At 46.1% G+C, this 57,671-nt stretch carries 25 protein-coding genes and 3 pseudogenes (2 of these 28 cut by a window edge); 9 read left to right on the top strand and 19 right to left on the bottom strand.

The window, feature by feature from the left end; all coding sequences use genetic code 11:
- Positions 1-984: the 5' portion of a GH3 auxin-responsive promoter family protein gene (locus OCV81_RS02825; RefSeq protein ID WP_148328189.1), read on the bottom strand. Its footprint begins 522 nt before the window's first position; 984 of the gene's 1,506 nt are visible here — the first part of the coding sequence; the start codon lies at positions 982-984; its stop codon lies beyond the left edge, outside the window.
- 153 nt (positions 985-1,137) lie between these two features.
- On the opposite strand from OCV81_RS02825, the gene OCV81_RS02820 reads away from it, so the two are divergent.
- The 5 genes from OCV81_RS02820 to OCV81_RS02800 all read left to right on the top strand — a co-directional run bounded on the left by OCV81_RS02820 (position 1,138) and on the right by OCV81_RS02800 (position 11,719).
- The gene (locus tag OCV81_RS02820; RefSeq protein WP_148328187.1) at positions 1,138-2,148 is read left to right on the top strand and encodes an ATP-dependent 6-phosphofructokinase; all 1,011 of its coding nucleotides are present in this window, start codon (positions 1,138-1,140) and stop codon (positions 2,146-2,148) included.
- 478 nt (positions 2,149-2,626) lie between these two features.
- Positions 2,627-5,725, top strand: coding sequence for a SusC/RagA family TonB-linked outer membrane protein (locus OCV81_RS02815; RefSeq protein WP_148328283.1), 3,099 nt, complete (start codon positions 2,627-2,629; stop codon positions 5,723-5,725).
- Positions 5,726-5,739: 14 nt separating this feature from the next.
- The gene (locus tag OCV81_RS02810) at positions 5,740-7,674 is read left to right on the top strand and encodes a RagB/SusD family nutrient uptake outer membrane protein (RefSeq protein WP_148328185.1); all 1,935 of its coding nucleotides are present in this window, start codon (positions 5,740-5,742) and stop codon (positions 7,672-7,674) included.
- Between the two features lie 14 nt (positions 7,675-7,688).
- Complete coding sequence (locus tag OCV81_RS02805; protein ID WP_148328183.1) at positions 7,689-9,071, top strand: BT_3987 domain-containing protein; 1,383 nt, start codon at positions 7,689-7,691, stop codon at positions 9,069-9,071.
- An 80-nt stretch (positions 9,072-9,151) separates the two neighbouring features.
- Positions 9,152-11,719, top strand: coding sequence for a M60 family metallopeptidase (locus OCV81_RS02800; RefSeq protein ID WP_148328181.1), 2,568 nt, complete (start codon positions 9,152-9,154; stop codon positions 11,717-11,719).
- An 88-nt stretch (positions 11,720-11,807) separates the two neighbouring features.
- On the opposite strand, the gene cysS is transcribed toward OCV81_RS02800, so the two are convergent.
- From cysS to OCV81_RS02750, 10 genes and pseudogenes are all read right to left on the bottom strand, one after another.
- The gene (gene cysS / locus OCV81_RS02795) at positions 11,808-13,289 is read right to left on the bottom strand and encodes a cysteine--tRNA ligase (protein WP_072541366.1); all 1,482 of its coding nucleotides are present in this window, start codon (positions 13,287-13,289) and stop codon (positions 11,808-11,810) included.
- Positions 13,290-13,386: 97 nt separating this feature from the next.
- A complete protein-coding gene (locus OCV81_RS02790; RefSeq protein ID WP_148328179.1) occupies positions 13,387-15,327 on the bottom strand; it encodes a glycoside hydrolase family 97 protein in 1,941 nt (646 codons plus the stop codon).
- Positions 15,328-15,488: 161 nt separating this feature from the next.
- Complete coding sequence (locus tag OCV81_RS02785; protein WP_262640005.1) at positions 15,489-16,505, bottom strand: arabinan endo-1,5-alpha-L-arabinosidase; 1,017 nt, start codon at positions 16,503-16,505, stop codon at positions 15,489-15,491.
- A gap of 149 nt (positions 16,506-16,654) precedes the next feature.
- Entirely contained in the window at positions 16,655-18,556 is a 1,902-nt protein-coding gene (locus OCV81_RS02780; protein ID WP_148328177.1) for an arabinan endo-1,5-alpha-L-arabinosidase, read from the bottom strand.
- Between the two features lie 68 nt (positions 18,557-18,624).
- A complete protein-coding gene (locus OCV81_RS02775) occupies positions 18,625-20,409 on the bottom strand; it encodes a bacterial Ig-like domain-containing protein (RefSeq protein WP_148328175.1) in 1,785 nt (594 codons plus the stop codon).
- Between the two features lie 73 nt (positions 20,410-20,482).
- Positions 20,483-22,234, bottom strand: a complete 1,752-nt coding sequence (locus OCV81_RS02770) for a RagB/SusD family nutrient uptake outer membrane protein (RefSeq protein ID WP_148328172.1) — start codon at positions 22,232-22,234, stop codon at positions 20,483-20,485.
- A gap of 36 nt (positions 22,235-22,270) precedes the next feature.
- Positions 22,271-25,468 carry a SusC/RagA family TonB-linked outer membrane protein gene (locus OCV81_RS02765; RefSeq protein WP_148328170.1) on the bottom strand — a complete coding sequence of 1,066 codons (3,198 nt, stop codon included), beginning with the start codon at positions 25,466-25,468 and terminating at the stop codon, positions 22,271-22,273.
- A gap of 243 nt (positions 25,469-25,711) precedes the next feature.
- Complete coding sequence (locus OCV81_RS02760) at positions 25,712-29,923, bottom strand: hybrid sensor histidine kinase/response regulator transcription factor (RefSeq protein ID WP_148328168.1); 4,212 nt, start codon at positions 29,921-29,923, stop codon at positions 25,712-25,714.
- 223 nt (positions 29,924-30,146) lie between these two features.
- Positions 30,147-30,347: pseudogene (locus tag OCV81_RS02755) on the bottom strand (hypothetical protein); the annotation flags it as partial.
- A 162-nt stretch (positions 30,348-30,509) separates the two neighbouring features.
- Positions 30,510-30,785, bottom strand: a pseudogene (locus OCV81_RS02750) (DUF4372 domain-containing protein).
- Between the two features lie 154 nt (positions 30,786-30,939).
- Here OCV81_RS02750 and OCV81_RS02745 point away from each other — a divergent pair.
- The gene (locus OCV81_RS02745; protein WP_148328166.1) at positions 30,940-32,919 is read left to right on the top strand and encodes an alpha-L-arabinofuranosidase C-terminal domain-containing protein; all 1,980 of its coding nucleotides are present in this window, start codon (positions 30,940-30,942) and stop codon (positions 32,917-32,919) included.
- 547 nt (positions 32,920-33,466) lie between these two features.
- Here OCV81_RS02745 and OCV81_RS02740 read toward each other — a convergent pair.
- The 4 genes and pseudogenes from OCV81_RS02740 to OCV81_RS02725 form a co-directional block, all read right to left on the bottom strand.
- Positions 33,467-36,814 carry a glycoside hydrolase family 2 TIM barrel-domain containing protein gene (locus OCV81_RS02740; protein ID WP_148328164.1) on the bottom strand — a complete coding sequence of 1,116 codons (3,348 nt, stop codon included), beginning with the start codon at positions 36,812-36,814 and terminating at the stop codon, positions 33,467-33,469.
- A 252-nt stretch (positions 36,815-37,066) separates the two neighbouring features.
- Positions 37,067-39,292, bottom strand: coding sequence for a GH92 family glycosyl hydrolase (locus OCV81_RS02735; protein WP_148328162.1), 2,226 nt, complete (start codon positions 39,290-39,292; stop codon positions 37,067-37,069).
- A gap of 629 nt (positions 39,293-39,921) precedes the next feature.
- Positions 39,922-41,564 (bottom strand): annotated as a pseudogene (locus OCV81_RS02730) (RagB/SusD family nutrient uptake outer membrane protein).
- A 24-nt stretch (positions 41,565-41,588) separates the two neighbouring features.
- Positions 41,589-44,630, bottom strand: a complete 3,042-nt coding sequence (locus tag OCV81_RS02725) for a SusC/RagA family TonB-linked outer membrane protein (RefSeq protein WP_148328279.1) — start codon at positions 44,628-44,630, stop codon at positions 41,589-41,591.
- Between the two features lie 399 nt (positions 44,631-45,029).
- Between OCV81_RS02725 and OCV81_RS02720 the strand changes: the two genes are divergently transcribed.
- Positions 45,030-47,873, top strand: coding sequence for a beta-glucosidase (locus OCV81_RS02720; protein ID WP_394802510.1), 2,844 nt, complete (start codon positions 45,030-45,032; stop codon positions 47,871-47,873).
- 196 nt (positions 47,874-48,069) lie between these two features.
- On the opposite strand, the gene OCV81_RS02715 is transcribed toward OCV81_RS02720, so the two are convergent.
- Positions 48,070-49,587: a RagB/SusD family nutrient uptake outer membrane protein gene (locus OCV81_RS02715; RefSeq protein WP_148328160.1), complete on the bottom strand. Its 1,518-nt coding sequence runs from the start codon at positions 49,585-49,587 to the stop codon at positions 48,070-48,072.
- Between the two features lie 27 nt (positions 49,588-49,614).
- Positions 49,615-52,722 carry a SusC/RagA family TonB-linked outer membrane protein gene (locus tag OCV81_RS02710; RefSeq protein ID WP_148328158.1) on the bottom strand — a complete coding sequence of 1,036 codons (3,108 nt, stop codon included), beginning with the start codon at positions 52,720-52,722 and terminating at the stop codon, positions 49,615-49,617.
- Between the two features lie 174 nt (positions 52,723-52,896).
- On the opposite strand from OCV81_RS02710, the gene mnmA reads away from it, so the two are divergent.
- Positions 52,897-53,946 carry a tRNA 2-thiouridine(34) synthase MnmA gene (gene mnmA / locus OCV81_RS02705; RefSeq protein ID WP_148328156.1) on the top strand — a complete coding sequence of 350 codons (1,050 nt, stop codon included), beginning with the start codon at positions 52,897-52,899 and terminating at the stop codon, positions 53,944-53,946.
- On the opposite strand, the gene OCV81_RS02700 is transcribed toward mnmA, so the two are convergent.
- Positions 53,947-55,440 (bottom strand): DUF3843 family protein, encoded by a 1,494-nt coding sequence (locus tag OCV81_RS02700; RefSeq protein ID WP_148328154.1) that lies wholly within the window; start codon positions 55,438-55,440, stop codon positions 53,947-53,949.
- Between the two features lie 278 nt (positions 55,441-55,718).
- Positions 55,719-56,990 (bottom strand): peptidase U32 family protein, encoded by a 1,272-nt coding sequence (locus OCV81_RS02695; protein WP_148328152.1) that lies wholly within the window; start codon positions 56,988-56,990, stop codon positions 55,719-55,721.
- Between the two features lie 88 nt (positions 56,991-57,078).
- Here OCV81_RS02695 and dusB point away from each other — a divergent pair, with 88 nt between their 5' ends.
- Positions 57,079-57,671, top strand: the 5' portion of a protein-coding gene (gene dusB / locus OCV81_RS02690; RefSeq protein ID WP_148328150.1) for a tRNA dihydrouridine synthase DusB. Its footprint extends 394 nt past the window's final position; the window shows 593 of its 987 coding nt (coding positions 1-593); it begins with the start codon at positions 57,079-57,081; its stop codon lies off the right edge, out of view.

The raw sequence follows: 57,671 nt of genomic DNA, 5'->3' as shown, positions 1-57,671 counted from the left end.
ATTGCGTCCCACTTCCACACCCCAAAGCGGCACAATGGCCGGATTCGGTTTGTCGATGTCTTCCAGCGGAATGAACTCATAGAACACATCATAGTCAATCATCAGCAGCATGGACGGGTCGTGCAGGTCGCTCTGCAAGCCGAAGAAACCTTCGCTGGCATTGTATGTTTCCATGTAGTGCATCTTGTCGGAAGGAATCAACTGCTTGTATTGCTCACGATAAGGAGTAAAGCACACGCCTCCATGGAAGAACACTTCCAAATTAGGCCACACCTCGTTCAAGTATTTGGCACCAGTTTTCTCCAAAATACGATGTATCACAGCCAGCATCCATGAAGGCACACCCGACAAGCTGGTCACATTCTGATGAATCGTCGTATCCGCTATGCGTTCCACTTTCTCCTCGAACTCGCTCAGCAAGGCAATCTCTTTTTTCGGCACCCGAATCAAATTGACCAATGGACTGATGTTCTGAATCAAAATGGCCGACAAATCGCCCACTAGACTGTCTTTCACGTTGTAATTCGGACTATGGCTTCCACCCAAAATCAATCCCTTTCCCGAGAAGAAACGACTTTCCGGATTTTCCCGTAAATAAAGTGCCACCGCATCGGTCCCCCCGCGATAATGAATTCCCTTCAATCCCTCCGGACTGACGGGAATAAACTTACTCTTATCGTTGGTCGTACCTGATGACTTGGCATACCAAATGACCTTACCCGGCCAAAGCACATCTTTCTCTCCATGCCGCATACGGTCTACATATCCTTTCACATCCTCATACGTCTGCACGGGAACCCGCTGAAAGTCCGTATAATTCTGGATATGGCTATAGTCATATTTAGTTCCCCACTCTGTAGTGGAAGCTTTCTGTATCAGTTTTCGGAATACGCAAGCCTGAATCTCTTCAGCTTTAGTCCCATACAAATCAATTTTTCTCTGTCTGGGAGCGAAAATCTTTCCTATTAACTTCGTTGAATTCATTCGTTCTTAAATTTCAAATCCTTGTGTGTGACGCATGCAAAGGTAGATTTTTTCTGCCTAATTCGACAGTATGAGACATTATTTTTTCCTCCTACATAACAAATATACAGTTTTTTCTTACCTTTACCACACTAATTATTAATACAGCAAAACATGAAGATAGGAATCTTGACTTCAGGCGGCGACTGTCCTGGCATAAATGCTACAATCCGAGGAGTTTGCAAGACAGCCATCAATCATTATGGAATGGAAGTGTATGGTATTCACAGCGGCTTCCGTGGACTGCTGGACAACGATATCATCCCTATGGACGAAAGTTCACTTACTGGACTGCTTAATCTGGGAGGAACCATTCTGGGCACCTCACGCGAAAAACCGTTCAAAAAGAAGGGGACTGCCGTCGCGGAAGACAAACCTGCTATCCTGCTGCAGACTATCCACGACCGGCAACTGGATTGCATCGTGTGCATCGGAGGAAACGGAACTCAGAAAACGGCAGCCAAACTGGCAGAAGCAGGAGTCAATGTAGTCAGTATTCCTAAGACCATCGACAACGACGTATGGGGGACCGACACTTCGTTCGGTTTTGATTCAGCGGTATCCATCGCTACCGACGCTATCGACCGCTTGCACTCTACAGCCAGCGCACATCAGCGGGTCATGGTCATTGAGGTGATGGGACATAAAGCCGGATGGATTGCTCTCTATTCGGGCATGGCAGGGGGAGGCGACATCATTCTACTTCCTGAAATACCTTTTGACATTCACCGCATCGGCGATGCCATCATCGGCCGCCTCAAAAAAGGAAAACCCTATTCTATCGTGGTAGTAGCTGAAGGAATCCCTACTTTAGGTGGAAAGAAAGCAGCACAATACATTGCCGAAGAAATAGAATATGAAACCGGATTCGAGACACGCGAAACAGTACTGGGCTACATCCAACGCGGGGGAAGCCCTACGGCGTACGATCGAAATCTAGCTACCCGCATGGGAGGACATGCTACCGAACTGATTGCACAAGGTATGTTTGGCCGGATGGTAGCTCTTAAAGGAGATGCAATCGATTCGGTACCGCTGAGCGAAGTGGCCGGAAAACTGAAACTGGTCACAGAAGACAATGATCTAGTGGTACAAGGCCGCAAGATGGGTATCTGTTTCGGATAAAAACACCCTTGTGTTTCATTTTGCATAAAATGCTTAACCATCTCGCTCCGAACGCTTAGGCATTTGGAGCGAGATGGTCATCTATCTTCTACACAAAAACAAATCTATTTTTCTTTTTCTTCACATTTATTTTCCAAATATTACTTCTTTCGACTGTAGTAAAAATCTGATTTTTTTCAATTATTAATAAAAAAAATTTTGTTCTTCTATCATATTACTATATTTTTGCCAAAAACCTTAGATAAAAAACCAAGATTTAATACTAAATAGAAAGAGATAAAAAGAAATTTTACAACCCTATTTTGTAACCTGAGATTACTAAAAACCTAATACTTCACATTTAAATACACCTTTGCAATTTTACGTCCACATTTTTAAAGGACTCATTATATTAACAATAACATTAACCTTAACCTTAATCAACATGCAAAAAAGGAAAACGAACAAGTTTGGACAAAAACTTGGACTGGCATTATGTATGCTACCTCTTTCCTCATGGGCTATTTCCAGTGCCACACTCGATGCAAGCCCTCTTCCAGTAGTTTCCTTTCATGAAACCAAAGACATCGAAGCTACTGCACAAAGTCCTAGAAAACGAACCATCACCGGTACCATTACCGATGCTTCCGACGAAACGCCTATCATCGGAGCCAACATCGTACTGAAAGGGAAAAATACCGGCGTCATTTCCGACCTTGATGGTAATTATTCTATCGAAGCCACCAGCAAAGACATCCTAGTGGTCAGCTTCATTGGCTACAAGACTCGCGAGATTCCTGTAGTCGATCTCGGTGTAATCAACGTGAAACTGCGGTCGGACAATGAGATGCTGGACGAAGTCGTAGTAGTTGGTGCCGGTACGCAGAAAAAAGTCAGTGTCACCGGTTCCATCACCAGTGTAAAAGGTTCTTCCCTCGTCACTCCGACTTCTTCCTTGACCAATGCTCTCGCCGGTAAGCTGGCAGGTGTCATCGCCAAGACTTCCAGTGGTGCACCGGGACAGGCTGCCGAATTCTATATCCGTGGTATCGGTACATTCGGTGGAAGAGCCACCCCGCTGATTATGCTGGATGACGTGGAAATCTCGGCTGCCGACCTGAACAACATTCCGGCAGAAACCATTGAAAGTTTCTCTATCCTGAAAGATGCTTCAGCGACCGCCATCTACGGTGCCCGCGGTGCCAACGGTGTGATGTTGATCACCACCAAATCAGGACGTGAAAATGAACGCACACAAATTAACGTAACGGTGGAAAACGCATTCAACGTCATGACCAATTTCCCGGACTTCGTGGACGGTGCCACCTGGATGGAAATGTACAACGAAGCACAGACCACCCGCAATCCAGGCGTAACTCCCAAATATTCACAAGAACAGATTGAAAACACTCGTTTGGGCACCAATCCCTACATGTACCCCAGCGTAAAATGGAATGATGTGATTTTCAAGAATATGGCCATGAGCCAGCGTGCCAACATCAACGTGCAAGGTGGTGGTTCTAGAGCCACTTACTATATGAGCATTCAGGCCAACCACGACTCTGGATTGCTGAATACCCGAAAAGTATATTCTTATAACAACAACATCAACAACTGGAGCTACAACTTCCAGAACAACATCAAATATAAGCTGACGTCTACCACGACCGTAGACTTGCGAATGAATGCGCAGATACGCAACAACCAGGGTCCCAACTATAATACATCCGACTTGTTCAAGATGGCCCTGACCACCAACCCAATCAACTTCCCTGTCACATTCCCGGCACAGGAAGGCGACACACATATCCGTTTCGGTAATGCCATTCTGAGCGGAACCAACTTGCGTACTAACCCGTATGCTTACATGCTCTCTTCTTACAAGCAGATGCAGGAAAATACCTTGAACACTTCCTTGAAAATCAGCCAACAGCTTGATTTCATTACCAAGGGGCTGAGTGCCACGGCTTTGATCAACTTCAAAAACTGGTCGTCCAACTGGTATAACCGTACCATCGAACCCTACTACTACCGCATTAAAGACGGAAGTTTCAATCCTGCTACGGGAGAATACACCTTGGAAAGACTGGGCACAAGCGGAACAGATTATATCTCACAGTCGAATATCACCAAAGACGGCGACAACACTTTCTTCCTGCAGTTTACCCTCGACTATCAGCGCCGTTTCGGCAAACACAGCGTAGGCGGTATGTTGCTCTATATGCAGCGTGAATACCGGAATGCCGTGCTGCCAAACCGCAACCAGGGTTTCTCCGGACGTTTCACCTACGACTTCGACCAACGCTATTTGGCTGAAATCAACTTCGGTTACAACGGTACCGAGCGTCTGGCAAAAGGTGACCGCTTTGAGTTTTTCCCGGCCATCTCTTTGGGATGGGTGGTTTCCAACGAGAAATTCTTCGCTCCCCTCAGCAAGGTTATATCGTCCTTGAAACTGAGAGGCTCCTACGGTCTGGTAGGTAGCGACGAAACCGGTCCTGAAGGCTCACCTCACTTCTTGTACATCGACCAGGTGAATGTGATTGGCGGCGGTCGCCCGGGAGCCACCTTTGGAGAAGACCTGAATGTCACCAAATACGGTCCTGTGGTCACTCAGTATGCCGTGCAGAACGCCGGATGGGAACGCGTGAAAAAACTGGACGTCGGTTTCGACATGGAACTGTTCCGCAGCTTGAGCCTGACCTTCGACTTCTTCTACGACAAGCGCTATAACATCCTGCTGCACCGCGAGGCATGGCCGCAGTCTCTGGGATATGACTCCGCCAAACCTTGGAGCAACAAAGGAAAGGTAGACAACTGGGGATATGAACTCAGCGTCAACTACCGCAAGCAGTTCAACAAAGACCTGGCCGTAGACTTCCAAGGAAACTTTACCTACACCCAGAATAAATACGTAGACTACGACGAACCGCTCTATCCTTATACCTGGCAAACCGTGACCGGCAAACCTTTGAGCCGCCAGAAAGGTTACATCGCCGACGGACTGTTCCAAAGCCAGGAAGAGATTGACAACAGCCCGACACAAAACCTGGGAAGTAGCGTGATGGTGGGTGACGTGAAATACCGTGACGTAAACGGTGACGGCATCATCAGCACAGAAGACCAGGTCATGATTTCGGAATATGGCAACATGCCGCGCATCCAGTACGGTCTGGGTATGAACATCGACTACAAAGGATTCAATTTCGGCGTATTCTTCAACGGTTCGGCCATGCGTACCCTTATGATCAGCGGTATCACTCCGTTCGGACAAAACGACTTCAATGTCATGCAGTTCATTGCGGATGATTACTGGACAGAAGCCAACCCGAACCCCAATGCGGCGTATCCGCGTTTGGGACTAACAGATGCACAGATAGCCAATAACACCCAAGCCAGCACCTACTGGATGAGAAACGGTAACTTTATCCGCTTCAAGACACTGGAAATCGGATACCGCTTCAAACATGCCCGCGTGTACTTCAGCGGAAACAACCTGTTTGTATTCAGTCCGTTCAAGTTGTGGGATCCGGAACTGGCATGGAACAGCTACCCTTTACAGAGAACGTTTAATATCGGATTACAGTTAACTTTCTAAAAAATCTAATTACGATGAAGACTTTTAAAAACATAGGAAAAATCGCCTTACTTTCACTGGCTTTATGTGGAGGAACCACTTCATGTAACTACCTTGACGTAGTACCACCCGAACAAGCCTCTTTGCCTGATGCCACCAAAGATCCGGAAGCCACACTGGGCTTTCTTTTCTCCTGCTACGGAGGAGTGAGAAGTCCGTTCGATTATCAGACGGTGGAAGCCGGTGCCGACGAATACGTACTTCCTCCCCTGTGGAACACCGGTTCACAAAAAATCACCTGGGACTTGAACCTCCCGACCACCATCGCCGACGGATGGAGCTGGGGAAGCAACTACCGCTTCATCGGACAATGCCTGCTCTTCCTGCAGGAACTGCCTCATGCCAGAGGAGTCACGGACGAACAGAAAAGAGCATGGGCGGCAGAAGCCAACTTCCTGCTGGCCTACTATCACATGGCTACATTGATAGCCTACGGACCTTGTCCCATCACCGACACATACATTGACCAAGCCACTCCTGAATCAGAGTACAAAGGTCGTATGCACTTTGACTATGTGAAAGACTGGATCTGCCAGAAATTTGACGAGGTTTGCGAAGACGGACAGCTTCCAGCCACTCGCAGTGGGGATGAATGGGGAAGAGCCACTTCGGTCATGGCCAAAGCCTTAAAGGCCCGCCTGCTGGTATATGCCGCCTCTCCGCTATACAACGGCAGCTACCCTTACAAGGACTGGGAAAACACGAAATTCGAGACCCCGGGCTACGGCAAGGAACTGATTAGCAAACAATATGACCCCAAGAAATGGGAAGCAGCCAAAACAGCCTGCCTGGAGGCCATCGCTGCCGCAGAAGCAGCCGGACATAAATTGTTCAGCCTGGACGATGCACGCACTTTATACCAGCAAGCCAGTCTGCCGCTTCCGTTCGTTCCCTTCAAGAGCGAAAATGGGGGAACAGCCGACAAAGACAGAGAATTCATGGAACGTGTACAACTGATGCGATACGTGGTCACTACCCGTTATAAAGAAGGTAACCGTGAAACCATCTGGGGACATTCCAACCAGGGAACCATGATTATCGGCTCTCTCCCACACCGGGTCATCAAGAACAACCAAGGGACTTGGAAAGCGGGATATTCCGGAATATCACCCACTCTAAACACGGTGGAACGTTTCTACACAGAGAACGGAATACCCATTGAAAAAGACAATCAGTTCTATCCTGAATCTGAATGGTTCCAAAGTGCAGGAGTATCAGGACGTGACGATATTATCAAGCTGAATACCCGCCGAGAACCACGCTTCTATGCTTGGATTGCATTCGACGGTGGCGACATGGGAAGTCGTGTTTATGGCGGACAGCCCTTGAAACTGGAAATGCGTAATTCGGAACTTCACGGCTACAATCCGTCCCTATTCAACCGCGACAACTGTGTAACCGGATACCTGTCACAAAAGTTCATTGAACCTACATTCGCCTGGACTGCCAGTGCCGAAGAAAGCCAAACCAAGCCAAGACCGTTGATCCGTATGGCAGAATTATACCTGAACCTGGCCGAATGTTATGCAGCGCTCGGTGAAACCCCTAAAGCGCTGGAGCAGCTAAACATTATCCGTCAGCGTGCTGGAATCAGAAACCTCGAGACCAAGGACGTCACCGACGATATGCCTATCATGAAATGGGTACAGAATGAACGTTTCGTCGAATTGTGGGGAGAAGGTCACCGTTTCTACGACATCCGACGCTGGATGATTGCTCCAGAAAATATGGGTGCAGGCGTACGTAAGGGACTCAATGCCATGAGCAAGATTGACCCGACCTTTGAGGAATTCAACACGCCGGTAGTTGTCAGCCAGGATTTCAAATGGACAAACCGCATGTATTTCCTTCCTGTTTTCGAAAACGAAGTCTACAAGAACCCACAACTTATTCAGGCACCAGGTTACTAAAAAATTAACGCATTATGAAATTAAATAAAATATTTTGGGCTACATGTATGTTAGGAGGTACATTGGCCCTGTCCAGTTGCGAAACGTATGATGAACTCTTCCCACAGCAATATCATTGCGTACTAAACATCAAGGATGCAGGTATCCGCAATGCGGAACTATACACCACTGATGCTGAAGGGAAAATACAAATTTCTATCATGAAGACCGGAAGCCAAGGAGAAGCCTTGGCAAACGGTATGCTGGTACCAATGTCGGAAGAAGCATTCCAAGCCTATTGCACAGACAACAACTTGGGATATGCTTATCTGCCGGCTGAATATTACTCACTTCCCGACAAGGAGTTGAAATTTGGAGCTCAAGAACGCTACAAGATAGTAGAAGCCATATTGAAAACCCGTGAAATCCAGAAACTACAGGAAACCCACAACGGTCAGAAATATGCACTTCCTTTACTTATACGCAGTTCGGAAGTGTCGGTCAATGACAGCATGTTAATTATTGCTCCAGACATCAAATCGCCTACTATCGGGTTGACCAATACGGGATTTGTAAGTAGCGCACAGTTCTCATCTCACGGAGAAGCAACCTTAACCTACTCATTGCAACTAACCTTGCCTACCCCAAATACATGGGGGTTGAAATGTACCGTAGCTTCCAATGAGGAGGCCGTCAGTGCATTCAACCAATATAATACCCAACACAACAACCGTTACAAGCTACTTCCGCAAAATGCCTACACCCTACCAGACAACGGTGTCGTCACTTTTGGAGAAGAAGCTACAACCGCATCCCTGGATATTACATTCAACCGCTCCGCTTTGGAAATGGGAGAATACATCCTACCTTTATCCATCACTAATCCAACGGTCGAAGGAGTAGAAATCGATGCGGCACAGCGTACAATCCTGTTGGGAATCACCTATTCTCCAGACAAACTCGAACTGAAGGCTAACCAGTTCTCTACCAACTCTATCGCCAATGGTGATGGTACGGGACTTACCGGTTTAATTGATGGAATAGGTAGCGGACTTCACTTCCATTCCAACTGGAATTCACCGGTGAAAGATGCCACTTACGGAAATTACATCGATGTTCATCTGAATCAACCCATTCAAGCCATCCAGTTTGATTATTGGACACGCTTTGAGAATGGCAATGCCGCTCCAACCCATATCAAACTATTTACCAGCACAGACGGAAAAGTATGGACTGAACTTGGGGAAATCAAGTCAGGACTGCCCACAGGAGGTAATCAGAAGTATTCCTCTTCTATCTATCGTACAGCCAACAAGTTCTCTTATTTCCGCTTCGCTGTACTGACAAGTACAGCCGGCTCCATGACAAACGGAAGTTCCTGGTTCAACCTTGGAGAGCTGACCCTATATGGTAATTAATATTCATTGATGTCCCATCAAAAAGAGGAAGGAAAAACTGCAATTTTATCCTTCCTCTTCAAATTCCTCAACTAATACCTATGAGAAAAAAACTTTTCTTTTCTTCTTTTATCCTCCTGATGTTACTGATTCTGTCTTCTTCAGGATGCAAGGATAAAGATAATCTTCAAGACCGTTTCTTTTCTATCGAAGAAACAGATATCACTCAAGAATTCGGAAGCACTCCAGAAAACAAAACAATAGCTGTCAAAACCAATTTGAGTTTAAACGACTGGAAAGCAGAAAGTGATGCAGGGTGGTTGTTTATCACCACTCAGGAAGACCCGTCTACCGGAGCTAGTATCAAAATCTCCGTAACGGCAAATTCTTCTGGAGAACGCAGAAAAGCCGTAATAAAGGTTCTGTCTCCTGTACAGAACTATGTAATCAACGTAACTCAATATGCCTCGTCCGATATCGTCCTCAGCGAAGACATCAAGGTACAGCCCTCTGGAGGTAAAGCCAGTGAATGCCAACCCGGACAAGACATTGAAAACACATGGGATGGCAAATTTTCTGCCGATGGCGCCAATCCTTATCACTCACCATGGGGGAAACCGGCTAACTTCCCGGTCACACTGGAATATTATTTCCAAGGGGGTGCCGACATAGACTACCTTATTTATTATACCCGCTCCGGAAACGGAAACTTCGGGGAATTTGACCTGCTGATTGCGACCGATGAGGGGCACTCGGACTGGAAGAAATATGGTTCCTACAATTTCCGCATGCAGAATGCACCTTCCAAAATCACCTTCAAGACAACCCAGAAAGTGACAGGTATCAAGTTCGAAGTCAAATCGGGTGCCGGCAATTTTGTGAGCTGCGACGAAATGGAGTTCTATCGGTATAACCAGGAAAACACGCTGGAGAAAACGTTACTCACCGTATTCAGCGACATCACTTGCAGCACCTTGAAAGAAGGAGTGACCGACGAACAGATCAATGCCCTCCCCGACTATTTTGTCCGACTGGCCAAGGCTCTCCAGAACAATACATACGATGCGTATGAAAAAGAATTCCGTATCCGTGAATATGCCCCTTACAGCATACCGGAGGAGTGGGCCACCAAACTGATGACTAAGAAATACAGCAACCTGGACAATCCTACCGGTATCTCGGTGCAACAAGGCGATGAACTTATCGTACTGGTGGGCGACACTCACGGCCAACAGATATCCTTGCAAAGTATCTGGGAAAGCGGACAGGAATACAAGCAGACCAACGTGAACGGGGAAGTCTATTTCCTATCGCCGGGTGTCAACAAACTGACCATGCGCAAGGAGGGACAGCTTTTCGTCATGTACAACACCGACCTGACCTCACCCGACGCCCAGCCTATCAAAATTCATATCCCAATGGGAAGCGGAAAAGTGACCGGCTTCTTCGACCTGAAAGAACATAAAACCGATGAAAAGTATGCCGAACTCTTGAAGAAAGCGACCCACAAATATTTCTGTGTACGAGGTGAACGCATCATGTTCTATTTCCATACTTCCAAGATGCAGGAATTTGTCCCCAACCAGATACTGTCGGCCATCAACTTGTGGGATGACATCATCGGATGGGAACAGGAACTGATGGGCATCGAGGATGTACGCCCGTCGCAGGTGAATAACCACATCTTTGCCATCTCACCGGAAGGAAGTTACATGTGGGCCACCGACTATTGCATCGGCTTCGTTTATACGTACCTGAACAACATCCTGCTGAAAGAGAATGTCATGGCCGCCAAAGACAATGCCTGGGGACCGGCTCACGAAATAGGCCACATCCATCAGGCCGCCATCAACTGGCCCGGAAGTACGGAATCGTCCAACAACCTGTTCTCGAACTACGTGTTATACAAACTGGGGAAATACTGTTCCAGAGGCAGCGAATTGAACGACCTGGCCGATTCTCGCTTCGTCTATAAAAAGGCATGGTATAATATGGGAGATGCAACCCATCAGGGAGAAGACACGGAGATACACATGCGTATGAACTGGCAGTTGTGGAATTATTATCACCGTTGCGGACACAATCCCAGATTCTGGCAAACCTTGTTCAAACTGTTGCGTGAAGACCGGATTACAGAAAGTGACCCCGGTGCTGCCCAGCTCAAGTTTGCCATGAAAGCCAGTGAGGCGGCCAACGAAAACCTGACCGACTTCTTCGACTTGTGGGGCTTCTTTATCCCGGGAGAAGATACCATTGACCAGTATGGCACCTGGAAATATAAAGTGACGACAGAAATGATTAAAGAAGCCAAGGACTTTATGAAGAAATTCCCGAAGCCCAAACATGCCTTCCAATACATTGAAGACCGCAAGGCCGGAGATACCGGACTGGATACCAAACCTTCGGATACCGGATATTACACCCAGTTTGAAGGAGAGGTGAAAACCATCAGCCCTGACATTGCCTACACCGTTTCCGGAAGAAAATACACCGTGATAAACGGAGAAAATGCAGTGGCCTTTGAACTGCGGAAAAACAATGCCGAAGGCGAACTGATTTATTTCTTCAATATGTTCAACTACGACATCCCATCGGGTATAGAGTTAGGAAATGCCAAACTCTACGCCGTACAGGCTGACGGAAAGCGAATCGAAATCCACAAGAAATAAGTATTTCTTCTCATATTAGAAACAGAAAGGGGTACCGGCACACACACCGATACCCCTTCTTCCTATCATGTAGTTTTCAAAATCTCCGTCACTTGTTCAGCTTCCAGGTGAATCCGTCCTTGGTATCCTTCACCTCAAAGCCCAGTGCAGCCAGGTTGTCGCGAATCTTGTCGCTGGTAGCCCAGTCTTTGTTGGCCTTGGCCTGCATACGCTGTTCCAACAGCATGTCGACCACCTTTCCGTATGCTTCTTCACGGGCCGCATTGTTTTCAGCCTCCGCTTTCAATCCCAGAATGTCGAACACGAACAGATGGAACACGCTCTTCAGCTCTTCCAGGTCTTCGGCGCTGATGGTCGCCTTCTTGTCAATCACCGTATTGATCATGCGGGTGGCATCAAACAGGTGTGAAATGACAATCGGCGTATTCAAGTCGTCATTCATGGCTTCGTAGCACTTCTCGCGCAGTCCCTGCGGCTCAATGCCCGAAGTAGTCTTCGACGGAGTGATACGTTCCAGGTTCTTCACACCTTCCAGCAAACGTTCCAATCCCTTTTCAGCTGCCTGCAACGCCTCGTTGCTGAAGTCCACCGTGCTGCGGTAATGTGCCTGCAGAATGAAGAAGCGGATGGTCATCGGCGTATAGGCCTGCGTCAGCAGCTTGTTGGAGCCGGTGAAGAACTCATCCAAAGTGATGAAATTACCCAACGACTTACCCATCTTCTGTCCGTTGATGGTAATCATGTTGTTGTGCATCCAATAGCGTACCATCGGATGACCTTCAGAAGCCACAGCCTGTGCAATCTCACATTCATGGTGCGGGAAAATCAAGTCCATGCCTCCTCCGTGAATGTCGAAAGTCTCACCCAGGTACTTCCGTCCCATGGCTGTACATTCACAGTGCCAGCCCGGGAAACCGTTGCTCCAGGGTGACGGCCAGCGCATGATGTGTTCCGGCTGCGCACACTTCCACAACGCAAAATCGGCCGGATTGTGTTTCTCGTCCTGTCCGTCGAGTTCACGGGTCGTGTTGAGCACGTCGTCGAGGTTACGGCCCGACAGCACACCATAGTGATGGTCCTTGTTGTACTTGGCCACGTCGAAATAAACTGAGCCCTTGCTTTCGTACGCATATCCGTTTTTCAGGATTTCCTGTACCAGCTGAATCTGTTCGATGATGTGTCCGGACGCATGCGGCTCGATGCTGGGCGGCAACACGTTCAGGGCTTCCATAGCCTTGTGGTAACGCAACAGATAATACTGCACCACTTCCATCGGCTCCAGCTGTTCCAGACGGGCTTTCTTGGCAATCTTGTCTTCTCCGTCATCGGCATCGTGTTCCAAATGGCCCACATCGGTAATGTTACGCACGTAACGCACCTTGTAGCCCAAATGCTTCAGGTAGCGGAACAGGATATCAAACGTAATGGCGGGACGCGCATGTCCCAGATGTCCGTCACCGTATACGGTAGGACCACACACATACATGCCCACATGAGGAGCATGCAAAGGCACGAAAAGTTCCTTCTTGCGGGTCAGTGTATTGTAAATGAAAAGCTTGTTATTCTCCATAATTCAAAAGAGTTAGGTTGCAAAGTTATAAATTAAAAAGAGAAAAGCGTGATTTCGGCTAAAAAATCACGCTTTTCTCCTTGCAATCTCCCTCGGGTTATTTCGTCAGGACAATACCGCCTTCCGGCTGAATCACCACTTTCACTTCGGACGGGTTCTTGATTTTCAAGTCCTCCAGCTTCGGCTGGCGCTTCTTGTCGTCCAGGTAATAAGACACCGTCTCACCCTTCTGCCACATCGGCAGGTTCAGCGTCAGCTTCAACGGTTCTTTCTGGGCATTCACTCCCACCACGTACCAGCGGTCACCGTGACGGCGGGCCAGCACACAATATTTACCGGGATAGCCATCCAGGAACACCGTTTCATCCCAGGTGGTCGGCACCTGCTTCATGAAGTCGATGGCCAAAGCCGGCGCATCGGTCAGGTTGTTCGGAGCCAGAGCAAAGTTCTGAAGCGGGTTCTGATACAGCACCGCCGTAGCCAGCTGGAACACATCGGTCGTCTTGCGGGTACATCCTCCGTCATTTGTCCGGTTGTAACGCTTGTTCAGCAACGTACCACCGAATTCCATGCAGCCGATGGTGTTACGGATAAACGGATGCAGACAAGCATTGTAGGCCTCCATATCGTCAAAATGCTGGTTGAATATCAGGTTCTCTGAAGCCAGTACCGCCTCGCTGCCCACATAATTGGGATACATCCGTTCCCATCCGCGCGGAATGGTACAGCCATGGAAGATAATCATCAGTCCGTATTCGTTGGCATCGGTCAGGATGTCTTCGTACAAGCCCATCATCTGCTGCTTGTCACTGCCGAAGAAATCCACCTTCAGTCCCTTCACACCGCATTTCTGCAACCATTTCATTTCTTTCTTGCGGGCTACGGAGTTGCTCATGCACTGCTTGGCATCCTGCGGCGCATCGTTCCAGTAGCCGTTGGAGTTGTACCACACGAATACGTCCACCTTCTTCTGGTGTGCATACTGGAAGAGTTTCTCCATCTTGTCGCGGCCGATGTTCTTCTCCCAGCCGCCGTCAATCAGGGTATATTCATAGCCCATCTCACTGGCCAGGTCGATGAAACGCACCTGGTCGTCATAATTAATGCTCGGGTCCTGCCACATGATCCAGCTCCAGGTGGAACGTCCGAACTTATAATCCTGTGAAGGTTCATAGAGCGGATCTACCACATCAAACGGGACTGTGGTTTCCACAATCGGCTTCAGCCCGTTACCCACCGTAATGGTACGCCAGGGAGTCACACCCGGCAGAGCCAGTCCCGGAGTGGAAGAACCCAGTCCGTTCATCTCGCCCGGGTTCGGGAAGGCAATGCTATACAGCCCGTCCTTCGTGGCATCGCTCAGATGAGACGCACAATACAAGCTGCGCACACCGGTTTCCGAAACCAGTGCCCAGTTGTCACCTACGTGGAAAAGGGCCGGGAAAGTATACCCTTCACCGTATTTTGACGGCGTGGCCACCGGCTCATCGGGTACATACTCTTCTTCGTAACTCGGCTTGGTACGCATCCAGCCAATCATCGGGTCGCTCTGCGGGGAAAGGAAGGTCGTGGTGGAAGAGGGGAAATCAAATCCGGTCGCTTCCTTCTCTACCACCATACAGGCGGTTTCGCCATATTGAGGCATCTCATAGCGGAACGCGATGTCGTTGTTGCTCAGCTGGAACACGATATCCACTTTCTTCTTGTCTGCATTTTCAAGGGTCACGGTCAGCTTGTTAGCCGCATAGTGTACCGTAGAACGTTTGATACGGGTCTGCGTGTAGGTCTTGTCCACCTTATCTGTCTGCTGGTCCACAAACGTCATCTGACGGCTGAAATCACCGATATTGGACACGAAGCCCAACGGAGAATTCTCCAAAACGGTCTTGCCGTCGTAAGTTACCGAATAAACAGGTTTACCGTCCTGCAACTGAAAATCGAGTTTCAAACGTGCATCCGGCCCCGTCACTGCCGCTTGCTGGGCAAATGCTTGAGAGGCCAATAATGCCAATGTGCCAAAAAGTACTTGTTTCTTCATAGGTGTTTTTCCAGATAATTACTAATCAGGACAAAAATAGAAATTAAGTGTGAAACTAACAATAAAAGATTCTTCAAAAACGACCGCAAATCATGCAAGTCATTACAAAAACCGCCGCGAAGTTTTACGGACCTCACAGCGGCATTTGTCTGAGACCATTCTCAGAACTGAACTATCGGCCATCCGTCGGATGTCCACGTCATTTCCCGTATAATCAATTTCGGCGCTCCTTCTTCTGCCACCGAATAGGCATGGCAAATGAAATAATCCTTCCCGTCAAGGTGATAGGCAGCATTGTGCCCCACTCCAGCATAATCCTTATTTCCCTGAATGACCAACGAACCACCTCCCCGGTTCAACGCTTTTCCTTCTTTATCCAAGTAAGGACCTGTCACCGTTTTCGCACGGCCCACCATTACTTTGTAGTTACTGTCCAATCCTTTGCAGCAATAGTCGAACGACACGAAGAGATAATAATAATCCCCGTGCTTCATGATAAAAGGGGCTTCTACTGCTCCGTCGCCTGCCTCTTCCTCTGGCAAGTCGAACGTACGCGGACGGCGGCAAAGCGAATGCCATTCTTCGGGCTGGGCCACCCCGTTCAGGTCCAGCGTCAACTTGACCAGCTTGATGCCGTCCCAGAAGGAACCGAAGCTCATCCACGGCGTACCGTTTTCATCGATAATCACATTCGGGTCGATGGCATTCCACATATCCCGGTGAGGAACCGACTGAATCACCTTGCCGTGGTCAGTCCACTTAAAATCGGGACTGGATGGGTCAAGTGTAGGGTTCGTAGCATGTCCGATAGCCGAAGTGTTCTTTCCAAAGGCCGAACAGGAATAAAACAGGTGATAAAGTCCGTGATGGTAAATGATATCCGGAGCCCACGTATGTCCGTGGTAGCCCTTGATAGCCTCTACCGCCCATTGAGATGCCTTGTCAAAAACCGGTTTCTCAAATTTCCAGTTTTTCCTATCTTTGGAGGACATGACTGAAATCCCCTGCCCGGTAGCAAAGAGATAGTAGGTATCCCCCTGCTTGGCCAGCACGGGGTCGTGCGTCATGACTTTGCTGGTCGGAATAACCGACGAATGTTTCTCTGGAGGCAATGGATAAATCTCCTTTGTCACCACCAATGAAAGAAATAATAAAGTGATGAGTTTCATAGTCTGCATAAAAAATAGGATATAAATTACTACTGTTTGAAGTGTATTTCACTAATCAAAATTGCTTCTACAAAAAAATGAGTAATACGGTTGCAGTATTACTCATTTTTCAGTAGCATTCTTACACATCATTGTGCCAGAAATATTCTACACCCGAGTTACTTGCTCTTTTTTCCCCAATAAGTCTTGCAATTGGTACCATAACCCGCATAGACAATGGTGTGTGTTCTCGGAGAGGCTTCCCAGTCGGTTTCTCGCTGCAAGTAGAGTTTCACACCGTTATCGAATGTCAGGCACTGATTCGCACTGTCATACGACCAGGTTGCTCCTTTCCAGGAACCTTCAGTAACGGTATGGTCGGCAGCAAGTGTCATCTGAGTCGAAGTTTTCTGCTTCCCATAAGAATAAGAAAGGTCAATGTGCTCCCAGTTACCCAGCAATTCCTCTTCAGTGATGGCCACCTGTGGCACGGCTCCATAGCGCTCAGGCATTACCAGTGGCCAGCCATCTTCTGTCCAGCGGATAGACCGCACATGGCCCATCATAAGGGCATTACTGTATGCATTACCTCCCACGTTTGCCGGGAACCGACCTTGTGAGGCAAAATACCAGTTCCCGTTTCCGTCATCAAATACGCAACAATGAGAGATACCGACCCAACCGTCACTGTTATTGAACTTATACGGATGAGTCACTACCGGAAGGATATCACCTCCCACCGTAGTCACGTCTGTGCCATCCATCCCCAAGTAAGGACCTGCAATATTGGTAGCGCGTGCCACACGGGTATTGTACGGTACATCCAACGCATCATAGGCCAGGAACAAATAATAATATCCATCATGATAAACCAATTCCGGACCTTCTGAGCCTTGCCAGCGGTTTCCCATCTGACGGGTAGCTATCAACTGACCATAAGCAGCAATGTCATCACTTGTTCCCCAAGGGTTAGGCAGGTCGGCTTTCACCTTACCGGTTTCTCCGTCGATTTCCACCAATGCGATGCCACTATGCCAAGAGCCATAGGCCAGATAATGTTTGCCTTCTTCCGTAATAATGTAGCTGGGGTCAATGGCATTCCATTTATAATAGCAGTTGCTCCAATCGTCCGCAGCCACATGGAAGTCAAGCCCCTTATCCGAAGCGTTGGTGATGACATACCCTTTATCCACCCAGCCCTCGTTATTGGCAGGATTGTCATTCTCCATCATTCCAATGAACGCGCGTTCACTCCATGTACCGTCTCCACTCAAAGTACCAGGACACACAATAGAGTAATACATACGGTACAAACCACTTCTCACTTTCCGTACACAAGGAGCCCAATAACCAAAATCCGCTGTATTCGGAGTCACAGCCTCCAATCCCATTCCTTCACGAATCTCGTTCAGTTTCGGAATCACCCAGTCGGGCAGGTTCTGCATCGTTCCTCCCAGGTATTCCCAATCTACCAGGTTCTTTGAACGACGCCCGTGAAAATGTCCACCCGCAGTATGTGCATTACCATACGAAGCATCTGTTTGATACATATAATAATACCCGTCATCGGCCAGCACCACTGTAGGATCATGCACATTACTCAGATTCCATTGGGCACGCTTGGACCAGTCGGCAATATCCACATAATTATCTACATAAGCAGGAGCTACATAGTTTGCCAGTTGTTCCTCAAGCCCCTGAGCTTCCGTGGTAGCAGTAAACGACTCGGAATATGTATAACGGCTATTACCATACACATAAGCACGGATATAATAAGTGGTATTACCCATCAAACCAGAGATTGTTGCGCTGAAATTTTCATCTGCCTCCACCACATTATCTTTAATGCTAGGAGTTTGTGCGTTGGCACTATAACAGAAACCTCTTTTCACCACACTGTTCACATTTCCAGTAACCGATGACACAAGCGTTAACGAAGTTCCTGTTGCTGCAGTGACTTCAGGGGTAGCTACAACCACATCACTATTTCTATTGTATTCAATGTTTTCCAACCCATCGGTACAAGCCGTAAAGGCAAAAACCGCCAGTAAGGATAATAAAAAGAAAGATATTTTTTTCATTTAGCCGGTTTGTTTAAGACATGCCGTTGCTTCCCAAACGCAACGGCATGTAAGATTAAAAAATAAGTTTATTCACCGAAAACGAGATGAGAACTATCCACCGTCAACGCAAAGTTTAAATCAGTGGGATCCACAGTACTGATACCCAGATAATACTGTGTGGAAGTGGTACCAGTGGTTCCCTGCATCACGGCCTGCACATCGGCTGTACCATTGCCGCAGTTAGTCACATATACCGTTACCTTGGCTCCATTCATTCCAGCCAACCAAGTGGCCCAATCGCCTTGCGTACCGTTATGGATACAAGCTTCATAGCCTGCGCCATCTGCCGCATCTCCATCCCATCCATAGTTATCCGCCCGAACTACTGCATACTCAGTAAGATCCTTTTTACGGAGTACGATGACATAATTATTCCAGTTTGACACCAAACAACTATAGTTTGTGAAAGTAATCGACTTCGTCGCCCCTGCAGGTACATTAAACTCATCAGAAAAAGCACCCCAAAAAGCGGTAGAATTATCTTCTGCTCCTATCATTCCCGTGCTGTTCTTCACCTCCGAAACCTGTGATTCTTTCACGGTCACATTCACTGTTGCAGTAATTCCTTCTCCGGCAGTAAGAGTCACGATTTGTGAACCTGTTTTGGCTGGAACAGCCGAGAAGGTAAGTTCCGAATTCTGGAGAATCCGGGTATTCCCAGTAGTCGTAGTTGCCGTCACCACCATACCTGTAGGATCGAATGCCAATGTACGGTCGGTTAAAGACTGGGTAGCCTCCGAGGTATAGTAATAATAATCCGTATGCGAAGGCTGAGTCGTCACCTCAATGGATTTGATTTGTTCAACTACCTCAAAAGTCGCATTGGCCATAATCGGAGTATCACAGTTTTCACCTTTAAATGTCTTGTTGTAAACTGCTACAAGTGTCTTTTCCCCTGTAGTATCCATATCAGGAATTGCAGAGAAACTAAGTTCGGAAGCTGTCACAGTTTTTGTAACCCCCTCTTCAAAGGTTACCAAAGCAGTCACACCGGCCACAGCGTCCTCAAGAGACGTTCCTGCATTCACATATTGCGGCACATTCTGTAATGTCATAGAAACCGGATTTTTATCTTCAGCGGAAGTGCACCCCCCTATCGGTTCAATGTTTGTTTGTTGGAAGTCAATGTAAGAACCTTCCGGTACCAGGAAACAACGGATATTGGTGTTGCTTGCGTCTGCATTCAGATTCACAAGCACAGTCGGTTGATTGTAAGTCTTGGTAACCGTTCCATTGGTCATCGTAACGCTGAATGACTCCGGATTGGTTCTGTCAACTACAAGCGTGACTTTTCCTCCGAGTTTATCAATGCCGGCATCCGTATCCGTTTCAAAAGTAAGCGTACTCTGGATATAAGAACGATCGATATAATCACCCCACTCTGAATTACCCGACGGCTGATTATCAAAACGTATTGCACCATACTCCTTATACCCGTCCCCGTCACGGTCCGCGTCTGAACAGATTATCAGCGCAAAATTCTTATAAGTATTCGTGGCACTTGGATTAATATGAAGATTGAACACTGCATTCCATTTCTGCCCATCAGGTATTACATAATATTTAGAGAAGGCCGCCCACCATCCACTCGTATAATCGGTATTCCCAATGGTATACACATCTTCCATCATGCCTTCAAGCACAATTTCGTCCTGATTATCGTTCTTCGAATCCTCTATTTCCTGTATTTTATCGGAAATCCAATCGGGCGCATTCACCTCAAACAGTTCGCCACCCTCACAACCTGTCAAGGCAAACATACCTAAAGTCACTGAAAAACAGGCTGATATTATTTTATTTAAATGTTTCATTGTATTACACATTAAGAAGTAATTAAATTATCACGGTCTCTTCATTGCCCTAAAGGATCGTTTTGATTTATCTCTACTTACTCAAATCCACAACCGGACGCACTGTCCATCCCTTTTCACGGAAATAAGCCGAGTTATCTGTGCTATAGTTAGCAGAGTTTCCTTCCAGATTCGGATTATTGTTGGTCAACTGCTGAACGATAGGCAGGAACTCATGTCCTTGAATATAGGTGTCATAAGAGCACTTCAGTTCCGAATCGGTCGTTACATCACTATAACTTACGGGATCTTTCACACCCTCAGTTGAACGACGGAAGGTTCCATGTTCCTTCAACTGCTGCAGACGGCCGCTGTCATAGAAGAATCCCCAACGTATAAGGTCGAAACCACGTCCGAATTCACATCCGAATTCTTTTGGTCTTTCTACATTTGCTATCTGTTCAAAAAGCTCATCTGCGGTGCTAAAATCAGCAAGTTTCAAATCCGGCAAATCCACGCGACTACGTACTTCATTAATCCAGTCTATAGCCTGCTGAGTCGGACCGTTTACTTCGTTCTCACACTCTGCTGCACGTAGCAATACATCCGAATAACGCATCAAACGCAAATTGATACCATCGTGCAAGCCTGTCACTACTGTACCATAAAGACCGGTACGAAGATTCGTAAACTTAGCAATAGGCAGACCGCCATAAGTATTATTGGTCACAATATTGTCTGTAGCCGAAAGTTTGTTAGTATAAGCCACATTTCCATACTCAAAATCTTCCCAATCAGTTTCATAAGTACCGATAGTCCAATAAAGACGAGGATCAAGCTTATTGTCTGTAGTACGTTCCTCTTTGAAAAGATTGTATAACCATGGGGAAGCTGAGATATCAGCCCATCCACCATAATTGCCCGGAGCAAAGTTACTCTCTATGGCAGAACCCTGAGTAGCGTTAGGGCTTGTATTTACCGGTGTCCACTCATCATCTGTTCCCTGTGAACCATAATCAAGGAATTGTATCTCAAACAGACTTTCATCATTGTTCTCATAAGCAGAACCTTCACGGAAATTGTCGCCATAGTTATCCATCAATCGGTAAGTACCATACTTCTTGGCAATAATATCTTTAAGCACAGTAAGCGCCTCACTAAATTTATGGCGTACCATCAGCGTACGGGCATAATAGCCAGCCGCAGCCCCACAAGTGGCACGTCCTCCTGCCCATTCACCACCTTCATCACGAGAAGGCAGTAATTCCATCGCTTCTGAAAAATCTTTTTCTACCTGGTCAAGAACTTCATCATAAGTGCTGTTTGCTCCATAAAGTCCATCCAATGAAGAATAAGTGTCATAATCCGTAATTAAGGGAGGATTCTGATAGTATCCGGCCAAATTATAATATGACAATCCACGCAAGAACAGAGCTTGACCCTTTATATGTTTCATATTTTCAGAAAGCTGGTCGTTATCTTCCCCACAACGAGACATGATAAAGTTACAAACGTTTATGGTATAGTACCATTCACGCCACGGCCAAAATGCGATATCGGAGGTCACTTCTACATTGAGGTCATCAAATGGTAAATACCAGACTTGGGATGAATTCCAAGCTTCATCTCCGCGGCATACGTCGATAGTATACCCCACACGTGCATACGATCCTTCCATTCGAATATGATTGTATGCAGCAATCACACACTCCTCCAAATCATCGGCATCGAAACCGAAAGTACTTGAAGTCTGCTGGTTGGGATTGACCAATTCCAATCTATCGATACAAGAAGACAAAGTGCCAAATCCCACAATAAGAGCAAGTGAATATATATTAAGTTTCATACAGTTTGTTTTTAATCTTAAAATACAGAATAGCCATTAGAATGTAAAATGTACTCCACACATAAATGTACGTGCGGTTGGATATGAGCAGAAATTGTATCCCGGAGTGAATGTGCCACCCGCATAGTCCACATTGTAACCATTATAACCAGTGAATGTGCAGAGGTTCTGTGCTGACACATACAGACGTACATCGGATATGTATTTGCCAAACCAGGAATTCGGGAAATTATACCCTAATTCTATGTTGGCAATCTTCCAATAAGCAGCGTTCTGAATCTTACGGGAGCTGAACAAATCATTCCATGCCAAACTTGCACTGTTAGTTATATATGTACGGGGTACATTCGACAGGTATGTGGTTCCGTCTTCACTAAAGCGGTTGGCATCCAGCATAGCTACTTCCTTGTTGCTCCATCCGTAACAAGAGTGAAGCGAATTGTATATGTCATCGCTCACATGATAGTTCAGCGCACCATAAGTAGCAATACTCAAATCAAATCCCTTATACTCAAAACGTGCATTAAGACCAAAGTTTATTTTCGGTAAACCGCTTCCCAATACTACTCTATCGTCTGTATCTATTTTCCCATCGTTGTTTATATCCTTATATAAGCAGTCGCCTACATTTGCTCCTTCCTGCACAGCATGGTTATCAATGTCTTCCTGTACACGTGCAATACCTTCATAAACATAACCATAGAACTGGCCTATTTCCTGTCCAACGTAAGTAATGTAATCCCCTGTCAGATAATAATCTGTACCAAACCCTAATGAAGTTACCCGGTTCTTTAACGTACTGAGGTTTGCGGATATCTCATATTTGAAAGGATGATCGTGATTACGATAAGTAGCAGAGAACTCAAAACCCGAGTTTTCCATAGAGGCTGCATTCATCGTGACTGTCGTATTTGAAACTCCAGCTTGTTCCGGAACGGGTACGGAATACAACAAGTCTGTACTCGTGTTTTTATACCATTCAGCCGTAAACTCCAGACGGTTGTTGAACAATGCCAAATCTATACCCACATTATAGGTTTTCTTCTTTTCCCACGATAAATTGTTGTCCACGAAAGTAGAGATTGCAGAACCCGTTACAGGGGAATTATTGAAGCTATATGTCATGTTATTTCTCGACATTGTAGCCTGGTACATGTATTCACCGATATTTTCATTACCCAGTTCACCATAGCTACCACGGACTTTGAACATGTTTACCACCTCGGGATTGAAAGGGAAGAAGCTTTCCTTATCGAAACGCCAACCTACAGATACAGAAGGGAATGTTCCCCAACGGATGCCGCTAGACAAACGGGAGCTGGCATCTCTACGCACCGTAGCAGAAATCAAATATCTGTCATCGTAATTGTAGTTTACACGACCGATGTAAGACAAGATGGCATGTTTATACTCATAACTGCTTGAGTAGGTGTCCGAACCATTTTGAAGTTGTAAAAAATAAGGTTCAGTATAATTCAGTCCCCATCCTGTAAGCAAGTCCGTATTCTCTTCCTCATAAGTCTGACCCGCAATCACATTGATATGATGTTTCCCTATTGTTCCGTCATAAGTAAGAACGTTTTCAATCAGTGCATCTGAATAGTCACGGGAAGCTTTTTCCAGACGTTCATTACTCTTTGCCAAATACACACGATTACTTTGTATCCAAGAAGGAATCCAGGTGAAATCCTTGCAATGCGTCTTACTGTAAGACAAATTAATCTTATAATTTAACTTATGGTTCTTACTATCTATGCCCAACATTTTAAGAAGGTCTACATCGGCCGATCCTGTACCGACAAAACGATCCACACGCGTGTTGCGCTGCAACAGATTATTAATCAACAATGGATTAGAAGCCGAGATATCTCCATGTATATCATCATAGTACACCCCGTAACCATAGGCATCATAATTATAATCGCTCGCCGCACCGACTTTATCATCAAGTACCCATGTAGATGGATCGTATGCCTTGATAGTCGGCTGCATCAGCAGAGTACCCCGCAAAACATTGGTCACATCGCCATACAATCCTTGAACGTACTCGGAAGCATTCGACAAACTCATATTATCCTGGTCGGAATGAGAATACACAACACTTGTTTGAAACTTCACGAATTTCGTATCCATCGTATTGTTCACACGCGCAGTAAAACGCTCATAGTTAGGCCCTGCACCTTCAAGTGTCCCTCTCTGGTTGAAATAATCCAACGACACATTATAGGTACTGCGTGCACTACCTCCTGAAAGGTTTACATTGTGATTCTGGCGGATACCAGTTTTGAATACCTCATCAAACCAGTCGGTATCTGTGTCATCCATAAATTTATATTTACCGGTCGCACTGTCAAGACTATACCCTCCAGGCAATGGAGTATTGGAATTCAAACACGACAGGCCAACATATTGGCTATACTGGTCGGCATTCATTACGTCGTAGACCCCTTTGGAAATATTATCCACACCGAAATATCCATTGTAATCTACTTTCAACGGCTGATCTTTCTTACCGCGCTTTGTCGTAATAATTACCACACCATTGGCTGCACGAGAACCATATATAGCTGCCGCAGAAGCATCTTTCAAAACCTGAATGGTTTCTATGTCACTTGAAGAGAAGTCACGAATTGATGTACCCATCGGAACACCGTCAATCACATAAAGAGGAGAAGTATCACCAAAAGAACCGATACCACGGATTCGTACCGTTGGATCTGCTCCAGGCTGACCATCTGAAGTGACTTGCACACCTGCAACTTTTCCTTCGAGCATAGAAGAAATATTAGAATGAGAAACCTGCTTCAATGCTTCGGCATCAACAACCGCTACAGAACCTGTCAAATCCGACTTTTTCTGTGTTCCATAACCTACAACGACCACCTGCTCAAGCATGAAATCATCACTCTGCAACTGAATAGGCTCAAGAACCGACCGGCCGCGAACAGCCACTTCACGCTCCTTATAACCCACATAACTGATTACCAACACAGCATTGCCAGGTACTTCCAACTGGAAATTGCCATCCAAATCAGTGGTTGTTCCTGTTGATGAAGTGTTTTTTATCCTAATAGTAGCACCTAACAAGGGCTCACCTTGTTCATCGACAACTTGGCCACGAACCTTAATGGCCGAGGATTGTGTCACAGCAGCCACAGCGGACATAGGATATACCGCTGCACTCCCTAAAGCACACAAGCCAAGCATTGCGGAAAAAATCAATTGTTTTTTCATGTTTAACGGTATTAAATTTAGATTGTTAATTAAACTCACTCATATTTTATTCTTCATAGTACGGAGAATCTTTCATGATACAAATGGTTTTTCAGTGCTTCAAATGTAGAAATCTCAAAGAAAACGAAGGTGGACAAACGGACTTTAAAGGTGTATAGGATGCTATTTTTGCTACTACGAGAGGACAAAAAGCAAAAAAAAGGGAACAATAGTATTTTGTTCCCCTTTCCATCAAACTAAATATTATTTATCAGAACTACTTCCTTCCAACAAACTACTTGGAGTCACATTAAAATGCTTCGTAAAACAACGGGTAAAATACTTAGGGTCATTAAAACCCACCTCGTAAGCTATCTCAGAAATATTCATCGTGCGGTTTACCCGGTTTCTTAACAAAAGTTCACGTGCCAGGTTCAAACGATAGTTGCGTATGAACTGTCCGGCCGACTGCCCAGTAAGGCTTTGCATTTTCTTGTTCAACAGGCTCTTGCTGATTCCTACCGCTTCAATGAAATCACTGACTTCAAAATCCGGGTTCTTGTAATTTTCCTTCACCACCGCCATGGCTTTGTTCAGAAATTTCTTGTCACCGGAATTTTCTTCCACTTCCAAAGAATCGGTATTCATATCTATGGAGAATTTCTGCTGCACGCGTTTCCGGTTCTCCAGAATGTTGGATATACGGGCCAGCAACATGTTCTCATCAAAAGGCTTCAGTAAAAAGGCATCCGCTCCCATCTTGTAACTTTCCAGACGAGCCTCATCAGAAGTCTTCGCCGTCAGCATCAAGAAAGGTATATGAGATATGGAAAAATCACTTTTCACCCGGCGAGACAATTCCATTCCATCCATTACCGGCATCATCAAATCGCTGATAATGAAATCGACGTTACTGGTACGCAGTATTCCCAAGGCCTCTTCACCTTGAGAAGCTTCCAACACATTATAGTATTCTATCAAGATGGAACGGATATAATCACGCATATCCTTATTGTCTTCAACAACCAGAACAGTCATACGTCCGTTACGTGGAATGTCCACCACTGCATCGTCTTTCTCTACCTCGGGTATCAGATTTTCCTGTCTGTCTCCATACACCGCTGGCAAAAGGATACGGAAAGACGTGCCTTTCACCCGGTTGTTCTTGGCATAAATTTTTCCATCCAGCAAATCAATCAGTTTCCGGCACAAATACAAACCAATGCCTGTTCCACTTTGTCCACTCACCGATTCCAAGCTTTGATTGTCCGACTGATAGAACTGCATGAAAATCCGCTCCATATCATTCTCTGGAATGCCTTTTCCCGTATCGCGGACACTGATAAACAATTTCTTCTCCTTCTGACAGCCGATTGTCCCCACATAAATACCAATATTTCCCCCCTTAGGAGTAAACTTCAGGGCATTACTGATTAAGTTAGTCATGATTTTACGCATCACATCCTCGTCAAACATCAGGAACGGATCTGAAAGATGCAGATAAAGCTGGAGGTCAATACCACGACTTCTTGCATAATCGGCAAAAGGAGGTACAATCTCACTCATGAACTCTTTCAAGTTCCCGTAATTGGTGGCAATTTTGATATGCCCTTCCTCTACTTTCCGGAAGTCCATCAATTGATTGACCAGCGAAAGAAGATACTTGGAATTACGTTCCACCAAATGCAACTGTTCAATTACCTGGGGATTATAACTTAATTTCAGAGCCCGTTCAATCGGACCGACAATCAAAGTCAGCGGTGTTCGGAATTCATGCGTAATATTGGTAAAAAACGCCAGTTTATCAATGGTCAGTTCCTCCACCTTCCGTGACATTTCCAAAATCTGATTTTTCTGTGCAGTAATTTTCTCATTCTGGTCTTTCAGCAACTTATTTTGCTCAGACAGTTCCTGAGTCTGGTTGGAAAGTAATTTTTTCTGCGCTTCCAGTTCCGAAGTACGTTCTTCCACCATCTGATGCAGCAGATTCTGCTGTCGCTTCATCGTCTGGTAACGCCATAACAGAAAACGATATCCTCCGAACAGCAAAATAAATAGTGTGGAAAGTAAAAACCACGGAGTCTTGTAAAAATAAGGACGGACCACAATCGTCAGTTTTGCCGTACGCGTCAGCCAATGCTTCCCATCTGGCGCATACTGAAGCTGAAAAACATATTTTCCCGGATAAAGATTTGTATAAGTTGCATTGTTGCGGCTGGCCGGTACCGTTACCCACGTATCATCAAAACCTTTCAAACGATAAGAATATTGGGACTGAGGTGCCAGTATATAATCAAGAGCTGCAAAATCAATCGACAATGACTTGTCACTTTCATGCATCACTATTTTTCCTGACTGCGGAAAAACCTCCTGACCAAACACCTTGCAATGGGTAAAAACCAGTGGATACATACATTTATGCTCTGTTTCAATCATCGGATGGATTTCTGTCAACCCTTTCTGGCTGCCAAAGAACAAACGTTCCTTGTCATAAGACAAAGCTCCTGCATTCCAATAAAACTGGTCGGAAACCAATCCGTCAATCTGACTGTAATTGCTGAAAGACTCTTCTTTTACATTAAAGCACGACAATCCATTGTCCGTAGATACCCAAATATTCCCATACCAGTCTTCCAGAATCCCGCGTACACTATTACTTACCAGTCCATCGTCTTTTGTAAACGCCATGAACTGATACTCTTTTCCTCTGTGCAACGCTTTATAAAACCCGTTACCATTACTTCCCAACCAAACCGTACCATCTTTCGACTGAAAAATAGACGTAATGCGCTCTATTCTTTCCGAAGCCGGATTATCCAGTTTAAACACATATTTCTTGTATTTCAACTGTCCTTTCCCATACGCCTCCAAATCGATTCTCAAAAGGCCAAAAGGCGATGAAGCCCAAAGTTCCTTCTCACGAGTAATGCACATGCCTAATGCATTCTGATTGACAACCGCCTTACTTTCCTTCGAGAAAGGTTCCACAATACTTCCATCTGCCGGATTGTATACATACAAGTTCCCCATGGTTCCAATCCACAGCAAGTGATTGATGGGGTCGAAAGCCAAACTCGAAATAAAAGGATCTTTCAATGGAAGAGGAATATAGCGTTTCGGTGCAGAAGGCTGCCGGTTTATCCATCCTACTCCACCTCCCCAAGTGCCCACATACAATCGGTCCTTGTCATCTAAGACCAGCACACTTACCGTGTTGTGTGACAAACAAGCCGGTGCATCGGTCGTATAATGCAAAAAACGCTCGCTTCCCTTTAAATGACAGTTCAACCCTCCTTCCACCGTACCTACCCAGAGAGTATGAAACTCGTCTTCCACAATTGCATTGACCGGATTACGCGAAAGACTTCCTGGCTGATTCGGCTGATGATAATAATTAATCACCGACAAACGGGCCGAAAACATCTTGCTTAGTCCTCCAATTTCAGTCCCTACCCAAACAATGTCGTTTTCATTATCAGTATAAAGCGTATTGATGAAATTACAAGAAAGTCCGTGCATCTCCATCACCTCTCCAGCCTGAATACGAGTAAAATCGGAAGTAGAGGCATTGAACACATTCAGCCCCAGCAATGTCCCGACAATAATCTGATTGTCTTGCATCGAGGTAATGGAAGTGATGTAGTTTTGTGACAAAGAAGACGGATTGTGTGCATCATGGAAATAAAACCGGTTGGTATCTGTCGTCAGGTCATAACAATATAATCCGTTATTGGTTCCAATCCACACGTTGTTCTGGCAATGATAAATGCAGAACACGGCATCCATCGGCGGAATCTCCAACGATACGGAAACCGGCTGCGGCTCCTGCATACTTTCCACATCCTCACGAATCCGGCAAAGTTTTCCCTTGTGAAAGAACCAGATATACCCGTCTATTTCAGCCAATACACTGCCTCTTTCATGCAAAGGAGTGTCTGAAACCTGAATCACCTTTTCCACCTTCCCTGTATCGTGAAACGTAACCTTATAAATTTGTCCCCGACTGCAAATCCACAGATTCCCCTTTCTGCTCGTCAAAAGAAAATTGGCGGGCAGTTTCATCAACTCCATCATCTGCTTCGACTGCAAAGATGCAACCGGTAATATCTGCAGATTTTCGGTAGAAAGCAATTCTATTCCCGCTTCTCCCGCCATCCAGATACGATGAAAAGCATCCTCCGTCAGTTTCTCCACAAAGTTGCTTTTCAAGACCCTTTTCTTATCGGTTGCATTGGTATGAAAAGTGACAAACTCATTTCCGTCGTAACGAGCCACTCCTCCTCCGTATGTGGTTACCCACAGATACCCATCACTGGATTTTATGATGTCATCCACAAAATTGTAGGGCAAGCCGTCGTTCATCGTAATAGAAGCCAACGAAAAACGAGAGGAACTGTGCATGGCACAAAGCCGTATATTCGGATTGCACAAGCTGAATACAAGGAACAGATAGAACAGCAAACTTTTTCTTTTCATGGATTTCTTTTCACTTTTCAGACAAAGGTATACCGTTTTTCCAGTCTTTTTCGGAAAAAGGAGATAAAAATCCATTCAAAAAACAAATGTCCACCTAATAGAAAAAATTGTCCACCTCAGGAAGAACAATAGGCCCTAAATTTATCCCTAAAATCATAGAAACAGACATTTTATGATTACTATGTCAATTTATTGCCGCTTTTTATGTAAGTTTGTATCACCATTAGTGTCCCGTTAAAATGGGACGAGTTAAACAATTAATCAAATAGCCCGGAATCAGGGGATTATTTAGATCTTTGACATCATTGAAATTAGTCTTGTCGAACAGGTCACGTAAGTGGGTTTTGTCAGTCAATGATATGCTGAAAATTTGCATAACTTCATAGGTTGAGCGTTTCAACTTCATATCATGCTGGACGATTGAAGACATTGTTGTAGAATCGTGCTTTGATGCCTCCTTTCTTCCCTCGGAACTTCGCCTATGGAAATGTGGCTAGACACAACGGAATCGTTGTTGAATCAAACGCATATTTCTTTCCAGAAATGTCAAGGATGTTGGTCGTCCGCTTCTCACAGGCTTCCTTCATCATATATGGTTGGCTGTCGCAAGAGTTGTCTTGGGTATCGGTTCACGACCTAACCCAAGATGATATTGCTTGTCCCTATGCACCTCGAAAGCAACAATTAAGTCTCGCAGACTCTCACAGTTACTCAGTTGGCCAAACATCATCGCGAGCATCTGATTTCAGCAGGTGAATTGCTTCACGTAGTGATTACCATCATACTTGCGAACATAGTTGTTGAACTGAGTCCTGTTCAGAAAAGCGGTTAATTGAGAGAATACGTATTTGTCTTGGAACATAGCAGCCATTTGTATTAGACTGCAAAGTTGCAAAATCAAGTCCGTTTCATTTCAAAAAACCGTGTAATCGACTATATTTCAATAATTTCAAAGAACCATTTATCCACTTTTACGGGACAGTAGTGTTGTATCACATTAAATTAAAAATAAAACCATGAACAAACACTTAGCCTTTATCTCTGCGCTTGCACTCAGTGCGGGCCTCAGCCTACAAGCGCAAAACACCAATCAGATGGTGATTCAGGCCAATAAGCTTGGTGCGGAAATACAACCGACCATGTACGGGCATTTCTTCGAAGACATTAACTATGGAGCCGATGGAGGTCTCTATGCAGAACTGATTAAAAACCGTTCGTTCGAATTTCCACAACACCTGATGGGATGGGACATTTTCGGCAACGTCACCCTCCAAGATGACGGACCGTTTGAAAAGAATCCACATTACGTACGCCTCGGAGCCCCCAGCCATCCGCACAAACGGACCGGCATTGAAAACGAAGGCTTCTTCGGAATCGGTATCAAGGCCAACGAAAAATACCGCTTTACCGTATGGGCAAGAGGGGAAAACCAGAAAATACAGGTGGAACTGATTGACAATGCGTCCATGGGAGAATCGCAGGTCATCACCTCACAAGACGTAAACATCAACTCCAAGGACTGGAAAAAATATGAAGTCATCCTGACTCCTACTCAGACACAAGCCAAAGCACATCTGAGAATCTTCCTGGCTTCTCCGGGCACGGTAGATTTGGAACATGTGTCTTTGTTCCCGGTAGATACCTGGAAAGGACGTGAAAACGGACTGCGGAAAGACCTCGTACAGGCATTGGCCGATACCAAACCGGGCATCTTCCGTTTCCCGGGAGGATGTATCGTGGAAGGAACCGAAATCACCGACCGCTACAACTGGAAGAACTCTGTAGGACCGGTGGAAAACCGTCCACTCAACAGCAACCGCTGGGAGTACACCTTCCCCTACCGTTTCTTCCCGGACTATTTCCAGAGCTACGGCATGGGATTCTATGAACTGTTCCTGCTGGCTGAAGACATGGGGGCCGAACCGCTTCCGGTACTGAACTGCGGACTGGCTTGCCAGTACCAAAACGATGACCCGAAAGCACACGTACCCGTAGACCAACTGGACAGCTACATTCAGGATGCACTCGACCTGATTGAGTTTGCCAATGGCGACACCAACACCAAATGGGGAAAACTCCGTGCTGACATGGGACATCCGGCTCCGTTCAACCTGAAATTCATGGCCATCGGAAACGAACAGTGGGGACCGGAATATCCGGCACGTCTGAAACCGTTTGTAGAAGCCATCCGCAAAGCACATCCGGAAATCAAGATTATCGGTTCCTCCGGTCCGCAGTCTGAAGGAAAGGATTTCGATTACTTGTGGCCGGAAATGAAGAAACTGAAAGTCGACTTGGTAGACGAACATTTCTACCGTCCGGAAGACTGGTTCCTGAAATCAGGCAACCGTTACGACAACTACGACCGGAAAGGCCCGAAAGTATTTGCCGGAGAATACGCCTGCCACGGAAAAGGCAAGAAATGGAACCACTTCCACGCATCTCTGCTCGAAGCTGCCTTCCTGACTGGAGTAGAAAGAAATGCCGATGTGGTACACATGGCTACCTACGCTCCGCTGCTGGCTCACGTGGAAGGATGGCAGTGGCGTCCGGACTTAATCTGGTTCGACAACCTGCGCTCGGTACGCACCTGCAGCTGGTATGTACAGTCACTCTACGGTCACAACAAAGGTACCAACGTCGTACCTCTGACCATGGACAAGAAACCGGTCAGCGGACAAGAGGGGCAGAACGGACTCTTTGCCAGTGCCGTTTGGGATGAACCGACCCAAACTTACATTGTAAAAGTGGCCAACACTTCCGACAAGGCACAGCCTCTCACGCTGGAATTCAAGGGACTGAAGAAATCTGTCACTTTAGGCGACGGGAAATGCATTACCCTGCATACCGAAAATCCGGATGCAGAGAATACACTCGACAACCCGAATCTGATTACCCCTCAAGAGAGTGCCGTATCCATCGAAGGAAATACGCTCAATACTGAAATAGGTGCCATGACATTTGCTGTCTACAAATTCAAAAAAGAAAGCAAATAAAGTCATCGGTTATTGCCAAAAAGGTGCGTCTGGATTGCCCGGACGCACCTTTTTTTTCGCTTTAATAATACATGCACAACCTATATCCTAAATACAATAAACAAGTACATGCCACCAGTACCATGGTCAGTGTCACCTTCAGGGCCTTCTGACGCTCCTTTAAACTTAATTCCATAGTAACTTCCTCCAATTGTTCTGTAACAAAGTTCGGAAAAATATATTACAAAATCATGTAAACAAAGTAACTTTTGTGTGAAAATGTTTCTCAAACTCCATTACAGCCGTTTTTCTTAATAAATCTTTCAAATAAGCGGCATTTTCCAAATTATGTTATAAAACACATCTTTTAGATTCATTCCTTTGCAGATTTCCGGAAAGTCTTTACCTTTGCAACGTGTTTTTCATAGTATTAGATTTAAGGTTAACAAAAGGTTGGAGTTCAGCGGAACTCCTTTTTTTATGTCCGTACGTGAACACAAAAAAATTCCGGGCCTGAGCATTCCTTTTGCTCAAGCCCGGAATTTTTATTTCCTATGACAGGCGATTTTTACATCGGTACGATAGTGAATCCCCAACGGTATTCCTTATTGGCCGGAATCAGGTACTGCGGGTCTGGAATAGAACCCCAGCTGTCGAAACCGCCCACACCCATCTGGCGCATGTCCAGGCAGACTTCCACAAAATCACGCGGAGTAATATCGTTGATGTGGGTCTGACGCGGCTTGATGTCTTTCGCCGTACGGATATCATGTTTCAGTTCTTCCGCATCCCGGTTGTTCCACTGATAATCGCGGTTCGTGGCTTCTTCACCGTCAAAATCCTCTACGGAATTACGGAGAGAATTGAATTCCATCGTTCCGTCGGCATACACAGCCAATCCCTTACCGTTTTTCTGCTTCAAAGTCAGCCAGCGGGTATCGGTGTGATGTCCGTTCTCTTGCGGACGGACGTAAGGATAATACATCTGTTCTGCCGTGCTCCGGTATTCACCCACCAGTGTACCGTTGTTGCGATCACAGTAGTTTTCTTCCGGTCCACGTCCGAAATAAGTCACCTGCTCCATGTCGGCTGGCAAACGGAAACGTACTCCGATGCGCGGTACCACCAGTTTGGAACTTTCCTTACGACGTGCTTCGTTGCCCGGTGTAAAGGTAGCCATCAGGGTCGCTTCCGAAGCCTCAGTCTGAGCGGCCTGCATTTCGGTAGAGGTAAAGGTGTAATCCGCCTTCACCACTCCCGACGGATGGATGCGGTAAGTCGCAATGTAGAGATTGCCCGCAGCCAGCAGGTAGCTCACCTTCAATACGGCATCTTTTCCGTCCAAGGCGAGTGAGGCATCCACTACGTTGAAGTTCTTGCTCGACTGTTTCCAGATTTGCAGACGTTTCGGCATCTGGCTTCCGTAGTCGTTGTCGTTCGGTCCACGCCAGAAATTAGGCTGCAAACCGAATCCGTCGTGGAAGTATTCAGTACCTTTTACTTTATAGGAAGTCACCAGCCCGGTCGACTTATCGAACACAAACGATACGCGTGACGACTGTACCGTCAGCAGGTTGCCGTTTTCACTGCACTGCAAAGCCGGACCTTGCACCGTGAACGAACGGTCGAGTGCCTCTACCGGCAGACGGAACTGTTCATGCGCAATTTCATAACCGACCGGAATCAGCGGTTCCGGTTCCAGCGTCGTCACCGAGAAGTTCACGAAATATTCTGTACCTGCCTTAGCCTTCAATCCTCCGACGTTTACCGCCAATTCTTTCTTGGCCTGAGGAGCCACGTCCAGCGATACTTTTCCACGGCGTACCACCTTGTTGTTTTCTTTCACCTCATACGCAATCTGGTATTTCTTCAGGTTGGTGAAATAGAAACGGTTGAGCACATTGAATTTTCCGTTCGCCAGGTCGGTAGCTTCGAAAGCCACATTCTGATGCGCATATTTCACTTCACTCATCGCCGGATGAGGATTACGGTCCGGATTCACGATACCGTTGCAGCAGAAGTTACCGTCGCTCGGCATGTTGGTACCGAAGTCACCTCCGTAAGCCCAATAGTCTCTTCCGTTCTCATCCTTTACCAAAATACCCTGGTCTACCCAGTCCCAGATATAACCTCCCTGCAGGTTCGGATAGGTATAAATCGCTTTCCACTGGTCCCACAAGCCTCCGGTAGAGTTACCCATGGCATGCGCATATTCCGACGGCACCACCGGACGGTCACTGCCCTGACGGCCGATACTTTCCAGCCAAGATGCACTAGGATATTGAGGTACGTACATATCTGAGTTCCATTCCCATTGTGCACGCTCATAATTCACCGGACGGTCCATCAGTCCCTTGTCAGCCTGTTTCACCCACAAGTAAGCCTCATAGAAGTTATATCCGTTACCGGCTTCATTACCCAATGACCAGAACGTCACAGAAGGATAGTTTTTGTTACGTTCAAACATGTTTTCCACACGATACAAATGCGGCTTCAGCCACTCCGGATTATTTCCCAACGTACCGCCCTTGCTCAGGCTGTAATACATACCGTGGCTCTCGATGTTAGCCTCATCATAGATATAAAGCCCATATTCATCACACAGTTCATAGAAACGACGGTCCTGCGGATAATGGCACAGACGCACCGTGTTGATATTGTTGCGCTTCATCAGTTCCAGGTCCTTGCGCATCAGTTCTTCGCTCACGTAATGACCTGTCAGCGGATTGTGTTCGTGCATGTTCACCCCTTTCAGTTTCAACGGCTGTCCGTTGATGAACAACACATGGTAGTTCTTGCCATTGGCTGCCTTCTGATCAATTTCCTTGATTTCGATACGGCGGAAACCTACGTGATACGGAATGACCTCAGTCACCTTGCCGTTTTCCTTCACCGTCATCAACAATTTATACAAATTCGGGGCTTCCGAGGTCCACGTCTGTACTTCCGGCAGTTCCTTGCTGAAAGACACCGTACCTTCTTTTCCCGGCAACACCTCGGATGCCTGCTCGCCACTGGCTACCACCTTGTCCTTGCTGTCCAGCAATTCATAGCTTACACTCAGTCCCGCTGTCTGTGTACGGTGGTTCTTCAGTTCCATGTCCAGACGGAAGATACCCTTGGTATAAGAATCATCCAAAGTGGAAGTGATACGGAAATCCTGTACCGAAGCCTTCGGCTGCGAATAAAGGAACACATCGCGTTCGATACCGCTGATACGCCAGAAGTCCTGACATTCCAGATACGAACCCGTGCTCCAGCGGAAAATCTTCAAAGTCAGTACGTTGTTCCCATCCTTCAGGTAGTCGTTGATTAAATATTCTGCCGGATTCTTGGAATCCTCGTTGTAGCCCACTTCTTTTCCATTCAGGTATACATAGCAGCCCGATTTGGCTCCGGCAATGTGCAGGTAAATATCGCGTCCCTTCCATTCCGAAGGTACCGTAACGTCACGGCGGTACACGCCTACCGGATTTTTCTCCGGCAACAGCGGAGGCTGCGGATTGCGCGGCTGGAACTCATAACCATGGTTGGTATAAATGGCCGTACCGAAACCCTGTACTTCCCAGTTGCCCGGCACCTGGATGTCGTGCCATCCGGCTGTACTGGTCTCCGGCGAAGTGATATCGGCCGGAAGATTCAGGTAAGAATCCGTATAATAAAATTTCCAGGTTCCGTTCAACAGCTCATAATAAGGGCTGTTTTCATACTTTCCGGTCAAAGCCTGTGTCTTGTCGGCATACGTCATAAAGGCCGATCGAGGCGCTTCGCGGTTTACAGATACGGTTTGAATATCTTTCCAATAAGGTAAAGAGGCATTTTCCGCAAACATCTGCTGAGGAGTTCCGCTGACAGTCAACACTCCAGTCAATGTGTAACAAAGTGTCTTGATTGCTTGTGTGAGTTTCTTTTCCATCTGTCCTTTTTAAGGTTAATAAATTTATGAGCGCAAGTTAGGAAGAATATTTCATATTCTCCACAAATTTCTTCATGAATTTTATTTTCTTTATAGAGGAAAGTTCCTTACCTCAATGACAACGACCCACTTCTTTAATTTTCAGCCTGAACTTCAAGCGAATAGGAACCTGCACATATTAAAAATGTCCGCCATCGAAATCAATTCAATGACGGACATTCACTCTATTATCAATGCATTTAATTCAGTTCTTTAATACCATACCGTCTGCTTATCACCCATCAGGAAAGTCAACTCTCCGCCTTTCATGATATCTGCATAATCAATCCAAGCTTTCTTGTATTCTTTTCCATTCAGAAGCACACCTTGTATGTAACAGTTTTTCTGCCCCTTGTCTTCCCGCTTAATCACGAACTGACCACCGGGCACTGCAATTTCGACCTTCTCAAAGTTCGGATAGCCAAAGACAAATTTACCTCCGGCAGGCTCTACCTGATAGAAACCAAACGACGAAAGAATATACCATGCCGACATCTGTCCCACATCCTCATTACCCGACAAGCCGTCCGGCTGGTCGGTGTACATGGTATGCAGAATTTCTTTCACCCGTTCTGCCGTCTTCCAGGGCTGACCTACCAAGGTATATAAATAAGTGATGTGATGGCTCGGTTCATTTCCATGTGCATATTGCCCAATCAGACCGCTAATATCCGGAGAAGATGCTTCTCCCATGTCACCTTCAGCGAGGAACAGAGAATCCAGTTTGTGGACAAAAGCCTCCTTACTGCCGAAGCACTCCACCAGTCCCTCTACATCCTGCGGCACCAGCCAAGTGTACTGCCAGGCATTTCCTTCGCAATAGTCATCGTCTCTGTGCGCCGATGCATACGGACTGAAAGGCGTACGCCAGGAGCCGTCGCTCAACTTGCCTCTCATGAAGCCGGTAGCAGCATCAAAATATTTCTTATACGACTTGCTGCGCTCCAGGAAGTAGGCATAATCCTCCTGCTTACCCAAACGGCGGGCAGCCTGCGCCACCGCCCAGTCGGCAATGGCATATTCCATATCGTAAGCAATGGCTTCCGTCATCTTGTCGGCCGGAATAAATCCGTACTGGATTCGATATTCCATACCACGTTCCGGCAGCATGGACGATTCCTTCAACGCCTTGAACGCCAGTTCCGAATCAAATCCCTTGATGTCCTTCAGAATGGCATCTGCCACTACCGGCACTCCCGGATTGCCCACCATACAGTTGGTCTCGCAACCCATCAGGTGCCATACCGGCAACTTGCCCTGCTGCTCATAAATATGCAGCATCGTGTTGATAATGTCGCTCATCCGTTCCGGCTGGAGGATAGTCATCAAAGGCTGTGCAGCCCGATAAGTATCCCAAAGAGAGAAAGTAGTGTAGTTCTTGAACCCTTTCTCGTGGTGCATTTGCTTGTCGGCTCCGTAATAATCGCCGTTCACGTCACAAAATTCTGACGGAGCGAACAACGTATGGTACAAGCTGGTATAGAAAATTTTCTTGGACATTGCATCCTGAGTAGACACCTTCACCTTGTTCAATTCCTTGTTCCAGGCAGCCTTGGCGTCGGCCACCGTCTGTTCAAAGTCCCAGCCACTAAGTTCCGTCTGCATGTTCAGCTGGGCTCCCTCTTCGGAGGTAGGCGAAAGGGCCACCTTCATGTAAATCGGCGCCGGATTTCCTGCCGAAAAATTCACCCGGGCAAACAACTGGGCACCCTGGGCCATCTTACCTTCCTTCACTGAATCGTTGACAATGAAAGCGACACTGTCGAACTTCCGCGAGAACTCGGCACGAAAGAAAATGCGCTGGTCGTCGGCCCATCCCTTGGAATAGCGGTAACCGCTCAGTGTACTGTCGTTGACCACCCGGATGACTGCATCCGTAGTCTTGTCCCAGCAACCTCCGTTCACCATATCGAACACAATGGCCGGGCTCTCCTTCTCGGGGAAAGTATATTTATGAAAACCAACCCGCTTGGTAGCCGTCAGTTCCACATCCACATTGTATCTTGACAAGTGCGTACGATAATAGCCCGGGGTGACCATTTCTTTTGAACGGTCAGAATACGACCAGAGTCCTGTTTCATACGACGTGGTGTCACCTCGTGCATAGGTCACTTCACCTACCACCGGCATCACATTGATGTCGTGCAAGTCGCCGATACCCGTACCGCTCAGGTGCGTATGAGGAAAGCCGATGACCGTAGAATCCGATTCATGATACCCCGATACCCAGTCCCACGATTGAGGAATACTGGTCGGACCTAACTGCACGAAACCATAAGGTACGTTCGCGCCAAAAAACACATGCCCGTGCCCACCGGTTCCAATACGCGGGTCCACAAACTGCGTCAAGTCTTCCATTTCCGGTTCTGCCTGCTTGTTCTCACAAGAAAACAAACACAAAGACAAGGCTCCGGCAAATAAAAATGATTTCTTATTCATGGTTTTAAATTTAAATAGTTGAAGGTCTTTTAATTACTATCCATAGCATTATCCCAAAGGTTACTTTTGCCATTTTCAGGGTAAAGGTACGGAGATTTATCGTATAGAAAAGATTTTTTCTTAAAAAGTTGCACTTCTAGAGAAAAATAACTCTCCAGACAACAAAGTAAGACATTCTTACTCATGCCCTTTCCTTTTCCTTTCAACGACACATTCTATTCTCTATTTCACAGTGCGGGATTTATATACCACAGTGTGGGATATGTATTTCACACTGTGGTTTTTATATTTCACACTGTGGTACACAGAAAATTCTTATTCACAGATACTTATATACCTATACGAAAGTTACAACTACTTTCCTCATTCTCCACTTCAAACGTATACAAGACTTAAAAACGAGTGTTATTTGCTAATTCATGTTATAAAGCATGTTTTTCACTTGCAAGTATCCCTAAAATACCTACCTTTGCAACGTGTTTTTCATAGTATTAGATTTAAGGTTAACAAAGGTTGGAGTTCAGCGGAACTCCTTTTTTTATGCCCATACCCCCGCTCCTACCTCTGAACAGGCATAAAAAAAGCCCCAAAGCATTTCACCTTGAGGCTTTCAGATTCACTATCCGTTATTAATATCCTTCATTCTGCTTCAAATTCGGATTCTTATCCAAGATACTCTGTCCGAACGGGAAATAACGGTTTTTAGGTTCAAACTTACGCACTTCTATCAACTTATCTTCATCCGATGCCGCGACATTGATGGTAGCCCGGGTTTCCGGATCAGTCCCTGTCATATTTACCGTACCTACTCTTCTTTCCAAACGTCCGTTCAATACCTTCTCGGCCAGCATCTTTCCATCTGCTGTCTTCCAGCGTAAAATATCTGCCCGGCGAAGTCCTTCACCTGCAAGTTCCACCGCTCTTTCACGATGTATCAACTCACGAAGCGTTTCTTTCGTATTGTATTTATCTGTATCGACCTTCGGCATACCCACACGCTGGCGTACCTGATCAATTTTGTCGTAAACATCCTGTGAAGGACCGTTTAATTCATTTTCCGCTTCTGCCCAAGCCAAGAGCACTTCGGCATATCTGAATACAATCGGACAAGCAGCTGTTTTCCAGATGTCACTATATTGTGTAATCGGGGCAAGATACTTGCTCCAAGTCAACCCTGTTTTCGAAGCGTTATCGGCTGCCGTCATGTAGTTGCTGTTGCTGGCTCCGTCTATGGTCTTGTCGAGGGTATTGAAGACCTTCTTCACTCCGTCTCCGGCAATGTAATCCGCACCAGGATAAATAATGCTCAATCCCAAACGCGGGTCACGGCCTTTGAAAGGATGAGTCGCATCATAGGAAGGATCTTCTTCGATAGTCAATCCGCTTTTCATTTCATACGTATCGACTAACTGATAAGTAGGCACGATGGACGACCATCCCCCGTCACCATTATTGTACATCTGTCCGATTACTCCCAATGCCTTGGTAGGAGTGATATACTGTACGGCCAGAATGATTTCCTGAGAGTCTTGTCCGGCTAACTGAAACAATTTGCTGTATCCTTCCGCGCCTGGCTCCAAGTCATATTGGTTCAAATCAATAATGGCCTGTGCCTTTGCCTTTGCAGTCGCCCAATCGCCATAGTACAAAGCCTCTCTCATACGGATGGCCAAAGCCGCTCCCTGTGCAATCCGTCCTCTTTCCGACGGTTTTACGTTCAAGTCGGGCGTACATTCATCCAATTCCGTTTCGATAAATTCCCGAACCTTTTCCTCGCTCTCTCTGGGGACCTGCGCTTCCTGTGCACTCTTGTAGTTCTCAATGATAGGTACACCGCCATAGAGCCAGTTCATCTTAAAATACTGATAAGCCCGGATAACCCGTGCCTGAGCCACCAAGTCCTTTTTCACTTTCTCGTCAGCAAAAGTCACCTGATTGATATTCTCCAAAAAAATATTGCACCGACGAACAATGGTATAATCATAGAAGTTTGCCCCTGGATGGCCGCCGTAACACCTCCGTTACCAAAATCCTTATAGCCTTCCCAAGAGAAATTATTGTATGCAAAATCAGAAGCACAATCCATATACAGGATTTCTCCTCCATCTTCCCAACCGTCATAACAGCCTACCAGAAATTTCTGTGCATCTGTTTCCGTCTTCCAAGTAGAACCCGGAGACAAGGCATCCGAAGGTATCGTATCCAGAAAATCATTGCAAGAAGCCATAAAAGCCAATGCAGCACCTGCCAATATATAATTTATGTATTTCATATCTTTATGTTTTTAAGGTTTATCTTAGAAAGTCACATTCACACCAAACGAGTGGGTTCTCAACAACGGATAAGAGGACAGACGCTGGCTGGTGGCTTCCGGGTCAATATTAATTTTCATTCCATCAATCGTAAACAAGTTCTCTACGGAGTAATAGAAACGTACATTTTCAATTCCCCAACTGCTGAGAAGATGTTTAGGCAGGGTATACCCCAACTGCAAGTTTTTCATTCTCAAGTAACTCGTGTTCTGCAACCAGAAAGTAGAAACAGCGTTACGGGAACAGCTAGGAGAATTGGTATCCGTAAAGATACGCGGCATGGAAGCATCCTTATTGTTTTCTGTCCAAGCGTCTTTCCAGATGCTGGCCGGATGTCCGGCATCCCCTGAGAAAGCACCGTAGACTTCATACGCATCGAACAGACGAGAAACCTTAGCTGCTCCATTGAACATGACTGACAAATCGAAATTCTTCCATCCGGCATTCAGGCTCAAACCGAAAGTATACACCGGATCACTGCTATTAGCCAATACACGGTCGTCGCCATTCAACTTACCGTCGCCATTGGTATCCACATAACGGATATCACCGGCCTTGAAACCGCCACCACCAAACGGGTTGCCGTATTTCGCCGTAAAATCGTCAGCTTCCTGCTGAGAATTGAAGAATCCGTCAGCCTGATACACATAATAAGAGTTCATGGCATGTCCCAGTGCATTGCGCTGATTGTATCCGCCTGACGCGTCGATATAATCCACACCTCCCAGGTCGGTAATCTCATTGTGGTTGTAAGAGAAATTGGCAGCCACACCGAATGACCAGTCACCCCACTGGTTATTATAACCCAGATTGATTTCCACACCTTTGTTCAACATCGAGCCCACATTATCTTTATAAGGATTGAGGGCAAATTCCTGCGGCACAGCCACATCCATCATGATACCCGTGGTTTTGCGATTGTAAAAGTCGATAGAACCAGTCAGGCGGTTATTGAACAATCCAAAGTCCAATCCCACTCCCCAGGTAGTGGCCTTTTCCCAAGTGATGGTGCTCAGGTTATAAGAACCCTGATAATATCCTGAGTTCAGGGCACCGCCAAACGGATAAGTCGCCCCGATGTCGTACACTGTCAACGCCGGATAGTAAGCTCCCGAAGCATCACTATTCAACGCATCCTGGTTACCCAGCATACCCCATGAAGCACGAATCTTCAAATTGCTCAACCAGTTGCGTGCAGACGACATGAAGTTTTCTTCACTGATTCTCCAAGCTCCTGAGAAAGAAGGGAAATATCCCCATCTGTTTCCTTCCGCAAAACGGGAAGAAGCATCGGCACGGATATTCGCCTCGAGCAGATATTTTCCTGCAAAATCATAATTGACACGGGCAAACCAAGAAATCATGGCCAGTTCACGGCTGAATCCGGCATTGGTCTGCGAAGCGGCATCACCGGCATTGATGTCGGTCAGTTCATTGTTCGGGAAATTCTCACGATAAGCTTTCAAATATTTATAATTGTATTTTTCAGTATGCCATCCGGCCAATCCTTTCACATGATGATTGCCAAAACTCTTGTCATAGTTCAGCAACGCATCGTAATTGGTACGGTCCCAACGATAATAACGCTCATCCAAAGAATTGGGGGTCGTTGCTTTATTGGCATTATACTGGATGAATGCCTGGAAATATTTATAGTTCTGCAGATTGTTGACATACGATCCGGTCAGTATCAATACCAGTCCGTCCAAAATCTGATAGTCCAATGAAGCGGTTCCTGTAAAGTTATAATTGTCGCGTGTCACTTTCATACCTGAATCCAGCCACGCAATCGGGTTACCATCGGAAATCGTACCATAAGTTCCGTCTTCGTAGCGATTTACAATCCAAGGAGCAATCAAGTTCAACTGACGGATAATCTGGTCGGAGCTTCCTCCGTTGTAAGCCGAGCTGGCATCATCGTATTTATTCTTGATAAAAGCCAGATTCAGTTTAGCCGACAAACGCTTGCTGATTTTCATATCCAGGTTGGTACGTGCATTGAACTGTTCACGTCCGGCATTCGGCAATACACCCGTCTGGTTCAAATAACCGATAGATCCCATATAATGCACAAACTCATTACCGCCTGTTACATTCAGATTATGACGATGCTGGACACCCGTCTTATAGGCCAGCCCGTACCAGTCGGTATTCGGATAATTCGGGTCGGTTCCATCCTTGAATTTCTGGATTTCTTCATCCGTAAATCGAGGAGCCTTATTTTCTGCCCGTAATGCATCGTTATACATGCTGGCATATTCATACGAGCTCAACCGGTCGATGGTTTGGGTGGTATGCTGGAAACCTACATACCCGCTATACGATACTTTAGGTTTTCCAGTCGACCCGCGCTTGGTTGTAATCAAAATGACGCCGTTGGCTGCCTTAGAACCATAAATAGCCGCCGATGCCGCATCTTTCAAGACCGAAATGCTGGCAATGTCATTGGGGTCGATGGCGCTCATGGTTTCCGATTCCACTCCATCAATCAAAATATAAGGAGAAGCCGAGTTCAAGGTACCCGTACCACGCACCCGGATGTTTCCACTGTCCATACCCGGCGCACCGTTTGTACCAGTTACGGTTACACCCGGCATCAATCCCTGCAAACCACTGCTGACATTCTGAATCGGACGATTCTGAAGTTGCTCACTATCGATAGAGGCTACAGAACCCGACAGATTTTCTTTTTTCTGAGTACCATAACCCACTACCACCACTTCTTCCAACGTTTTGGTATCTTCTTTTAATACAACTTTCAAACTGCCCGAAGCTGGAGCAGTCTGTTCCTGAGTCACATATCCGATATACGAAAATACCAGTACCGATTTAGAAGACGATACATCCAGTATAAAGTTGCCATCCATGTCGGTAATCGTACCGTTGGAGGTTCCTTTTTCCAACACACTGACTCCAATCAAAGGAGAACCACTCGCATCAAATACAGCTCCCGTTACACGTACGGCTTGGGATGCAGTCACAGAAAATGAATGTCCGATTTCAGGTGCAGCCATCGCCTCACCCATAGAAGATAATGCCACAAATAAACTTAAAGTGATAGGTACGGACACAAGTTTTTTTCTCCACGGAGAAAAAACGGATGAAAAAAAGTCGTTTTTTCCATAAGTATAAAGATTTGGTTAATGTTCTAATAGTTTTCATGTTGTAAGTACTTCCGACTCGAAAGGCTTAAACAGAAATGTGCTCAAATATATTTATTATAATGAAAAGAAAAGAGTATTTTGTACTATTTAACAAAATAATTATTCTATAAGCCACACAAGTGGTTCGTTTTTCCTAAATATTGAACAAAATAAAGACAATAAGTTCATTCTAATAAACAATTTTATCACTACTTATTTCTGGAATAATCGTAATTTTGAAAAAGACAAATTATCATTTTACCCTAACTCTAATTTATCCGCATGAAAAAACAATTATTCTATTATCTCCTCTCTTGTACATCGCTGTGTACTGTAACGGCACAGGCCCTTGAAGTATCCAAGACCTATGTACCCAAGAAAAAAAGCATGTATCACAAAGAGTGGATTGACTTCAACAAAAATGGCCGAAAAGATATCTATGAGGACCCTAAAGCATCTTTGAACGACCGCATTGAAGACCTGCTTTCACAAATGACCATGGAAGAAAAAACCTGTCAGATGGTAACGCTCTACGGATACCAAAGGGTGCTCAAAGACTCGTTGCCTACTCCTGAATGGAAAAGCCAGTTGTGGAAAGACGGTATCGGGGCCATCGATGAGCACCTGAACTCCTTTCGTGGATGGGGAGTTCCACCTTTGAAAAACGACTTGGTGTGGCCTGCTTCCAATCACGCCTGGGCAATGAACGAAGTACAGCGTTTCTTTGTGGAGGAGACCCGCCTGGGAATACCAGTCGACTTCACCAATGAAGGAATCCGAGGTGTGGAAAACTATATCGCTACGAACTTTCCAACCCAATTGGCACTGGGACACACCTGGGACCGGGAACTAGTACATCAGGTGGGATACATTACAGGACGGGAAGCCCGTTTGCTGGGGTATACCAATGTCTATGCCCCGATTCTGGACGTAGGACGTGACCAACGCTGGGGACGCTACGAAGAAGTGTATGGAGAAAGTCCTTACCTGGTGGCCGAACTGGGTATTGCCATGGGAAAGGGACTCCAGACAAACATGCAAGTGGCCGCTACTGCCAAACATTTCGTGGCCTACAGTAACAACAAGGGTGCCCGCGAAGGATTTGCACGCGTCGACCCACAAATGTCCTGGCGAGAAGTGGAGAACGTACATGTATATCCTTTCACACGGGTTATTCAGGAAGCCGGCATTCTGGGAGTCATGAGCTCCTACAACGACTACGACGGTTTTCCCATCCAAAGCAGTTATTACTGGCTCACCCAGCGGCTGCGCGGTACAATGGGATTCCGAGGTTACGTGGTGTCGGACAGTGATGCCGTAGAATATCTCTACAGCAAACACAAAACAGCCAAAGATATGAAAGAGGCGGTGCGTCAGAGTGTAGAAGCCGGACTGAACGTGCGCTGCACCTTCCGTTCACCGGAATCATACGTACTTCCGCTACGTGAATTGATTCAGGAAGGGGGCCTCAGCATGGAAACCATCGACAACCGCGTACGTGACATTTTGCGTGTCAAATTCCTGACGGGATTATTTGATGCACCTTACCAGACAGACCTGGCCTTGGCCGACAAAGAAGTCAACAGCGAAGTTCACCAACAAGTGGCCTTGCAAGCTTCCCGCGAAGGACTGGTGCTACTGAAAAACGACAAAAGCCTGCTTCCGCTCGACAAATCCAAAATCCAGCGTATCGCTGTATGTGGCCCGAATGCAGACGAAGCATCCTTTGCCCTGACTCACTATGGACCTGTAGCCGTAGAAGTCACTACGGTATTGGACGGCATCAAGCAGCAAGTAAAAGAAGGAACTGAAGTAACCTATACCAAAGGATGTGACTTGGTAGATGCCAACTGGCCGGAGTCGGAAATCATGCCTTATCCGCTTACTACAGAAGAAAAAGAAGGTATCCAGCAGGCCGTAGACAATGTCAAGGAAAGTGACGTAGCAATTGTTGTATTAGGAGGAGGTATCCGCACTTGTGGTGAAAACAAATCGCGTACCAGTCTGGACCTTCCCGGAAGACAACAACAACTGCTGGAAGCAATTGTAGAAACAGGAAAGCCTGTGGTACTGGTATTGATCAACGGACGTCCTTTAAGCATCAACTGGGCTGACAAGTTTGTACCTGCTATTCTGGAGGCCTGGTATCCAGGTTCGCAAGGTGGAACCGCCATTGCCGAAGCACTTTTCGGGGATTATAATCCAGGAGGGAAGCTGACCGTCACCTTCCCCAAGACGGTAGGACAGATACCTTTCAATTTCCCGGCTAAACCAGCCTCACAGGTGGACGGCGGACAGACTCCTGGTATGAAAGGCAATCAAGCACGTATCAACGGTCCACTTTATCCGTTCGGCTATGGACTGAGCTACACGACTTTTGAATATGCTGACCTCAAGCTCTCTTCGCCTGTCATTACCGACAAGGAACCCGTAACCGTTACTTGCAAGATTAAAAATACCGGCAATCGGAGCGGAGATGAAGTCGTACAGCTCTACACACGTGATGTCATCAGCAGTGTGACTACTTATGAAAAGAACCTGCGCGGATTTGAACGTGTACACTTGGAACCGGGTGAAACCAAGGAAGTCAGCTTCCAATTGCTTCCACGCGACTTCCAGTTGCTCAATAAAGACAATCACTGGGTTGTGGAACCAGGAATGTTCCAAATTATGATCGGGGCCTCTTCGGAAGACATCCGTCTGAAGAAAGGACTTGAAATCCGGGCATACGGTCAAGCCTCTGCCAACGAAACCATTGAATCGGACCCACGTGATTTCATCAGTGCAAGCAAGAACAAGAGCCACATCATCCACGTAGTCGACGGAGATTATTCCACTACCTGGACCGGAGACAAGGGAGAATACATATCCTTTGAACTGGCAGAAAATGCCAAAGTAGACCATGTAGGCATTGCCTGGAAAAACGCTGAAGCGGGTTCACGCTACGAAATCCAAATTTCCAGTGGAGGCGGACAGTTCCTCCCGGTACAAAGCGGAGAAGTGAAACCCAACCAGGAAGAAAACATCCAGTTCAACAAGACCGGAGGAAGTGACCTGCGTATTTTAATTACCAGCGGAAGTGCAGAAATTGCCGAAATCAAATTACCGGAATTGAGAAAAGAATAAACAATCAGACTAATTCAATCTAAAATCCCCTTGCAGCTGTGACAATCCTTTCCCGTCACAGTTGCAAGGGGATTTTTATGTGGTCCGTTTCCAGACCGTTCTATCCTAAAAAGGGATTCTCCTTCCCTACTTTTATTCGGAAAGAAGAATCCCATCAAAAAACTTTAAACATCTACGTTTAAACCATCCTCATTCATCAATAGCCCGGGTTATTATCCCATCCTGTCAGGTCAATCTGTACATAAGGAACCGGCATATAATAATGGTTGTTGGCCTTGAACAAAGAATTTGCCCATTTATCGGGTTTCACATCGTCTACCATTTCCAAACGTACCAAATCGAACCAACGACGCATCTCTGCGAAGAACTCCCAACCGTTTTCATCAAATACCTCTTTCAGAAACTCTTCCGGTACAGTAGTTGTAGTCAGTACAGGATTAGACGGATAGCCCTGTGCACGTTTCTGTACTTCCTGCAATGCAGTCAATGCCTCCTGGTTCACAGAATTAGTGGCACGGGTTGAAGCTTCTGCATACATCAATAACACATCTGCATACCGGTAAATGGAAGTCAGACCGTTACTCTGTGCACTCTTTCCAGCCGCTCCATCGTCATAATCATAATATTTAGAGATAGCCGGAAGCTTGTCGGCACTTTCTTTATAATTCACGGTCACAATATTAGGAGCACTACTGCTTCCCTTATTGACGCTCCAACTTGTCATGAAATTGTGTGCCTTACGCTCGTCATCAGGATAACTCAAATAGAAAGCTTCGTTTGCATAATAATCTGCCCATCCTGCATTTGGATAGAAATCGGATGGATAGTAGGACTTACCATAGTTGCTGGCCTTTTTGTTGGCATTTGAATGGAACAAGGCAAACAAGAATTCCTTATTGGTTGACTTGTTGGCTTCTTTCCAAAGATCAGCATAGTGTGCAGTCAGGCTCAACCCCGAATTCTGGATTACATCCAACAACACTTCTGCAGCCTTCCCATAATATCCATCTCTTTTCAGCGGCCATCCAGCCATTGTCATATACGCATCACCCAATGCAGCCTTGGCTGCCCATTTAGACGGAGTAGATGAATTCTTCGTACGACTGGTAGCCGGCAACCATTCTGCTGCACGTTCCAGACTTGGGATAATCGCCTTATCGTAAATCTCAGCCACATCCGTACGCGGCATGTCAACTTTTGCATCTTCCGGAACTAATTCCAACGGTACATTTCCAAAAATACGTACCATATAGAAATAAGACAAACCTCTTACAAAATAGGCCTCGCCTACCACATTCTTCAACGCAACAGCCTCCTTTGAAGTGTCATTTTCATCAACCGGAGTATCCGAAATGATGGTATTGCTGTCATAAATCGCTTTCATAAACAAAGACCACAAAGTCTTGAAATCTACGTCATTACGCGTAACATTCGGATAAAGGTCTTCGTACAATGCCAACTCGTTATTCGGCTTAGCTTCACGATAGGTCACATCGTCGGCACATACGTTGATACGCTGCATACGGCAGTTAAATCCGTAATTATCACTCCACAAGTCTGCATACAAAGCATCTACAACCATAGCTACATTTTCCGCATCCTTCGGGAAGGTCTCGTATGACAAAAAAGATTGAGGATCCTGATCCAAATCAACGCATGAAGACATGCTCAACATGCCACCGGCCAATGCAGCTGCATATATAAATTTTTTCATATTTCTCATTTTTAGTATTAGACAATTTTAGAATGCAAAATTCAAACCAATCATATAATTGCGGCTGTTAGGATAGCTTCCCCAGTCGACACCTTGTACCAAAGGATCACCCAGTGTAGCTTCGGGATCCATTCCAGAATACTTGGTAAAAATGAATGGATTCTGAATAGAAGCATACACACGCAGGTTGCTGATGAACAGGTTCTTGCAGATACGTTCTGGCAAAGAATATCCCAATGTGATGCTCTTTACTTTCACGAAACTTCCTTTTTCCACAAAGCGACTGTTGAACACCTTCATGTCACCGTCTGCCTTAACGAATCCCGGTACATCAGTATTCGTGTTGGTTTCAGTCCAGCGATTCAGCAATTCTCTTTTCGGAGTAACAACTTCCATGTTCTGTCCACTGATAGTACCATATCCCATTTGGTCGGTTGCATTGTAAATATCAAATCCATGGAAACCGACAATGAACAGCGACAGGTCGAAATCCTTGTAATTAAAGGAGTTGTTCCATCCCCAGTTGAAAGTAGGCTGTCCACAACCAATTATTCCATAATCCTCATCGTTCAACACGCCATCCTTGTTCAAATCCACATATTTGGCACTACCTGGTTTGATTTTATATACATCTGCATTAGTCATTGGCTGGCCACTAGCGTCCAGTTTATACTGTCCTGCTGCATCCACAAATGATGCATTGGCTTCCTCTTTCTGCCATACACCTGCACTGTACATTCCCCAGAAGGTACCCAGTTTTTCACCTTCAATCATCTGGAACAGCTGGTTCTGGAACTGTCCGGACTGCTGCTGTCTGTGAGTCTGTGTCGGAATCTTCGTAAAGATACCTTCGTTGTGTGACAGAGTGATGTCTGTATGCCAACTGAAATCCTTAGTAGCTATCGGGTCTGCACTCACTGTAATTTCAATACCTCGGTTACGAATCTCTCCGGAATTGGTCAACAAAGAAGAGAATCCCATGTGAGAAGGTTGCTCTACTTCAAACAATACATTTTTGGAAAGTTTGTTGTACCAGTCCACATTAAATGCCAAACGGCCTTTCAATACAGAAAAGTCTAAACCTACATTAAACTGTTCATTCCGTTCCCATTCCAGGTCATCAGCTTTCGGACGGTCGAAACTGTAGGCTGTACCCCCGTTCCACATCACAGAAGAAGCCATTTTACTGTAGGTACGATAGATTTCCACAGCCTGATTACCTACAGAACCATAACCCAGTCGAAGTTTCATCTGATTGATGAAGTTTACATTCTCCAGGAATTTTTCCTGTTTGATATCCCATGCCAATGCCATAGAAGGGAAGTACGCCCATTTATTTACCAAGCGTGAAGAACCATCAGCACGAATAGAAGCTGTAAGCATGTAACGGTTCTTGAATACATAGTTCACACGCAACATTCCAGACATCAACGTACCAATCGTCTTGTCGGAAGCTACACGCATCAAGTCAGACTGAGAGTAGTTCAAGGCATTCACTCCCAACAAATCAGGGAAGGACAATTGATAAGCTTCTCCACTGTTGTTGTACACATCATCGTAAGACTGTTCAAAGACTGCCGTAGCATTGATACGATGATCTGCATTAAATTCCTTTACATAGCTCAACGTATTGGTATTCAACCAACTTGTATTCCAATAATTAACAACCTTCGCCTGATTCTTGTTGTTCTTAAACTCATAATAACTGGAATTATTCTCTACAGAAGTATTTAATTTGTTGGTAAAATCTACCCCCAACTGAGAACGGAAAGTCAAACCATCCAAAATCTGGAATTCCACATACCCCTGAATACGGTTGTTCAATGTCTTATTGGAATTATTGGATTCCCAAATGAATCCCATCGGATTATAAGTCGGATTTCCACTTAAAGGAAATGCATTATTATAGTTGCCATTCTCATCCTTCGGTTCTACAGTCGTGGGGAAGTACATAGCCTGCTGAATCAAACCATCGTACTGTGTAATACGAGGCTTAGAGGATTCATTGTAATATCCATACATATTGATACCAGCCTTCAACCATTTCTTGATTTTGGTATCTACTTTCAAACGCCAGCTATACAGATTATTGTCGGAAGCCTTGATGACACCTTCGTTTCCCTGATAACGCAAAGAAGCAAGGAATGTAGTCTTCTCACCACCACCGGAAATAGACAATTCATAGTTCTGGTCAATGGCCGGGTCACGGAAGATATTATGGATATAATCATATCCAGCCTGTCCATTCTTAAAAGCCTCCAGTTGCTCCTCACTGTAATATTGAACAGCCGGTTTTCCTTGAGACTCATTGTATTCTTTTCCGTATGCATTAGCCAACTGTGCATATTCATAAGGTGAAAGCACGTCCGGATATTCTGCCACCGTCTTAAAATTAGCAAACGCATTGAAAGAAACGGTCAGACGGTCTTTGTTCGGAGTCTTAGTCGTTACCAAAATTACACCGTTTGCACCACGAGAACCATAAACTGCAGTTGCAGACGCATCCTTCAGCACTTCAATGGATTGAATGTCGGCAGGGTTCAATGTTTTCAAAGAACCACCGATAAAACCATCAATCACAACCAACGGACCACCCTCTCCAGATATGGAGTTCACACCACGCACACGAATCGTATTGTCACTGCTCGGATCACCTGAACCAGACAAGACAGACACACCGGCCATACGTCCTTGCAAGGCATCTGAAATATTACCTGTAGGAGTCGTTTTCAATGCATCGGAAGTCTTTACAGAAGCTACGGAACCAGTTAAATCACTTTTACGCTGTACACCATAACCTACTACTACCACTTCATCCAATACTTCCGTATCTTCCGCCAATACCACCTTAAATGTTGTTTTTCCATTTACAGGTAGTTTCTGTGTCTTATATCCAATATAAGATACAACCAGCACTGCTTTAGGAGACACATTTGAAATCTCAAAGGCACCATCTAAATCGGTTATAGAACCATTAGTCGTACCTTCTACAAGAACAGATGCACCAATTACGGTTTCACCTTTAGAGTCCGTTACCACACCTTTAACAGTTAACTGCTGTGCAAAGGCACACATTGCAAAGAAAAAGAATAATGTGCACCACACAGCTCTTCGATAAATAGAGCGTAAATCCATAAATATTAAATTTAGTTACAAAAATTTGTATAGCAAAATTATGTTTCACCTCAAAAAACAAATGGGCAGTTTCGTACATTAATAGGAATAAAATTGTACAACATCAGAATCAAGGGGAAAAAGTAATCCACTGACATACAGATAAGATAAATTTTCTTTTAATTTTGTCACCCGATGGAAAAGAACAAAAAGGTTTTATTGGGTATGAGCGGCGGCACCGACAGCTCGGTGGCAGCGTTGCTCTTGCAGGACGCCGGCTACGAAGTGACCGGCATCACTTTTCGTTTTTATGAAAAAGACGGCAGTACGGAATACCTGGACGATGCACGGGAACTGTGCCGCTCACTGGGCATTCCTTATCTGGTGTACGATGCCCGTACCGTGTTTCAGGAGAAAATCATCCGGTATTTCATTCAGGAATACATGGCCGGACGTACTCCAGTGCCTTGTACCTTGTGCAACAACTACCTGAAATGGCCATTACTGGCGCAGGTGGCCGACGAACGGGGCATTTACCACCTGGCCACAGGGCATTATGTCAACAAACGGTACATCGACGGCTACTGGCACATCACTTGCGGAAAGGATACCGACAAGGACCAGTCTTTTTTCCTGTGGGGGCTTCCCCAATCCATACTGGAACGGATGTGCCTGCCCATGGGCGGGCTGACCAAAAACCAGGTACGCGAAATAGCTGCCGCACGCGGATTCCTGAAAGCGGCTACCAAGCGCGACAGCCTGGGCGTATGTTTCTGCCCCATGGATTACCGCAGCTTCCTGAAAGCTCATGTACCGGAAGGGGAAATTATACCCGGAAATTTTTATGACGAACAAGGACATTACCTGGGGAAACACGAGGGATATCCTTTCTATACTATCGGGCAACGGAGGGGACTGGGTATTCACCTAAACAAAGCGCTCTTTGTAAAAGAGATTATCCCCCAAGAGAATAAAGTGATTATCAGCGACAACCTGCAGGCACTGGAAAAGAACGAGATGTTTCTCACGCACTGGAATCTTGTGAACGCTGAAACTGTACTTGGACACGATGATGTCATCGTCAAGATACGTTACCGGAAACAAGCCAACCGGTGCACCGTCACCCAACTGAACGATGGAAGATTACATATCCAGCTGCACGAGCCGCTGGCTTCCATTGCCAGCGGACAGGCAGCTGCATTCTACCGAGGAGATGTGGTATTAGGAGGAGGAATCATCGAGTAATCAGCAATCCTTCTCCCTGCATTTTCCAAAGAAATAGTCGGTCAGGAAACGGGCATTCTTCTTGACCAGTTCCCGCCCGTGCTCTTCGCCTTGCAGGCTGTTCAGACCGGCATCTGGCAACATATCGGCATCTTGCAGGGCACAACTCAAGTCATACGGAATTACCTCCGGATTCAAGAGGAACAAGATGGCCTTCTTCTGTGCCTCCTTCGAATCATAAAACTTGTTCTCCGGTGAAGAGATGCATTCGCCCAAACGCATTTGGATATGGATGCCGGTATGCGGAGAAATCATCAGCACCAGTCCGTGCTGTGCATCCATCTTCGGCATCTGTATTTCTTCTTTTTCCTTGTACTCCATTTTCTGGAAAAGGAAATCCCGCACTTCTTCCTCCGACTGGCAGAACACAAACTGCTTCCCGCCGGATGCTTTCATAAAGGCATCGTAGGTTTGCCGGATATCTTCACGTTTAGCAGCCTGTCGGGCCAACTCTTCTTTCATCTTTTCCTCATAGTCTGACACCACCAGCGTACCGTCCTGCCACCAGGTACCTCCATATTGTACCCATCGGCTCTGCAATACCGTCATGCCTTCCTTCCGGCCTTTCAAAGAGTCCATATCCACAGAGTCCTTACGGACAGACAGCTGTACCTCTTCTTCTCCCGACAAATCTTTCACAAACAACGAAGTCTCGTCTTCACCCTCATAAAGATACATTCCTTGAGGGGCGACTTTGACTTCTGCCCACTGTGCAGCCTCCGGATGGATCTTTCCTATCAGTGCCATCCATTCTACGGAGGTCAGTGAAAGCAGGTTCTTTCTTCCTTCAAACAGAATGTTCTGCTTCACATCGTACGACAAGAGACTTGGGTTTACATCCCCCATACGGACGGCCGCCTCCACCACATGGTGGTACTCGCTCCGGTTTTCAAACCCTACATAGCTGCAGAAGTGGAACCACTCCAAGATGCTACGATAACGCATGTAATCATTTTCGCCAAAAGGCTCCCCATACAGCATGTCATGCAAGCGAGTGTTTTCCGGCGCTACCTCATATTCTTCCGACAGATAATCGTAAAGTTGATGAGCCAGTTCCTCAAATACCGGATTCTCGGGATTCAGCACACCGCCAGCCTGCTTTTCCAAAGACTGGAAATAATGCCACAGCAGAAACCGCAGGTCTTCCGGATTCACTTCTCCTAGATAATATTCCTTTTCTTCTTCCGACGTCATAAAGGGCACAAGCTGACCGTACCGCTTGCGACATTCACTGATAAACGCTTCCCAGATGCCTGTCTGTGTGATGAGGTCCTGAAACCAGAGGGTCAAATAAATGGCAATGCCATGAAGGCTGTGCTCCGAATACCGTTCGCCGACCGCAGTCTTCAAGAAATCAGCAAGACGGTTGGCTACATTCACATAATATGTATCTATTTCATCCTGACGTCCGTAAGGCTGAAACGACATCCACTCTTGTACATATATCTTCTTCATATTAGATTTGGATTTAAAATTCTGTGATGCAAAAGTAAAATAATTACGAGAGTAAACAAACCATCCCGACGGAACTTATTTGCTATCCACACGTTATTCACAAGCTGTGAATAACAATAACTCACTGATACACAAGCCCTGCAAAGAACAAGTTGAATAATACTCACAAGGATTTCAACAAGTAATTAACCAACCTGTTCATATCCTATACTCACAAAAAAATCCTGTCCGCACGTTTCAGAAATGCGGACAGGATTTTATCTATCTACACTCTAAATTTATTCTTTCCGTTTCGCCTTCAGTTCCTCTGCTGGCACCATGCGATACAGACGGTCGCTGGGACGGATACGGTCGGGTACCTTGAACGATACATGCACTCCTTTCTTCACCACATCCACCGGTTTCAAATCTACACGTGCCTCCTCCAGTGTGACATACATGGCACCGGTAGTCGGACCGGTAATCAGGAGTTTGTCGCCCACCTTGATTTCAGCCGCCTCAATCAGGAACTCAGCCACTCCGATATTGGAGAAATACTTGATGCCGCGTCCGGCATATACCTTGCGCTCCGTAGCCTCTGAACCGTAGTTCTTGCTCCATTCTCCCAGACGTTGTCCCAGGTAATATCCGTTCCAGAAACCACGGTTGAACACCGTTTTCAGACGTGTATCCCAGTCGGCCACTTTCTCGTCGGAGAACGTACCGTCGAGATACGACTGGATGGCTTCCTTGTAACATTCCACCACGGTACGCACATACTCAGGACCACGGGCACGGCCTTCAATCTTGAACACCCGGACACCGGCTTCAATCATCTCGTCCATGAAATGAATGGTCTTCAAATCCTTCGGCGACATGATGTACTGGTTGTCCACTTCCAGCTCGATATCGCTTTCCTTGTCTTTCACGATGTAAGCCCGGCGGCATACCTGCATGCAGGCACCTCGGTTGGCCGATGCATTCTGTTCGTTCAGGCTCAGATAGCATTTTCCGGAAACCGCCATGCACAAGGCACCGTGACAGAACATTTCGATACGTACCAGTTCACCCATCGGGCCCTTAATCTGCTGCTCCTGAATAGCATTGTATATCTTGCGCACCTGCTTGAGGTTCAATTCGCGGGCCAGCACCACCACGTCGGCAAAGCGGGAATAGAACTTCAGCGCTTCCGCGTTGCTGATGTTCAACTGGGTAGAAAGATGCACCTCCTGGCCCACTTCGTTACAGTAAGCCATCACAGCCACATCGGCGGCAATGACGGCACTGATGCCGGCTTCCTTGGCCGCATCCACAATCTTACGCATCAGTTCAATATCCTCGTCGTAAATGATGGTATTGATGGTCAGGTAACTCTTCACCCCGTGTTCCTCGCACACCTTGGCGATTTCACGCAAGTCTTCTATGGTAAAAGTGCTTGCCGAGCGCGCACGCATGTTCAAACTCTCAATGCCGAAATAGATGGAATCAGCTCCGGCATGAAGGGCAGCTGCCAACGACTCACGCGAGCCAACAGGTGCCATGATTTCAAAGTCTTTGATTGTATAACTCATTTCCACTATTATGATATTACCGCGCAAAGGTAGCGTTTTTTCGGGATATAATAAAATTTCACTACCTTTGCGCGACAATATCAAGCCAATGAAAATTAGGAACATAGATTTAGGAGAAAAGCCAGTGTTGCTGGCCCCGATGGAAGATGTCACCGACCCTGCTTTCCGCCTCATGTGCAAGCAGTTCGGTGCCGACATGGTGTACACGGAGTTCGTGTCGAGCGATGCGTTGATCCGTTCGGTGGGAAAAACAATGCTGAAACTGAACATCAGCGAAAAGGAACGCCCGGTAGCCATCCAAATTTACGGAAAAGATACCGATACGATGGTGGAAGCAGCCCGCATCGTGGAACAGGCACAGCCTGACATTCTGGACCTGAACTTCGGATGTCCGGTGAAACGAGTGGCCGGCAAGGGAGCTGGTTCGGGACTGTTGCAGAACGTACCCAAGATGCTGGAAATCACCCGTGCCGTGGTCGATGCCGTCAAGATTCCGGTCACCGTAAAAACTCGTTTGGGATGGGATGCGGAGCACAAGATTATCGTGGAACTGGCGGAACAGTTGCAGGATTGCGGCATTGAGGCCCTGACCATCCACGGACGTACCCGTGCCCAAATGTATACGGGAGAAGCCGACTGGACACTCATCGGTGAAGTCAAGAAGAATCCGAGAATGCACAT

Source organism: Phocaeicola fibrisolvens, from assembly GCF_025567125.1.
GTDB lineage: Bacteria > Bacteroidota > Bacteroidia > Bacteroidales > Bacteroidaceae > Phocaeicola > Phocaeicola fibrisolvens.
The sequence above is the reverse complement of the archived record's forward strand: the minus strand, read 5'-3'. Positions and strand labels throughout refer to the sequence as shown.

Coding starts and splice junctions, on each gene's coding strand:
- OCV81_RS02800 (WP_148328181.1), top strand. CDS start 9,152: ATGAGAAAAAAACTTTTCTTTTCTTCTTTTATCCTCCTGATGTTACTG.
- OCV81_RS02710 (WP_148328158.1), bottom strand. CDS start 52,722: ATGGATTTACGCTCTATTTATCGAAGAGCTGTGTGGTGCACATTATTC.
- cysS (WP_072541366.1), bottom strand. CDS start 13,289: ATGGAGAATAACAAGCTTTTCATTTACAATACACTGACCCGCAAGAAG.
- OCV81_RS02820 (WP_148328187.1), top strand. CDS start 1,138: ATGAAGATAGGAATCTTGACTTCAGGCGGCGACTGTCCTGGCATAAAT.
- OCV81_RS02805 (WP_148328183.1), top strand. CDS start 7,689: ATGAAATTAAATAAAATATTTTGGGCTACATGTATGTTAGGAGGTACA.
- OCV81_RS02775 (WP_148328175.1), bottom strand. CDS start 20,409: ATGAAACATTTAAATAAAATAATATCAGCCTGTTTTTCAGTGACTTTA.
- OCV81_RS02725 (WP_148328279.1), bottom strand. CDS start 44,630: ATGGGTGAGGCGATGGCTGCACCTGAAATCGGACATTCATTTTCTGTG.
- OCV81_RS02695 (WP_148328152.1), bottom strand. CDS start 56,990: ATGAGTTATACAATCAAAGACTTTGAAATCATGGCACCTGTTGGCTCG.
- mnmA (WP_148328156.1), top strand. CDS start 52,897: ATGGAAAAGAACAAAAAGGTTTTATTGGGTATGAGCGGCGGCACCGAC.
- OCV81_RS02700 (WP_148328154.1), bottom strand. CDS start 55,440: ATGAAGAAGATATATGTACAAGAGTGGATGTCGTTTCAGCCTTACGGA.
- OCV81_RS02720 (WP_394802510.1), top strand. CDS start 45,030: ATGAAAAAACAATTATTCTATTATCTCCTCTCTTGTACATCGCTGTGT.
- OCV81_RS02765 (WP_148328170.1), bottom strand. CDS start 25,468: ATGAAAAAACAATTGATTTTTTCCGCAATGCTTGGCTTGTGTGCTTTA.
- OCV81_RS02790 (WP_148328179.1), bottom strand. CDS start 15,327: ATGAAGAAACAAGTACTTTTTGGCACATTGGCATTATTGGCCTCTCAA.
- OCV81_RS02715 (WP_148328160.1), bottom strand. CDS start 49,587: ATGAAAAAATTTATATATGCAGCTGCATTGGCCGGTGGCATGTTGAGC.
- OCV81_RS02770 (WP_148328172.1), bottom strand. CDS start 22,234: ATGAAACTTAATATATATTCACTTGCTCTTATTGTGGGATTTGGCACT.
- OCV81_RS02780 (WP_148328177.1), bottom strand. CDS start 18,556: ATGAAAAAAATATCTTTCTTTTTATTATCCTTACTGGCGGTTTTTGCC.
- OCV81_RS02735 (WP_148328162.1), bottom strand. CDS start 39,292: ATGAATAAGAAATCATTTTTATTTGCCGGAGCCTTGTCTTTGTGTTTG.
- OCV81_RS02745 (WP_148328166.1), top strand. CDS start 30,940: ATGAACAAACACTTAGCCTTTATCTCTGCGCTTGCACTCAGTGCGGGC.
- OCV81_RS02740 (WP_148328164.1), bottom strand. CDS start 36,814: ATGGAAAAGAAACTCACACAAGCAATCAAGACACTTTGTTACACATTG.
- OCV81_RS02815 (WP_148328283.1), top strand. CDS start 2,627: ATGCTACCTCTTTCCTCATGGGCTATTTCCAGTGCCACACTCGATGCA.
- OCV81_RS02760 (WP_148328168.1), bottom strand. CDS start 29,923: ATGAAAAGAAAAAGTTTGCTGTTCTATCTGTTCCTTGTATTCAGCTTG.
- OCV81_RS02810 (WP_148328185.1), top strand. CDS start 5,740: ATGAAGACTTTTAAAAACATAGGAAAAATCGCCTTACTTTCACTGGCT.
- OCV81_RS02785 (WP_262640005.1), bottom strand. CDS start 16,505: ATGCAGACTATGAAACTCATCACTTTATTATTTCTTTCATTGGTGGTG.